A 57,671-nucleotide genomic window follows, 5' to 3' on the forward strand; every position below is an offset into this window, starting at 1 on the left:
AAATATCCTTTTTTACTACCCCTAAATCCCCTAAAGGGGTGCGATAGCTATCGCACTTAAGCCTCCACTTTAGGGGAGGTTTGGAGGGGTAAAACGAAGGTAAAGTTACAAACTGTAAGTTTGCTTGTTCACAAAAATACTTCTTGGACACCCTCTTTTTTGGTAATATCTAGTTCAACTTTCAAAGCTAAGCTGACAGAAGAGCTCTTAATTCTTTAGCCCCATTTCCAATTTTTTCTTCACTTCTCGTAAAACCCTTTTATGTAGTCGGTTTTTATATTCATCCACAAAGGTAATGACGGGTGCTTTGTCGATTTTGGCCAACTCACGCAAAGCCCACGAAAGCGCCTTTATTATCATTTCTTCGTGGTCATCAACCACCAAGCGACAAATATCTAATGTTCGCTTAGCGTCACCAAAGCCGCCTCTTGCTTTTTGGTTGAGCGAAACGGTGGCCACAACAGCTATTCTTCTCATCCAAAAATTATCCGCTTCAAGGTAACGTTTTACTTTCTCTGTACTGACAAGGTTTTCTCTCCAGGCACGGCCAACCACAAGTGCTCCAAAATAATCAACCGAAACCCAATTGTCTAAATTTTTCTCAATGCTTTCAATATATTCTTCGCTCAGTGATTTATAAACATTTTTCTCCGCTTGCAGATACTCAAAAGCTATTTGTTGTAATTCAAAAACGTCTTTGTCAATTAAGCGCTTTATAAGTTCTAATTTTTCATTCGTTCCCTTTGCTTTTGTCAACTGTTTTAGCTCTTTAAGCACAATTTTTAAATTAGGAACAGTCACGCCAACAACATGCATTTTAGTCGGATATGATTTCTTTGCATATTCAATTCGTTTCTCGTCTGCAAATCCTTCAAGTGATTCTCTGATGTCCTTTATCAAATTCTCCATGCTATGGTTCTTAACTCCACTTGCTCCAGGGTAAATTTCAAGGATAAATCCATTTTTGTGTACTTATAATTGATATCATCCATCTTAATGGAGTCTAATGTATAAATAAACCCCGGGTGTTTTGTTTTAAATTGGGTCATGTTTTCAACAAAAGTAACAATAGTACCTTCGCGTGTTAAGCAACTTTTTAAAAAAACGTAGATGTCAAGCATATCGGTATAGTTTAGAACCGATTCTTCCAGCTTTTCCTTATTCGTATTTATTTCCCGCAGTATTGTTTCTGTCGCAATCTCCTTTTGTTTTTTCAGTTTCTTTGAGGCCGTCCATTCGTTTAAATAAAGAGCCAGAAACAAGGTAAAGTTATTCGAGTTGACCCCATGCCAATGTACCTCTTAGCTTTGCCCAAGAGGTACTCCAAGAAGAAAATGTATTATTTATTCGCTAATCCAAAATATCGTCAATACTTTGATAACCGTACAATGGGGGAATACCCGACATGAATTCTTTCGTCAGGCTTTCGCTGTCTAAGATTAAAGTATCACCATCTATGATACGCTCGTTACGTAGCTCCTGCGCCCAGGTAATAATACTATCGATGGTAGGCACTTCAAGATTCAGTTGATCGGCCATCCACTTTGCAATACATAGGCCGTAGTGAATATCGTCGGTAAAGAAACGGTGATCCTTATCAATCACCCACGCACCGTTTTCTAATTGAACGGTAGGTGGCTTAATGGCACCCAAGGTTTCCGACGTAGTAAACGATACACGTATATCGGTGTTTTCCGACTCGTAGGTAACGCGTTCGAGACTTAAATAATCGAGCATGTAAGTGAAGTTATGCTCTGGATATTTTAGTTTGATGGCCTCTCTAACCTTTGAATAATCGGCATCTAAGGCCTGAAGCAGATCGGCCGATTTTTGATCGTAATCGCGATAAAAGTAAGGGATATCTTCTTTGTTAGCCCATTTGCCTTCGCACTTTAAAAATAAACCATAACAACGTGATGGGTGGATAATTTGATTATCGACCGACAAGGTTAATGACAAAAAGTTATCGGCCAGTTTAAAGGCACCTTTCTTTAACCAGCGCTCACAAATGTTTTTCAAGAAGCGCTCATTCAAATCATCAAAACGCTCTGGTGGCGAAACAGCTACCACATTTACTTCTTTGCAACCATAGGTTACGCCTACCTTACCGTACTCAATAATTCGGCAAATCCATGGAATAAGACCGATGGCAAAGGTTGTGATTGTTGCCAAATCAAACTTATTTTTGATCTCATCCACCATCCAGTTAAAACCGGCCTGCCCATAGATGGTACCAACAAATACTTCCTTGTCATTCGACAGATGTGGCGCTAAATTATGAAGCGCTATGCGATACTTACATACTGGCATGCACAAAATCACAAAATCGGCCTGTGGAATTACCTCTGCCGGATTATCACTAATCTTAATTAGTTCGCCTTTAAACTCCTCCTCAAGCTCCCCATTAATCGATTGTAGTTGAAGATCTACATTGGCAGACCACTCCTCAGGTCTACGCGTAAGAATATTGACTTTGAAACCTGCTTTGGAAAGAAAAGGAATTAAAATGTGCGCACTACTACCACCACCAACGATGCATACTTCTTGATTAATCATAACGGCAAATTGTTTTTAATGTGTATTGTTATAGTTACAACCCTCCTTGAGATAAACTGCGAGTGATTCACTCCTACAGCTCTCTCGAACACATAACACACATTATACAGCCGATTATCTTACTTAGTAGACATACAATAGAATGGCATGGGAAAACGATAAGTATAATTTCGTAATCAAATTAATAAGGTTTTAAGGTAGGCTTTATTAAATGGAATAAGCCATAATTGTAGAATTCTTTTTAATAGCCCGCACTAATTTTGTAGTACTAGCACAGCTTACAAAGCTGCGCTTTCAGAGGCCTTAAATTTAAGCAACATTTTATTCACTCTTCCAATTATAATTAACAGTATAAAAAAGCTCCTCGTAGCAAGAGATATGCTCAACAAAGCTGATCAAATGCGCATGTGAGAAAGAAATATCATTTAACCCGTAGGCCCATGAATCAACACCTTTGGTAAAAACAAAAAGCCCACTTTCGTTCGGATCTTGAGTCGAAATATAGGGATTGAGGTAATCGTAGTCATCCACATAGCTACAATTATTATCCAGCAATATCCACTTGCCCCCAACAAAAACTTCTGACATCACATGTCCGGCAAATGCTTTGGTTTCACCATTAATATAGCGGTAAGCCCAATCAACATCGGCAGTCTCCACTAAAAGAGCAGGAAATCTAAGTTTACGTAACAGGCTTGAAATCATAAGAGCTGATGTATGGCAGCCATACAGGGTTTTTCCTTCATATAGTTCATTAACGTTCTCTTTACCTACCATTGAACCTCCCGCGTTTTCAAAGGTGAAATTCTGATTCACCCAATGACAAACCTTCAAAACACCATTTATATCATTTAAATATGTCCCGATTGCCGCACGAACCTCATCTACATAGATTGCTTTAAGATCAGATTGCTCACCTGGCTCAAGGTATTTTTCCGGATGTTCATAATCGATGCCAAAGCTAAAATCCACTGACTCCATATCCAGTTCACATTCTGCTTCAAATTCAAGTTCAAACTCAACCAAACTTCCCTTAAAATAAAACATCATTGTGTGATTGCTACTAAGGATATCAAAATCTTCCAAGCCTCGTATTCTATTAGCAGATGCTTGTGTAAGTATTAGCTCAAACTCATCACCGTTTCGCTGGACAGTTAAACTGCCCTTATCGGTATGGTACACTCCCGAAAACGCTTCGGTTGCGGCATCATAATCAAGCACAGCAACACACTCATAGGCATCCGTGTCGGTCAATTTATTGTTCGAGCGAAACACATCGCCTTGCAGGATGTCAGCATGTTGCGAGTAAATAGGCATATTTATAAAATATCCTGTACCTGTGGCATTTTCGCCATCAAAATATAAGTTGTCGGAAAACAGGCTAATGATATATACATATCCAAAGTCAGGGCCATTCTCTGTGAAGTAGTGTATGGTTCCTTTTGAGATAGGATACTCAATGCCATCAATATAAAAGGCATTTATTCCAGTATCGGGTACTATATCTTTTTCATCGTCTTTATTACAGCCTGCAACTATAAGCGCTGCGGCTATTAGCAGGATTATAATCTTAAGGGTTTTCATAATGAAAGAGTTGGTTCAAGGATTTAAGATAAGTTACGAATGAACCACTGGGCTGTCAATGTATTTTGTATGGTTAAACGAGAGCAAATTTTAAAAACAACGGCCCTGTACTTGAAAATAACTCCGATAACATAAAAACACACATTAACTATCCAGCCAGTCTTTAAATAAACTAACTCTTTCCCTACTGATTAGTATGCGCTCGTCGTTACAGTGATATAATTTTATTTTTAAACGACTCTGCGAATAAGCTGTAATATCAGAAATAGCTGTGTGTTTAATAATATACTGCCGATTAATCCTAAAAAAGATATCAGGGTTAAGTCGATCAATTAAAGCGTCTAAAGAGTAGTCGATCAAATATTGGCGATTCTCTAATGTTTTCAAATAGGTCCCTTTCGATTCACTATAAAAAAATGCAATTTCTTCAATTGGAATAGACTTGATATGGTCTCCAACACGCACTGTAAAACGCTTCTTAAAGTCCTTAACCAGCATTTGCCTGACTCTATCAATCACCTCGGCTGTGAGAAAAGGAACAGACTGGCCTACACGCTCATGATAACGACACAAAGCCTTCTCAAGCTCCTGCTTATCTATGGGTTTTAGTAAATAATCGACACTATTAACCTTAAATGCCCGAATAGCATAATCCTGATAAGCGGTTGTAAAAATAACCGGTGAATCAATATTGACTTTTTCAAATATTTCAAAACTTAAACCATCTGCCAGTTTAATATCCATCATAATCAGGTCAGGCATATTGTTTGCTTTAAACCACAGAATGGCATCCTCCACCGTATCAATTTCGGCTAATATTTTTATGGACGGATCACATTGAAGCAATAAGTCCTTTAAACGCTGGGCAGCCAGTATTTCATCCTCAATTATTACAACTTTTATACTCATAGTTCTTGTGAATCAAGCTTCAGCATTTTCTTCTTCTTTCAACATCGAGAGCAATGGTATTCTCACTTCAAAACATTCTTCATCCTCCCTAACAATAAGCGGATTGGAACTAAAATAACGATATCGCATTCTTATATTCTCCAGTCCAATACCTGTTGAATCTTCTTTCTCTTTCTTCTTATTTACCGTATTGCTTATAACAATATAATCTTCCTCAAGCCACACTTTAACATTCACGGGTTTTTTCTTGGCAATGACATTGTGTTTTACCACATTCTCGAGTAGCATTTGAAGCGACATTGGAACCACTCTGCCCTCTTGGTATAAAGCATCACTAATAGTTACAATCAGATTATCACCATACCTTATTTTTAACAGGAAAATATAATCCTTTAAGGCATCCAGCTCTTCTTTTAAGGTTACTGTTTCATTGTTTTTTTGTTCAAGTACATATCGATACAAATACGATAGTTTCTTAACAAAAGCTTCCGCTCTATATGGATCAGAATGAATCAATTGAATCAGAGCATTAAGGCTGTTAAAAAGGAAATGTGGATTAACCTGACTCTTTAAAGTCTCGTATTGTAATGCAGTATGCTCATGCTTGAGTTTCTCTTGCTCAACAGCAGCGTCTTTCCATTTTCCGAAGAACAATATACTGTTACTTATCAATGATGAAATCACCAAAAATGAGAAGGCTATTTTAAGACTCATCATAACCTGTTGCATAAAACTAGCCCACTGCAATTGTTCACTATTATAATGCCATACGTAAACCACCAGCATAGTAAAGACGATAAAAACAGCACATAGCAAAACCACTCCAAGAGATTGTATAATTAATCGTCGTACAGGGTACCTTAGCCACGGCACCTTTGCATCCAATTTCTTGACCATCCAGGTAACGCTCTTTAACATCGGCCAGCCTGCAATAAAAGAGAACAAGATATTTTTAAGAACGACCACAAGGGTAAAATCGCGAAAACCCATTATAAAATACACAATACCATTGCCAATTAATGCCAATAACAAGACTTCAAGTAAAAAGCGAGTGATTTGTTTTGAAAAGCTAGTGTGGGCCATTTAACTCTTAATTCATTGTAAAGGTGAATATACCAAATAATTAGATTCAGTAAGCAATAAGCATAAGGCGAGTGTGCCATTTAGTGCATTTTTAATACTCAGCCTACGCTACTTGACTTTTCAGATGGTCGTCAGAGGAGTGATCCCCTTTTACATTAAACTAAAGAATTACTCCATAGCCATCTCATCATTGGCTTTCCGAAGTGCCTCCTGTGTAACCTGCTTGCCCCAATTAGGGTCAATAACTGAATCTGGTACAAAATGTTGAAACTTTTCAAGCGCCAATTTATACAATGGTACTGCCTTTTCAATACCTCCCCCCATGGCAGCAGGCATATTTTGAATAAAGGTAGCTTCCAGATAATAGGCTCTGGGATTATCAGGGTTTAATTGCTTTGCTTGTGCCAGCGCCTTATTGGCCATTCCCATATATTTCATACCTCGCCCAACAGGATCAACCATTATTCGTGAAGGATACAAAAAAGCCTGTAATACATATAGCTCTGATTCATCCGGAGCCACTTTTTGTGCCGTGTCAATCCACTCTTGTGCACGATCCAATACCTTATCCTTTTCGTCCCCATCGCTTATTTGAAAACTCATCAAAACATAGCTATAAGCTGTATAATACATCGGTTGCCACTTATCACTTTCCACCCGACTTATTCGCTCAAAAGCATTCGCACTTGTCTGGTAGTGTACAATAGTTGAAGAACGGTTAAGTTGCTCAATGGATTGTTGCATCTTTTGAAGATACACATCATCATTTGCCCGACTAAAAAGAGAAATAAAAACTCCAATAGAAATTAAAAATACCTTCATCATAACTTTAAGATTTATTGATTAAAACATTAGCATTAATACCAATACCGCCTGTTGACGTATGGGTGACACGATGGCTTTACGGTCATAAACACCATTCTTATTTTGTGTTGAGCTAAACTCGTAGCCATAAATGTTGGTTCGACCTGTGACATTGTTGACCATCAAATGAATAACCGCTTCTGTATTCAACATATGAGTCAAGTACGTCGCGTTAAGACTTATATCGTGATAAAAATTGGTACGACTTTGCATGTATCCTGATAAATTGGGATCATGATAAGGACGTGGGCTAGCAACAGCATAAGTCACACAAAAAAAGGAGCTCAATGCCGGTACAAAACGCTTCCACACCAATGATAAATTATGAGCCGAAGCATAGGCTGGTGTTGTTTCCACCGGATAATCCCGATATAACCTTTTAGAATCGTTGTAGGAGTAGGAAATCCAATAATCCGTATTTTTAAAGGTATCTCCATCGCGCCAGAACAGTTCCAATCCTTGCGAAGAGCCATAGCCATTATTGTGATAGGCTTCAGGCTTCATACTGAATGGAGTGTCAAATGTGAGTAGCTGCGAATACGTTTTATTATAAACCTCAACCCTAAACAGCTTATTCTCATGCTTGTACTGATAATTTAAAATATAATGCGACGATCGCTCTGTTTGTAAATTGGGGTTTACTTTCAGATAATCCTCCTGCGGATTCTGAAAGAAAGTTCCATAAGCGAAAGAAACCTGACTGTTTTGCCCTGTTTTAAAGGCACCTGATAGACGTGGCGAAAACTGGGATTGACCAATCAGGCTGCTATACTCTGACCGACCTCCAAATCGAAGTGCCAGCTTTGGACTAATCTGCCAATCGGCTTCAACAAAAGTGCCCAATTGATTATTGCCATATTGAAGGATGACTTGTTCCGAAGGTAAATTTATAGATTGATTATAATGATGTGCGTACCATTCAACTCCGGCCTTCCATTTGAACCTTGCATTGCCTAGATGTGTAGCTTTAAATTTTAAATGCTGACCATTATTGGTGGTACGCATAGCCATTTCATCCAGATCCAATCGATCAACATTATACGCATAAGCGATTCCTCCTTGAAACATCCATTTCTCATTAAGCATATCCGTAAAGCTGGTGTTCGCATAGACATTTCGATCATCCAATATGAGATTCTGTTCAACTTGCTCTGAAAAATTATGATATCGCATATCCATTTGATTGAGTTGAAAGGACGCAAAGGTTTTGACTAAACCTGACTCACCAACTTTATGCCGAAACATAAGCGTTGAATTAATCAATTTAGGATCAGACTGCCAATCCAAGCCACTTCCAAACATCTTATTATGGAAGGCAGAATTAATATAATCCCCCGTGAAGGAAACTGAGCTCCTTCTCCATGTTTTAACTTCTGAAAAACCAGCCCCAACACTCATTAAACTCAAACTTCTTTTATCCTCCAATTGCAATCCTGTGGTTTTAAGCGCGATTATTGAAGAAAGAGCCTGTCCATATTCAGCCGAATAACCACCTGTACTGAAAAGCATTCCTTCAAATAACAGTGGTGAGAATCGTCCCCGGGTCGGGATATTAGCCAACTGTGAATAAAAGGGATTCGCAATCAGCAGTCCATCCATAAACGTTTTGGTTTCGTAACTCTCACCACCCCTAACAAATAAGCGTCCTTCTTCACCTACCTTCTGAGTGCCTGGCACACTATTAAAAGCACCATAAATGTCACCCTGCGCACTGGCTGTTGAAGCTACATCGAAGGCCGATAATACCATTGATTGTTTTTTATCCCCTGCCTCAAATGTTCCGGCGGTGATGACAACAGACTCCAATTCATTGATCTTCTCCTTTAAATGAACTTTCAATTCGTCAGGAATACTATCGCTATGAAAGGAATAACTAAAAACATGAAAACCAATACTGCTTATCTTCAGCTCCTGAATTCCTTTGGAATTAATTAATAATTCAAAATACCCTTCTAAATCAGATGTAGTTCCTTCATAACTCCCTTTAAGGTAAACATTAGCACCTATAACAGGCTTATGTTTCATGTCCAAAACCCTTCCCTTAAGGCTTAGCTGGGCAACAAGAGACGAAGTTATGAGTGATAATAATATGAATACCAAAAAGCGCATGAACTTGTTTTGTGAGCAAGTAACACCTACAAGTGACCCAAAACAAAAAAGCCTTACTCAACTTCATTACACAAAGGATGAACTGACAAATACCTTCTCTGAAATCACAAGGTAAAAAAAACAATATGCAGATGGGAATAAGCTAATAAATTGAATAAGTACTGAAGAACACACGCATACAATCATTTGCAAGTAATAACTCACTCGCTAATGCTGTATTCCTAGCCTAAATGTCCATCAGATAGATAAGTTTGGAATAAAAAACCCTTATATCATAGAGCTCATCTTAGTATTAAATTAAACTAACTCTATAAAATAAATACTTTAACTTCGCATGACAAACCCTATTTCGCATCAAAATGAGAGAAGCAACTAACGCTGATAAAGCATTAATTATAAATATTCTGACAGAAGCCTTTGAAAACAACAAGAGCGTAAACTACGTGGTAAAAGGCAAAAAAGGAAGAATTGCCCTAATGAATTATGCCTTTGAAGTGTGTCATCGTTGGGGTAAGGTCTATATCAGTGATAATGAAAAAGCAGTTGCTCTCGTTTTATTACCACATCTTAAAAAACTTAGCCTTTATGCCATTTATCTCGATATAGTTTTAGCGATTAAAGGAATCGGTATTTCCAGAATAACGAAGGTGCTTAAGCGGGAAAACCAAATAAAGAAACACCACCCTAACACCCCATTTGTCTATTTTTGGTTTATGGCTGTGGATAAAAACCATCAAGGGCTAGGTTTGGGATCCCACTTACTGTCCGAAAAAATTAAAGCACATTCCGATTTACCACTTTATCTTGAAACCTCAACCTTACGTAATCTCCCTTTATATGAGCGAATGGGATTCAATACCTACCTTACCTTAGATATTGGTGGAACTGTTTATATGATGAGAAGAAATTCGGTATCTGAGGAGTAATTGCAATATGCTTATCTCTTGAAATCAAGGTTTATTGTGATATTTCGGAGGTAAAGGATCCCCCATAGGAATAACAACTATCTCCTCCTTACAATTCAAACAGATATAAATCTCACATCCGCTGCAACAAAAACAATTACAACAACTCCGCTGCAAGTCATCCTTACTAAATTCCTGCGCACATGATGAACATTTTATTATATTCCGTGATTCAACCATATCCTTAAATATAGGCATAAACAATAGCCCATAAAAAAAGGTGGCACAATGGCCACCTTTCTATATCTATATTTATAACTGTCTATTTTCCGTCGTATGCCCACTTAAGGTATATTGACCCCCAGGTAAATCCAGCTCCAAAGGCAGCTAAGATAATGTTATCACCTTTCTTCAATTGCTTTTCCCACTCCCAAAGACATAATGGAATAGTTGCAGCTGTGGTATTACCATAGCGCTCAATGTTAATCATCACCTTCTCAGGATTAAGCTCCATGCGTTGAGCTGTAGCATCGATAATACGAAGATTTGCTTGATGAGGTACTAACCAAGCTAAATCGTCAGCAGTCATATTATTACGTTTCATTATTTCTACTGAAACATCAGCCATGTTAGATACCGCATGTTTAAACACATGTTTCCCATCCTGGAATATCACATGTTCCTTATTAGCTACAGTATCGGCACTAGCCGGATATGCTGATCCTCCCGCTTTCATGTTTAAATACTTACGTCCAAAACCATCGCTACGAAGTATCGAATCCTTAATTCCATACTCCTCTTCGCTTGGCTCCAACAAAACAGCCGCAGCACCATCGCCAAATAAAACACAGGTAGTACGATCGGTATAATCAACAATCGACGACATTTTATCGGCTCCAACAACAATCACCTTCTTCTTTGCGCCAGTCTCAATAAATTGTTTTGCTGTATCTAAGGCATATAAAAAACCCGAACATGCACCATTCAAATCAAAGCCATGTGCATCACGAATATCCAATTTATCAGCAATAATATTCGCAGTAGCAGGAAATGGATGATCAGGTGTAACCGTTGCACAAACAAGCATGTCGATTTCTTCTGGCTTGGTCCCAGTTTTCTTAAAAATATCCTTTATAGCTTCAACAGCCATATCAGAAGTCCCTAATCCTTCACCTTTTTGTATATGACGTTCTTTGATGCCCACACGGGTCATTATCCATTCATCGGTGGTATCTACCATCCGACTCAATTCTTCATTATTGAGGACATATTCTGGAACATATCCACCAATAGCCGTTATGACTGCATTGGTTTTCTTCATGCGTAATAATATTTACTGAAGTAAATGAACAAAGCATGTTCAATTACCATTATACTTCTTATTAACAGGATTCTCCCTTGATCGTTCAAAAACGATACTATTTAACCAAAAAATAAAGGGTTGGATACAAAAGTAAGAAATCAGATATAGTATGCAAATTAAAGAACAAATGCCCTTAAATAAAATTTGCCCTCAATTACTTGAGGGCAAATTTTATTGAATGCTTAATTCAATACCTTATGCTGTTACTTCTTTTTCAACAGCTAATTTTCCACGGTAGTAACCACATTCACCACATACAGTATGTAATTTTACTGTAGCACCACAGTTTGAACAAACACCTAATGCAGGAGCTACTGCTTTATAATGCGTTCTTCTCTTGTCTCTTCTCGTTTTCGAGATCTTTCGTTTAGGATGTGCCATTTTTCAACCTATTTTTATTTGTTTTTATCTACTAAATTTTTGAGAGCCTCCCATCGAGGATCAATATATTCATCTTGCTCTTCCTCCGCTGCATCTTCAACCAAATAGTCATCCAGCTGATTCATCATTTCAGTATTGCAAGTTGTATTTCCGTCTTCATCATCGGCATGTACATGTCGCATTGGCAAACAAACGCAAATGAATTCATAGATTAGTTGAGCAACATTTATTTGATGTTCATCGTGTGGTAAAACTATGATTTCGTCCGTTGGCTCATCATATTCCTCACCAAATTTAATATACATCAGTGCTTCGTTTTCGGCACTCAGTGTCAGTGACTCTAAACATTTGTCGCAAACACTCTCCACTACACCATTAATCTTAAAAGTCAAAGTCAATAAAGCTGAACTCTTGTTAAGCTCTACCTCAACATCAATCTGACCTTGTTCAATTAAAGGCTGTTCAAACAATTCGAAAAACGACGACCCAATTTTATAATTAAAAATGTGTCTCCCCTCTTTCAACCCTTCAAACGGGATACTGTAGTCTATAAATTTATCCACTCTACCTTTCTAAAAAACTTTGCAAAAGTATAAAATAAAAGAACGCTAGAAAAGAAAAGTCACTTTTTTTACTCATTAAAAGTCAATTGTCTAAAAATTAGCCAATGGGAAGCACTATCCGAAAGCATGTTCCTTTTCCAATTTCCGACTCCTTAACAAATATTTTTCCTTGATGATAGCCTTCTGTTATGCGTTTCGCAAGCGATAAACCTAAACCCCAACCTCTTAATTTAGTGGTAAATCCAGGCTTAAAAACCGTCTTGAACTGATTACGTGCCAAGCCCTTTCCCGTATCACATATGTCAATATTCATACTTGCAGCGCTTGTCGATAATTTAATCGAGATGATTCCAACACCCTTCATAGCATCCACTCCATTCTTACAAATATTTTCGAGTACCCACTGAAAAAGCACTTTATTAACTTTCACATCGGGCAAAGCCTCATCCCTACCTAAAAATTCAAACTGCACATCTCTGGCCGTTCTGCTATCGAGGTAGGTAATAATATCTTCAATAATAGGTATGATGGATTGCGCTTTAAGTTCGGGTTTAGATCCTATTTTCGAAAATCGATCTGTAACCACCTGCAATCGCTCCACGTCACGCTCCAGTTCTTCAGCAATATCATGATTATCCTCTCGCAATTTTAATACATCAACCCAACCAAGTAAGGATGATGTTGGCGTGCCTAGCTGATGCGCCGTTTCTTTTGACATACCAACCCATACCTGATCCTGCTCTGCCTTCCGGGCAGAACTAAAGGCCAAATAGGCGATAAAGATAAATAAGGCAACCACCAGTAATTGAATCACCGGAAACCAACTCAGCTTTTTAATTAACAAGGAATCCTGGTAGTACAAATATTGCTTTTGATCATCTCCAAAATCCACCTCAATAGGCTCGTTCTCATCCTTCATTTCAGCAAGCACTGCATTTAACTGCTGTAAGCTATCGCGCTCCGTAATTTCAATGTTATTATAATGAATAATACCATCCGATTCGTCGGTTAATATTACCGGAATGGTAGAATTCTGACTAATCACTTTAAATATTAACGAAATGGAAGGATCGTTATAATCTATAACAGATAGTTGCTTCATGGCTTCGTACCATATCTCAACCTTCTTCCGCTCTTCCACCTTCAACTCAGAAGTTAGGTTATAGGTGTGCGTTAAGGTAAAGACACCAATAGTAATGGCGCCAACCAATAAAAAAAGTTTCCAGATTCGTTTTTGTGTATAATAACCCATTGCTTATAAATTCGTTCCCGATGTCATAAACGCTGAAAATGAAAGTATATTTTAAACGCGATGAAATGATTGCTAACACCACTTCTCAAGCATGCGCGACAAATCATCAACGTTGGTTGGTTTTGTAATGAAATCATCCATACCCGCATCCATTACAACTTGCCTGTCTGCATCATCAACACTTGCTGTCATAGCAATCACAGGACAAGCTAAACCCATTTTTTTGATTTCTTTCATGGCAGCAACACCATCCATACCCGGCATAAATACATCCATAAAAACAATATCGTATCGCTTATCCTTCATGGCTATAACCGCATCTTCCCCATTTCTTGCCACGTCAATGTTATGGCCAATTTTCTTAAACAGATTTTTAGCTAAGCGCTGATTCAATATGTTATCCTCGGCCACCAACACTTTTAATTCATTTGGCTTATGCTGCTCAAGTATTGCTTTTTTCTCTTCTACCTGAGGAAAAAACTTCAGAATAAACTCCTTTAAACTAGAATAATTAACCGGCTTTCTAAAATAAACATCGGCGCCTAATTGCTTCGCTACAGAGGTATTTGATGGCTCAAAGTCAGAACTCTGCATAATTATTGGCAATCGCTTATGTAATTTATGATTGTGCAACTCCTGCAGAAATGCGAGACCATTAAAATCAGGGCGATGGTCAATGATTAAAAGTTGATGTGTATCATCGGTTCGAATAATGTCTATGGATTCGTTCGATGGTGGCAAAATCTTATAATCAATATGCATCGATGAAAGATTCTTCATCAAAACTCGAACTTGTAAAGGCTCGTCGGAAATAATAAATGCTTTTACCATATTAAGCGCAACAATATGGTTAAAATTATAGCGCTTCTGATAGGTCTTAGTGCGATAAGGAAGGGTAAATGAAAACTCTGCCCCTGGATAATCAGGGTGCTCCGAAATATCCGAAGGACTCTTGACGCCTATTTCACCGCCCATAAGGTTCACCAGTTGCTTTGAAATGGTAACACCTAAACCAGTACCGCCATATTTACGCGTAATGCTTTCATCGGCTTGCGAAAAAGAATTAAAAATACTTCTCAACTTCTCCTTCTTCACACCAATTCCTGTATCCTCAAGCTTAAACGAAACTGCAGGTGAGCCATTTAAGCCCCTAACTTCTTTTATACTCAGAATAACTTTACCAAATTCAGTAAATTTAATGGCATTACTCAGCAAATTATTTAGCACTTGCCTGAAACGTATTGGGTCACCAATAAAATTCTCAGGCAACTCCATTTCACTCACCCACTTCAACTCAAGGTTACGCTCTTCTGCTTTTGGCATAAACATGTTGATCGTTTGCTCAACCTCTTCTTTTAAATTGAAGGGTATGGACTCTATCTCAAAACGACCAGCTTCAATTTTAGAAAAATCTAATATGTCATTAATCAACAATAAAAGTGTATCTGCCGATCGCTTAACCACCGTCAATAGGTTTCTATCGTCTGATTTAAGATCCGAAGTCATCAGTATATCAGTCATACCAATCATGCTATTAAGCGGCGTCCTTAACTCATGACTCATATTAGCAATAAAGGTAGACTTTGCTTTATTAGCTATCTCCTCTGTTTTACGCTCTTTTTCAAGGTTGGATACCTCTACAAAAACCTGTAGTTGATACTCCTCACGTAAAAGATAGAAGGGAATGCTTTCATTCAGCACAACCGATTCTTCCCCATTCTTATTGGTCAGTATATATTTATTCGACTCGCTCGAGTAGCTTGTTTTCTGTAATCGGGTTTTGTTCTCGAACAATATTTGATCTGTCGCTTTTCGTCCGATCAATTGATCTTCATCATCAAAGGCAAATAATTTTAAAGCAGCTTTATTTACTTGTCGTATACGGCTTGATTTATCGAATAAAACAACTCCAACAGGAAGGTAATATACTATTTTTCGCAACGCTTCCTCCGACTTCTTTAAGCTTTTCTCATCCTCTGATTGTCGTCGAATATAAAAACTAAACAAGACAATAATAAGTGTAATTACAAACAATGAAATAGCTGCTACCACAAGTGAGTTTTTCACGATAGACGAGGTAATCACCTCCAGCGGTAAAGAGAACGCCAAATAATAGTCGCTCCCGTTAAAGTTGAGCTTACTGAAGACAGTTAATACCCTAACTTTTTCATAATCCAAGTGTATATCATGGAGACTGTAGAACCAGTTTCGCTTACTTATAAATTGCTGTACCTCATCAATTACCGGATAAAAAGCATCTTCTTCGATGGTGTTGTAAATAACCCATCCGTTTGGCTTCATTATCCATTGAAAATGAAAATCCTCTAAATTAAAGTTATAAAAGATCTCGCCAAAAAAGTTATCCAAGGACATCTTAAACTCAACGTGCCCAAAAACCTTCGACTGATTAAACAGTGGTTGTGTATAGGTAATTATCGATCCTTGTGGATTAATATAGATATTGCTAACAATGGATTCGTTAATGTCGGCATAATCAAACGAAGAAATAAATGTCTGATTCTGGCCTTTTTTCATTTCAAACACATCGCCATTGCCATCAAACACCTTCAGAGCCAACAAATGCTGATCGTAACTAGTGAATAATAATTCCAATCGTTTCTGCACTTCAATAGAATGCCCCTTCTCCGAGAATAAATCACTCAGTTCATTCTCCGAAATTAATAATGAAATGTTGGTATGTGTCTTCTGAAAATATTGATTAAGTTGCTCACCTACAATCAACGATTGCTTCCTAAGAATATCTTTCTGCGTATTGATTTGCCACTTATAAGTATCTACGTAATAATAGATATTCGACAGCACAAGAAAGACAATACTAAACAATGCTATAATTACGGCTTTCTTCATTACTAATAAAACTAGTTCAGGTGGGGTTAGGGAATTATAAATCTTATTACGTCGTTAATACTAAATTGTTAGGTTAAAAACTTACTATCTATATTTCTCGTCTTTATTCAGCAATATACTCAAATAACTTTCATAACGCGTTAGCGCAATATCTCCATCACGTACAGCATCCTTTACAGCACAACCGGGTTCATTATAATGTGTACAGTTATTAAATTTACATCCGTCGGCAAACTCGAATATCTCCTTAAAGAAATGATACAACTCTTCCTTTTCGATATGAATCAATCCAAAACCTCTAATACCGGGCGTATCAATAATATAACCACCAAAACTTAAAGAGTGCATCTCGGCAAAGGTCGTGGTATGACGGCCCGACTGATGTTGTTCCGAAATTTCGCCTGTTTGCAAATCAAGTCCAGGTTCAACTTTATTAATTAAAGTTGACTTTCCAACACCCGAATGCCCACTTAATACACTCACTTTATCTTTTAGCAACTCCTTTACGCTGTCAAGATTAGCGCCTTCTTTTGCAGAAACAACCAGTGTAGAATAACCTATTCCCTCGTACAAGTCCTGCCACTCTTTCAGTAATTTAAGATGCTTCTCATCGTACCTATCAAGCTTATTGAAAACCAACTTTACCGGAATTTGATAAGCCTCGGCAGCGGTGATGAAACGATCGACAAACACGCGTGTTGTAATCGGATAATTGATGGTTACGATAAGCACCGCCTGGTCAACATTCGCAGCAATTATCTGAGATTCTTTGGATAGATTTGTAGAACGACGAATTACATAATTCTTTCGTGGAAAAATCTTAGAAATAACCCCATCATCTCCCGACATATCAATTCCCACCTTATCTCCAACTGCTACTGGATTTGTGCTCTTAATACCATCTAAACGGATCTTGCCACGAATACGACACACCAATGTTTCAGAATCTTCTGTTAACACCGTATACCTACTTCCAGTAGATTTTATGACCAAGCCAGTTCTCACTTTCATCAATTACTTTTTCTCAAAAATATAGTATTGATTTGAAAATCACGTTTTATCTTAAATAATCTTTTCGTTTTTTTAAACAAACTGCTAAGTTTTTAAAATTAAGTATTCACTAAGTAATGTATTTCACTACTTTTGTGCACAAGATGTTAATAACTCTTTTTGCACTAAATCAGCTATTTAGTATCTTGCAAAAGTATATGACGACTGGGGACTTATGTCGATGATAAACAGTAAGGAGAATGATTTTGCTCGCTTAGAAGCTGAAAACAAAAGGCTTAAGCGTTTAATGAAACGAATGTACCAAGGTTTATTGGGCGTTCAGGTTGATGATGAGGCATCGAATAAATCGGGTCACCAGGAATACTTACCCCTATTTATTTCTTCCATTTTAGCTAAAAACCGCCCATTTGAAGAGCGAATAAATTTGGTTTTAGAAGAATTAGGACGATTTACCGACGTTAGTCGCATCTACATATTTGAGAATCATAACGACCATCAGCGCCTAAGTAATACCTACGAGTGGTGTAACGAAGGGGTTAGAAAAGAAAAAGATCAACTTCAAAATTTAGCCTACTCTTCGTTTCCTGAATGGAAGCGGTTATTGACCGAAGACGGCATCATTAAGGCATCAAATGTGCTTGAAGATTTGCCAAAAGAAGTTCACGAGACCTTAGGCAATCAAAATATTGAAGCCATCATGGTGATCCCATTAATGGTAAACGACGACTTTCATGGATTCATTGGACTTGATGAATGCAGTTTCAACCGGGAATGGTTTCAGCACGAAACCGACCTCTTAAAAATGACGGCCAGGTTGATTGGCAATGCTTATGAAAGGGAGTTAAATCAAGCTCGTTTACTTGATCACAATAGTAATCAGCAAATCCTACTCGATCTTTCTCACATTTTCACATCGGATCAATCGTTTGACGAACAGGTAAACAGTGCGATAAAGAAATTGGCTGATCATTTCAATATCCAGCATATTTTTCTTTACGAAAACGAAAATAACAATGCCAATTGCCATCTAAAATTTCAATATCCACAAAATAGCATGTCGCCATTAAATGGATATGGCACAGTGCTAAATTACGAAACTGACATTGCTGGCTGGACGAAAGCATTTAACGACAAAGGTTTTATTAATGCTGAGCTTTCTGATACAAATTCCCGCTATTTTTCGGGAAGTAACACAACAACAAGTGGATCCATATTGGCATTACCAATTCGTTCAAAAAACAAGTTTTGTGGATTTATTGGTTTCAATTCCCAAGAGAAAAATAAGACCTGGGACACGGCACAAGAAACAGTATTTTCAACATTTGCTGACATGCTGGCGAGCGCTTATGAGCAAAAAAGCACTTACCTAAAGTTAGAAAATAGCCACACCGAAATATTAAACATCAATAGGGTTCTCGAAAAGAAAGAGAGCTTTTTGCAAAACCTATTACGCTCTGCACCTATTGGCATAATGCTGGTTAGAAACAGAACCATCGAATATCTGAATTCAGTAATTTTATCCCAATCGGGCTATACCGAAGATGAACTTATTGGTTGTGCTGTATCAAAACTGTATTACGAAGATGAAGAAAACATTGCGGATGTGGAGAAATTCTATCAAGACATTGATCGCAATGGAATAGCATCTTACGAGGCTATAATGCGATATAAAGATGGCCAACCGGTAAATCTTCGTATCCTGGGCACCCAAGCCCCCGATGATAAGGAAGGCATGTGTTACATGCTTATTGGGGAAGACATTTCGGAAATTCGCCTAACGGAGAAAAACCTGCTTGAAAGCGAAGAGCGCAATCGGAAGATTATTGAAACGACCGTAGATGGTATCTTTATATTAAATCAGAATAATGATCTTTTCTATGCCAATAATTCTGGCTTGAAAATGTTGGGTTATACACACGAAGAGCTGCATGCCTTAGAATTAAAAAATCTATTTCCTGAAGAAAAGTACCTCACAAGCTTCAAGCATGCCCGCGATCGACTGAGCAACAACAACGACTTTACTGGCGATGTTCAACTGCTACATAAATCAGGCAGCATTGTTCATTCCGAAATATTTGCAACAAGCATACAGCTCAATGGAGAAATGCACTTTTATTTCTCATTACATAATATTTCGAAACGCAAACGACACGAAGGTGCGCTTAAGCAAAGTGAGAAAAAATTCAGAGCACTTACTGAAAACTCACCGGATCACATCCTTCGCATCGACAGGCAAAAACAGATTTCTTTTTGTAACGCTGCCTTTCTAAGCGACTTCGACATCCAAGAGTCGGATTGTATTGGGAAAGAACTAAGCCATTTGAACCAACTGCCTGGAATTGTAGTTGAAGGCTTAAACAACGCCATCGACGATGTATTGATTTCTTCAGTCATTACACCAGTTGAATTGGAATACGAACACAGTGGGCAGACTTTTGCCTTTGACTGGACCATAACACCTGAAACCGACAATCAACAATTAACATCACTCCTGCTTGTTGGCCGTAATTTCACATTACGCAAACGTGCCGAAAAGGAATTGGTTGTTGCCAAAGAAAGAGCAGTAAGTGCTGATCGCTTGAAATCAGCTTTTTTGGCAAATATGAGCCACGAAATTCGTACACCACTTAATGCCATTGTTGGTTTTACAAACCTACTTAAGGAGGAACAAATTTCGGATCAGGAAAAAGGTGAATACGTACAGATAATTAATAATAGCTCTGAGAGTTTAATGGAGCTAATCAACGATATAGTTGATTTAGCAAAAATCGAAAGTGGAGAATTAGTCATCGATACCGAATTAGCTAATCCTAACAGTTTGCTTCAGGAGATATACATGCTATTTGATAAAAAGATGGCCATTGACTCGAAGAAGCATCTTCGTTTTTACTTAAATATTCCTGATAATACTTCTGACCTTCTCATCAACGTTGACTTAATGCGATTGAACCAGGTATTTATTAACCTTATTGGTAATGCCTTTAAGTTCACAAGCAAAGGTTTTATCGAATTTGGTTATACTCGCGAAGATGAGAATGTAAGGTTTTTTGTGCGCGATACGGGCATTGGCATTACTCAAGAAAAGCAAGACATCATCTTTGACCCCTTCCGCCAAGAAGATGAAACCACAGCCAAAACATACGGAGGCACCGGCTTAGGCCTATCCATCTCCAAACATCTTATCAGCGCTATGGGAGGTGAATTAAAAATCAACTCTGAGAAAAATAAGGGTTCTGAGTTTTATTTTTCAATGTCGCTTAATACGATGCAACAAACTATAGTGCCGGAACCAATTGTAACCATAGAAACAGAACCAGTAAAAATTAAGCCCAACAACAACTTTTCTTGGTCAGATAAAATGGTACTATTAGTGGATGCAACCAGTTCGGCACAATTGCAAATGCGAAAATACCTTGAACATACTAAAATCACTTTGATATCTGCTCGTACACCTAATTCAGCCAGAGAATTACTGCTGAAGCGAAACGATATTGATTTAGTATTGATTGACATAAACATGCCAGGACTGAATAGCACTGAGTTTATCCAACAAGTGCGTCAACAAGGCATTAATGTTCCGTTTATTGCCCAATCCAGTGGCATGAACGAAAGCCAGAAACTAGAATTAATTTCCTATGGTTTTGACAGCGCTATCAATAAACCAGTTGAGAAAGATGAATTATTGGAGAAATTTCAAGCAGGCATTTTGGGCATGTATAATTCGAAACTAAACTAGAGTTAAACAGAAATTCCCTCCGTTGCTTCTTCAAATTTTTCTTTTACCGTATCAAATTGAAGATATGGAAAAACAAATGGTGCAATGGATGCAACCGGTTCATATAAGTATGAATTTTCCTTCTGTGCCTCCGGAATAATTTTAAAATTACGCTCAAAACTACTTAGTACGGCCAATATAACACTCAGAATAAAAGCGTATTTGAGCAAGCTAAAAACTGCACCCAAAATTCGATTGACAGGCCCCAAGGCAATAGCAGACACCATCTTATCTACCACCTTAGCCACCAAATGAACCCCAATTACTATTAAAATAAAAGTGATAACAAATGCAATGATGCCGATGTGAGAAGAGTTAATATATTCACCTAAATAGGTGGCCGTGACATCACTAAACAAGATAGCTCCCAATAAACCCAACACCAATGCAGCCAGCGATGCCAGTTCAATTATCAAACCATTTTTAAATCCTTTAAACAAGGCCAAGGCCAAGATGATGCCTACTATAATATCAAAGTAATTCATTACCTCTATTTTGTAATTGAAGTAAAGGTAGAAAAAGAAAATATACGCACAAGTAGGCTTAAAAAAAATGCTATGCAGATTTCTCTTTTTTGACTTTGGTAAAATGCATTTTTCTGTATCTTTAACAACTTTGATAATAGCATATGCCAATAATTAACTCAATCATATCTTTATTTAATTCGAAACGCCTGACTCAGATTGATGGTTTCAGGAAGGAACCGGGTCAAGTGCAAATGACTCAATTAAATAATTTAATAGATATTGCAAAGAACACAGACATAGGGAAAAAACATGAGTTTGGTAGCATTAAGACTTACGAAACATTTGCCGAACGTGTTCCTGTTTGCGATTATGAAGGCGTACGCCCCTACATAGAACGCCTCAGAAATGGAGAAAAGAATCTACTTTGGCCGGGAGAAATCAAATGGTTCGCCAAATCATCAGGTACAACCTCTACTAAAAGTAAATTCATACCCGTTACGAAGGAAGCTCTAGAAGACTGTCATTTTAGAGGTGGCAAAGATGTATTGGCACTTTACCACGAGAAACATCCAAATTCGGAAATGTTTTCCGGCAAATGTTTAACACTTGGTGGAAGTCACCAGATAAATAACTTTAGCAACGATAGTTTTTATGGTGATTTATCGGCCATACTAATTGAAAACCTCCCATTCTGGACCCATTTTGCAAGAACGCCCGATCAGTCAATTGCATTGATGGACGAGTGGGAAGCGAAGCTCGAAAAAATTACAGAAACAACCATATCAGAAAATGTAACTTCCCTGGCTGGCGTGCCAAGCTGGTTTTTAGTACTCATTAAACATGTGCTAAAACAGACAGGCAAAACCAACCTACTTGAAATATGGCCCAACCTTGAGTTATTTATTCATGGCGGCATCAACTTCACCCCGTATCGCGATCAATACAAAGAGTTGATTCCTACGAATAAGATGAACTACCTCGAGACCTATAATGCCTCAGAGGGATTCTTCGCCATACAAGATGACTTATCAGCAAATGGTATGTTATTAATGCTTGATTATGGTGTGTTTTATGAGTTTGTTCCGTTGAATGAAGTCACCAATGCACACCCGCATGCGCGAACCATCGATAACGTGGAATTGGGGGTTGATTATGCCATGGTGATAACTACCAACGGTGGTTTATGGCGATACATGATTGGCGATACAGTGCGATTTGTATCCACCAATCCGCATCGGATTATTATTACTGGCCGCACCAAGCATTATATTAATGCCTTTGGTGAGGAACTGATGATAGAGAATGCCGAACGAGCGCTGAACTCTGCTTGCAAGGAAACTGGAGCAATAATAAAGGAATTTACAGCAGCACCTGTTTTTATGGAAGCCGATTCGAAGGGAGCGCACGAGTGGTTAATCGAATTTGAGAAACAGCCACAAAACATTGGCCTCTTCAATCAATTATTGGATGATGGCCTAAAAAGTGCCAATAGCGACTACGAAGCCAAACGTTATAAAGATTTAACGCTTGAGATGCCGCACTTAGTAGTTGCTCGTGAGCACTTATTTATGGATTGGCTCAAGAGTAAAAACAAGCTGGGCGGTCAAAATAAAATACCACGCCTAGCCAACAACAGAGAATACATTGACGAATTACTAGACTTAAATACTAAATAATACAAGCATGCACATTGCTATCGCCGGAAATATAGGATCAGGAAAGACTTCATTAACAGAATTGCTAGCCAAACATTACGGATGGGAACCACATTACGAAGATGTTGACGAAAATCCTTATTTAGCTGATTTTTACGAGGACATGACGCGTTGGTCATTTAACCTACAAGTCTATTTCTTAAAGAGTCGCTTTTCGTCGGTACAGCAATTTCGTGAAGAAGGCAAAACGGTTATTCAGGATCGCACTATTTACGAGGATGCTTTTATTTTTGCTCCCAACTTATTCGATATGGGGCTGATGAGTCGTCGTGATTTCGACAACTATTTCTCACTATTTGAGTTGATGAATAGCTTTGTACAAGCACCTGACCTATTGGTATACCTACGTGCTTCTATTCCTACTTTGGTTGATCAAATACAAATGCGTGGCCGTAGTTACGAAAACAACATTCGCATCGATTACCTTAAGCGCCTAAACGAACGTTACGAAGCTTGGATACAAGGCTACACTGCCGGTAAACTTCTAATCATTGATGCCAACAACATCGATTTTATCAAGAATAAATCAGACTTAAGTATGATCATTGATAAGGTAGATGCCAATATTCACGGCTTGTTCTAAAGATTAAATAACAAACCTAAACTGAGGGAAAGGTGATTCTGAGCTCCATGTGGGTTCAGAGTGATTAGCCCAATCTCCGGATCTTGGATATATTCTTCTTCAAGGTTCGGAATAAGAATTAAACGCGCATGGATATCAAGCATTGTTTTCTCAGATAATTCAATGGCTATGCCCACTTGTGGAGCTACACCTGGCATAATATTATCAGCTGTATATACTACCGAATTATTATTGATACTATTGGCACTAAAGTTGACATGATTGCGCAACCAAAATCCACCAAACGCAACACCTATGTATGGTCGAACTTCATCGTGGCTAAAGAGATAATTGCCTTCGGCTAACAATTGAATGGTTTGGTATGACGCCGACACTTCTCCATAATTATCTACATCCCAAAATTCAGATCCTTTTTGTGTTTGATAAGCCAAGTCCCAACCGAGAGATAAGCGTTTAGCGTAGAACCAGCGCCCAAAATAAGCAAACTGCACTCCTTTTGCTGCCACATCTTTAAATCCAATACTTGTGGCCTTACCCCAATTATTAGGCATAGTATAGGCAATCCGCCCCCCCATTTGCAAATCCTTACGCCTCTTCTTTGCCGAGGCATTAAATGATGTACAAATAAGAATACATAATAAGATGATGATACTTAGTTTGCTCATAAAGTAATTAATAATTGAAGCTTAAAAATAAGAATAGTTCATTAGTTTGTAGTCAGAAGACAGTAGGAATATCTTTTATTACTAACATTGTAAACCAAAAGAGGTTCTCAACCTTAGTTAAGAACCTCTTATATTATTAGTTAAAAGCTACTATTTAATAACTTTCAATTCTTTTCCAATTTTGATAAAGGCAGCAATGGCCTTATCTAAATGATGACGCTCATGAGCTGCCGACAACTGAATTCGAATACGTGCCTGTCCCTTTGGAACAACCGGATAATAAAATCCAATCACATAAATTCCTTCATCCAACAATTTAGCTGCAAACTCCTGCGATAATTTAGCATCGTACAACATCAATGCAGCAATGGCCGATTTGCTAGGTTTTAGATCAAAACCAGCCGCTTCCAACTGAGCTCTGAAATAATCAGCATTATCCATCACCTTATCGCGATATTCAGTCGACTCAGTCAACATATCAAATATCTCCAAAGACGCACCAATAATTGCCGGCGCTAATGAGTTAGAGAATAAATATGGACGTGAACGCTGACGTAACATATCAATGATTTCTTTCTTACCAGTTGTGAATCCACCTAAGGCACCACCCAAAGCTTTACCTAATGTTCCGGTAATGATGTCAACACGTCCCATCACATTATTATATTCGTGAGTTCCACGACCTGTTTTACCAATAAACCCAGCAGAATGGCAATCATCAACCATCACCAATGCATCGTATTTATCTGCCAAATCACAGATTTTATCCAACTTCGCAATATCTCCATCCATAGAGAATACTCCATCGGTTACAATAATGCGGAAACGTTGTTCCTGAGCCTTTTTCAATTGCTCTTCTAAGTCAGCCATGTCAGCATGCTGATAACGGTAACGAGCCGCCTTACACAAACGAACACCATCGATAATAGATGCATGATTTAAAGCATCTGAGATTATTGCATCCTCGGCAGTAAACAAAGGTTCAAAAACACCGCCATTGGCATCAAAACATGCAGCGTATAAAATAGTATCTTCTGCACCTACAAACTCAGCTATTTTTGCTTCAAGTTGCTTATGGATATCCTGTGTTCCACAAATGAAACGCACCGATGACAAACCATAACCGTGAGTGTCCATAGCTTTTTGAGCTGCCTTCACAACACGTGGATGAGACGACAATCCTAAATAGTTATTGGCACAAAAGTTAAGCACTTGCTTTCCGCCAACTTCTATTTCAGCTCCCTGAGCAGAAGTAATAACACGCTCATTTTTATAAAGGCCAGATTCTTTAATAGCCTCTATTTCTTTCGTTAAGAAATCTTGAAACTTACCGTACATGTTTTATGTTTTTTGCTGATGTAATTAATTAATTTTCAAAAGTAATGCATAACAATTTAAAGAAATATGACATTCTACACCAATTCTGAACCTTTTTACTCTCAATACTAAGGGTTAATTAAGCACGCTCTTCACCTTATCGTGAATCACCTGCCATGTCTCTTCAGTCATTTTTGGTCCGATTACCTCAATAACATGGCCCGAAAGAATAGAACCAAGGTTTCCACACTTTTCCATTGGTTGATTATTAATCAAACCATACAAGAAACCTGCAGCGTATAAATCGCCTGCTCCAGTTGTATCAATACTTTTAACAGGTATAACTCCTACTTTAACTACCTCATCATTGCGTTTAATTAATGATCCTGCCTTACCAAGTTTTAGTACGGCTACTTCGGTATTCTCTGCCAAAGCATGCAAGGCATCCTCTTCTTCTAATCCAGTAAAAGCCTTAGCTTCTTCCTCGTTAGCAAATACAATATCCACGTAATCATTAACCAGTTTCTTTAAAAACTCAAGATTATCCTCAACCACATTAAAACTGGCTAAATCAATACTTGTTATCAAACCTTTGGCTTTAGCAACCTGATAAGCTTTTTCTATCAAAGGTTTATTCTGTACCAAATAACCTTCAACATGAAAATAAGTATAACCCTCAAATAAATGCTCCAAAATATCTTCGGCCGATAATTCAATAGCCGCACCCAGACAAGTAGCAAAGGTACGCTCCGAATCAGGGCTAATTAAAGCGATAGCCTTTCCCGACCCCGCTGTACTAACTGATAAATGTGGGGTAATATTATTGCTCGACATATCGTTTTTGAAAACTTGCCCAAGCTCATCTTGCCCAATTTTACCTATAAAACCAGTTTTAATACCCAAACTAGCTAAACCATGAATTGTATTTGCTGCAGAACCACCACTTGCCAACTCTTTTTTCAAATGTGCGGTTGCCTCCATCACTTTATTTGCCGAAATATTGTCCACTAATTGCATACTTCCCTTCGGTAAATTCAAATTTTCGAGCAAATTATCGTCTTCAAGACGCGCTAAGACATCAACTAAGGCATTACCTAAACCCAATACACTACTCATAACTAAACGTTTATTTAAGGTGCGTTAATTTTAATTGAAAAATTTGCACAAAGATATTGCATATTTTGAAGATTCCTTATAGTTTTGCAACGCATTTGACGAAAGCACCTCCTCTTCGATAGTTATCGAAGGAGTACAAAGTTTAATGAAACCAAATTTCCTAGTAGCTCAGTTGGTTGAACGATCCCGAGAATCGGGATTAATCCGAAGATCAGATTACAAACTATTATGGAAAAGTAATAAGGCTAATAGAAGTCTATTACAAAAATATTCCCCAGTAGCTCAGTTGGTTAGAGCGGCGGACTGTTAATCCGTAGGTCGTAGGTTCAAGTCCTACCTGGGGAGCTTTAAAAGAGCTCTACAAAGTTCTTGACATATTGAAATAAAATTCCCCAGTAGCTCAGTTGGTTAGAGCGGCGGACTGTTAATCCGTAGGTCGTAGGTTCAAGTCCTACCTGGGGAGCTTTAAAGCCATCCATTTTTTGGATGGCTTTTTTTATTTCCTTTGCTTATTAAGATTATTAACGCAACATAGGGCGATAATAAATACTACATAATTAAGTGAATAAAATTGCTTTTAGTATTTCTCTCACCTTCTCAACACACCCCTCCCCTCTTATTACCAATAAGATACAATAATTATTTCTTGCGTGTAATACTATTCTAACCATGGCATTTTAGTAATGGCATTATGTGTGTGACTACTCACGTATCACATAAAATCAAAACATATGAAACGTACATGCATCATTAGTTTAATAGCTCTTCTTTTTAGTTTTCAATCGATAGCACAAAACAAGCAACTTATTCATGTGGAAGGCATAGCTCGTATTCAAGAAGTGCCAAAGGAGATTATTGTTTCCATTAACCTAAGCATCAAAGATAGTTTGTATCAAGTATGTTTTAATAAATCCGTGGAATCTCTCGAAAAATTAAAAACACATTTTAAGAGTAATGGAATAAAATCGAGAAACATCAGGGTTAATAATTTGATAGTAAATGAAAACTATGAATTCGTCAAAAGTAAACGTCTTAGAAAAGGTTATAAGTCATCAATCTTACTAGAAATAAAAGATCGTTACAACGATGCATATTCCAATGTACTTTTAAATAGCCTCAACCAAGAAGATTTAAACATAAGCTATCGAATTAATTTTAGATTTACCGAGGAGCAAAAGACCAAGCTGCGCAAACAAGCCTTGGAGTTAGCCATAAAAGATGCGACCGAAAAGGCTGAACTCATAGCCAGTTCATCAGGACTACAATTAAAACAGATCAAAAAAATCACCTACGGTTCAAATTCGACGTACTTTGATTCGTTTGATATAATTATGGACGAAGAATGCTGCGATACGCCACCTCGAAAAGGCAATGGCTCAGGAATCACTTTTAATCCAAAAGAGCAAAGCATACAAAAAAGCATATTGATGGAATGGTCTTTTGAATAGTAAAAAATTACTTAACTCCATCAATTAGCAAATTTGGAAATGTGTGAATCAATTGGCACATTTTCAAATTGATTAACTGGCTCACTCCCCCAACTCATCGTGCATCAAAAAATCCTTAACTTCCAGAAAGGCTTTTTCTAATCGAATCATACGATCGATCATAAACTTCATGGTTTCGGGCCACTGTTCTTGTTGGTATAAGTCGGCAGGTATTTGTTCATACACGCGACAAACTTCTAGACCTTCTGTTTTAGTATAGAGGTAAGTCCATTGCAATTCTCCTCCAAAGGCAGTTTCAAATATAGACTTGCAAGCTTCTAATTTCTCGTAGAGTTTCAACCTTTTTTCTTCGTTGCGATGGTTTATTTCAAGTGCCACAATAGCGCGTTGACGATCAATATCGAAACGAAGATCTAAACCTTTGATGTTGGTATCATCAAAAATCCATTTAATCTTCTTTCCCTTTCGGCCTGGCAAGCGGCGTGTTCGATTTTCCAATTTATGCCAGAACAATTGTCTTATTTCCTTCGCTTCCTCTTTTGAGAACATAGCTGTTTCTTTATTTCTTACCCTTTTTCTTCAGCAACAAAAATAATAGATATCCTGCTCCTATCCCAATCATTAGTAAACTCACTACTTCCATGGTTGAGGCAACGCTGTGCATCATTCCAAAGCCAGCAATTATTAAAAGTATGGCCACTACTACCAGTTTCTCTTTCATAAGTTTACATTCAAATAAAGCTATTCCTAAAAAGTATAACGCAAGCTCGTTGTTATTCGATGGTTTGCTACATTCTCTAAATCGATAGGTTTTGCGTAATCATCGTAGTCATTTCCATAAGCAGCAACGGTGTACATCCATTCAACACCCAACCAAATTTTAGGCGTAGCCAAAAAATGAATGCGAGGCGCTACGGTATACATATTACCAATGTCGGCACCCAAATTATAAGGTGTTCTATCTGATTCAACTATAATATTCGATTTTTCTTTGGTACCCATGTTTTCCGTATATCCAACGAATAGACCTGGTCGAATCTTAGCATGGTTGGTATGGATATCAGTCCAAAGCGATGCTGTTTGAACAGGAGTATACTCTCGCAATTCGCTACCATTGGCTTTTTCGGCAACACCTCCAAGCAGTACAACATTAGTCATTGCTCCTCCATATATGCCTTCCATTTTCACAGTGAACTTGTCAAATGACTTTCGAAGTGAGGCAGCAACATACGAACTTCTCACTTTTTCATTTGTAATCTTCTTATTACCATTTATCTCCTCATACAAGGCTGGCTGAAGCACCTTATGACCAAATGTTAAAGCTGCAAATACACCATTGGCATTTTTATATTTCAGTTGCAAATCCATTTCAGGCTGTATGGCATGAGCAGCACCATTCGGCATTCCCTTATCGGCAAAGTCATTTTGAGTCATCATAAATGCGATAACTTCAAAGTGCTCGTTTAATTGATGTCCAAAACGAAGCATTGGTTGACGATTTAATGGGTGAAAAGGTACACCACAACTAAGAGTAACAGTTGAAGGAAAATTTTCTGTTAGAAAAAGCGGATGCCAATACTGCCCTATGAGCAAGTTGCTTTTTTCCCAATTCAATCGAATATAGGCATGACGCAAACGAAAGTTCAAATCACTAGCTCCTGATTTACCCAAGAAATCTCCTTCAATTAAGGCAAAGCTTTTGGCTCCAAGAACCTCCGGGCCATTCACTCGTAGACCAAAACGACTGTATGATGCATCGACACCAAAGCGGCCCTTTGCATTTATATCATTGTTATCAATATCATAATTTGGTCGCGCCGGAAAAAGATAGATATTTCCATTTCGTACGATAACATTCTGACGCGAATCGTAATAGGCATTCACCCCAATAAATCCGTATAGATCAACCTTAAATTGTTTCTCTTTTTCTTCAGCTGTTATTTGCACTGCGATTACAAACAACAAAACAACACTTAACAATCCTTTCATTCTGATATTTTTGCTCCCTTTAAATTAGGTCTTATTTGAATGGTGCAAAGCAAGCGAAATATAGGATACGAGACAACAATAGACCGAATCGATATTTATGATTTTTCGTAATTTATTGATGAGCTATTTAGTCTTGAAAAAACTAATGGTTTCTTGCAAGTGCTCAGCCTGGCGCGATAATTCTTCGGAGCTGGATGCCATCTCTTCAGATGAGGCTGAATTTTGAGAGGTGATGTTCACCAATTCCTGAATGGCATTGTTAATGTGATTTGCACCAGCTTCCTGCTCATTACTTGCTGTTAATATTTCCTGAATAGCATCGATAATGCTATTTATCTCTGGCAAAATAGCCTCCATGGATGACCAGGATGTTTGTGCAATCTCAAGACTCGTCAAGGACTCTTCATCTATCTCTTTTGCTGCTTTCTGTGTAAATTCGGATAACTTACGAACTTCCGCAGCAACCACCGAAAACCCTCTACCTGCCTCTCCGGCACGCGATGCCTCAACCGATGCATTTAATGCCAGCAAGTTTGTTTGCAAGGCAATATCCTTAATCACATTAACCTTGTCGCTAATTGATTGCATGGCTTTAAGGTTATTACTTACCGATTCCTTTAATTGTCCAATACCATTACTAGCTTTCTTTGCTGTTTCTGCAGTTCGCTTGGCATTTGCCGAATTAGAATGCACATTTGACACCATCTCTTCAATGGATGAAGATATCTCTTCAGTTGAAGCAGCTTGGGAGTTAGCACCTGTTGAAATATGCTCAGCTGACTGAGCCATTTGTTCACTGGCAGCTGAAACATTAGCCGAACCTTCAACAACCTCCTCAATTACTTCTTTTAGTTTTTTTAATGTTAGCGCCAGAGATTTCTGCAATACACCTATTTCGTCGTTTTCTGTTTTCTTGATTTGCATGCTCAAATCACCGGAAGCAATTGATTCAGTATTTACCGATAGAGAAATGATTGAACGTGTAATACGGCGGCCGAATAAAACGGATAAAAAACCAAATACTATCAACATTACAAATGCAATGATTAAGGTCTGCAACATACTACTTCGCAGATTCGTCATCTGCTCATCTCTTGTTTTAGAAATACTTGTATCGATATCGTCGATGTAATTACCAGTTCCAACTACCCATTCAAACGGTTTGAAGTAGGCCGAAAAACTACGCTTTGGTAGGGCTATTGTTCCTCCTTTTTTAGGAAACCAATATTCAGTGTAACCATCTCCTTCAACAGCTGACTTTACAATCTCTTGTATCATTAAAGTGCCTTTGGCATCCTTTAAATCCCAACGACTCTTTCCTTCAACATCAGTTTTTCCTAACAAAACAACATTAACTCCATCTTTCGTATCAATCCAGAAATAACCATCTTTTCCGTAACGTAGCTTACGCACTAGATCTGCTGCTTGAACTTTACCCTCTTCAACAGAAATTTCATAACTCGCCACTTTCGCATAGATTCCATCCAAGAGGCTCATGACCGTTTGCACCTCAAACTCAATTGTTTTATCAAAATCCCGACGTAAGCTTTTCTCAAGCTCAACTAACTCTTTTTGTTGCGTTCGGTAGGATATAATTGAAGATGGAATTGTGATAGCTAAAGCAAGTACTGTTAACATTCCAACAGAGAAGATGATTATCTTGGTAGTTATTTTCATTTATAACGATTTTTTTCAGTTAACTCCAGTGTATCTGGATAAAACATGTGATTCGAGTTAATAAACTAGTTACGCTGCAATCGGAAGGAAGTTTCATAATCTTTCGCTCAACCAAAAGATTTTAATCAATCTTAAAGGCATTCGCTTATTTAGACAAGATAATTACAGAATTATTGGTCTTATTTACTATTTTAACATCGTTAAATAAGTTATGTTAGCGAATAAACCTTTAAGCCAACCATTTGTTAAATTATATCGTTCAGAATAAATCCAAAAAATAGAATATGAAGAAATTATTTGATGTTCTCACCGCCCATTGGTTAATGGGAAGTTTACTCTTATTTCTTGGCGCCGTATTAGGAGTTGCCACATTCATCGAAAATGACTTTGGAACCAATGCTTCAAAAGCTTTGGTATACAATGCCTGGTGGTTCGAATTGGTTTTTGTTGTATTAATCATCAACATGTTTGGCAACCTAAGTAAGTTCAAAACATGGTCGACTAAGAAACTACCGGTGCTGACTTTTCACCTGGCTTTTGTATTAATAATGATTGGAGCAGCCGTGACTCGCTATATTGGTTACGAAGGATTAATGCACATTCGTGAAGGTGAGTCATCGGATCAGATATTATCAAGCGATCAATTTGTTACTGCTAAAGTAACATGCGATAATTACGAAGTGACCAATGAGCAGCATGTACTATATAGTGTTGTGAGTCCCAATGAGTATTCACAAAGTTTTTCAACACCTAAAGGTAACTTAAGCATAAAGAGTGAGATATTTATTCCTCAAGCAATGGCGCGTTCCGTTGAAAAACCTGGTGGTAAACCAGCTATTCAGTTGGTACTTTCAGCCGCTTCTGGCCGTCAGGAATTTTCATTGTTCGAAGGTGATGAAGTGAAGGTAGGTAATTACACCGTTGCTTTCGAACCTAAAGAGCGCACCCAAGATCTTATACTGGAAATCAAAAATGGCATGCCTCATTTCACCAGTAACATGACTGCTAGCTTAATGCAAATGCAGACTGGCGACATTCAGGAGTTTGCAGCCGACTCTGCCCATAAATTATTCAATGGCGTACTATATAGCATTGAAGATTTAAGAATGGTGTACACTAACTATTTAGAAAGCGCTGTTGTTGAACCAGTCTCTGTAGAAGGCAATAATGGTGGAGGATTACCTGATGCTATAAAGTTTGTAGCGGAGTTAGGCGATGAGCAAAAAGTTTTTTATGTGTTTGGCAAGAAAGACGTTCTCGGCCAGACCTATACAGAAGAGTTAGGCGGTGTTAAATTTGCGCTTAGTTATGGTAGTAAAAACATACACATTCCATTTAAGTTGCACCTTAATCGCTTTGAGTTAGAACGCTACCCCGGTAGTGAAAGCCCAAGTTCGTATGCCAGCGAGGTTACATTGTTGGATGAACGCACCGGTTTAAAAGAGGACAGACGTATCTATATGAACAACATACTAAACTACAAAGGCTTCCGCTTTTTTCAATCGTCGTACGATATGGATGAGAAAGGAACGGTTCTTTCGGTTAATCGCGACTTATGGGGAACCTGGTTAACCTATGCTGGTTATTTCCTTTTAACACTAGGCATGTTTATCTCTTTAGCTGCTCCAAATACCCGCTTCCGCTATTTGGTAAAACGCACCGGAGAAATCTACCAAGAGAAGAAGAAGTATTTAGCCATTGGATTATTATTTATTGCATTGCCATCCATGGCACAAGATTTAAAACCAAATGTTGAGGTTAGTCCCGAAGCTGCTAGTGCCTTTGGTAATTTATGGGTGCAGGATAATGGCGGACGCATGAAACCACTCAATACGCTTAACAGCGAGGTAGTACGTAAACTGGTAAAACACCATACGTTCAGAGGCATGAGTGCTGACCAGATGGTGCTGGGTATTATGATCGACCCAAACTATTGGCAAACTGTGCCGCTTATCACTGTTAAGCACGACGAATTAAGATCGATTCTTCAATTACGTGAAAAGAAATCATCGTTCCGAAACTTCTTCTCACCTGATGGTAAATATAAAATACGTCAACTGGTAGAAAATTCATACCGTAAACGTCCGGCTTATCGCAATAAACTAGAGCAAGAAGCTGTAAAAGTAGATGAGCAGGTAAATGTGTTTTACATGGCTCAGATGGGTAATTTTATGCGCCTCTTTCCAAAGCCAAACGACGATCAGAACAAATGGTTAACACCTGGTGAGAAGGTCACCGGTTTACCACAGGAAGATAGTTTATTCGTAGCTAATATCTTCAACATGTATCTGGATGCACTAGGCAAAAATGATGTTGCTAATGAGCAAAGTTACGTTCAGGCCATTGCTGCCTATCAAAAGAAATACGGACAAGACATATTACCATCGGAATACAAGAAAAGCATTGAAATATTTTACAATGAGAGCAGCCTCTTTATGTCGCTAATGCCCTACTTTCTTGTTCTTGGTATTATTTTATTATTCCTTCAACTAACTCGACTGGTAAAACCAAAACTTCAATTTAGATGGCCCTTACGTATTGGTTTAGGTTTAGTAATAATTGCCTTTGTGCTTTATACAATTGGATTAGCCATTCGCTGGTATATTTCGGGACATGCACCTTGGAGTAATGGTTACGAATCGATGTTATACATTGGTTGGACTACTTTGTTAGCGGGTCTGTTATTTAGTAAGCATAGTCCTATTGCTTTATCGGTTACTTCATTTTTTGCAGGCATCATATTGATGGTAGCTCACTTGAGTTGGATGAATCCTGAAATTACCAACCTGGTTCCTGTACTAAAATCCTATTGGTTAACCATTCATGTTGCCATTATTGTAGCCAGTTATGGTTTCTTAGGTTTAGGTTTCTTACTTGGATTCCTTAATCTGATATTAGCTGGTGCCAAAACCAAAAGCAACAAAAAAGCTTTCTCACTAACCATCGAAGAATTATCAGGCATTAGTGAAATGACCATGACCGTAGGCTTATACCTACTTACAGTTGGTGCTTTTCTTGGTGGCGTTTGGGCCAACGAGTCTTGGGGGCGTTACTGGGGCTGGGATCCAAAAGAAACCTGGTCGGCAGTTACTATTCTGGTTTATGCCTTTGTGCTTCACATGCGTTTTATTCCTGGCATGAAGAGTATAACCACCTTTAACTTTTGGTCGGTGATAAGTTTTGCATCGGTAATAATGACCTACTTAGGAGTAAACTATTACTTGGCTGGTATGCACTCATATGCAAAGGGTGATCCTGTTCCTGTACCTAGTTTTGTTTATTACACTATAGCTGTAATCGCAGTTGTTAGTTTCTATGCCTTCTTCAATGAGAAGAAATTGGCGCAAGCTGAGCAGCCAGATAAAGAAAAATAATTACTATTATAAGTATATGATAGACCGACAAATGCAGTATTTGTCGGTCTTTTTTTGATTTTTTTCTAAACAAAACTAAAGAAGGTGTTGTTTAGGATTCATAACAAATAATTAAACCAACAAAATGGCAAAAATAACGTTTAAAGGATCTCCGGTTGCAACAGCTGGCGATTTACCAAGAGTAGGTGCTGAGGCTCCGGAATTTTCTTTAGTAAAAACTGATCTTAGCGAAGTTTCATTGGCTGATTACAAAGGTCAGAAAGTAGTATTAAATATCTTCCCTAGTGTTGACACTGGTGTTTGTGCTGCTTCGGTTCGTCGTTTTAACGACGAAGCATCTAAAAAAGAGAATACAGCAGTATTGTGTGTTTCAAAAGATTTACCTTTTGCACATGCACGTTTTTGTGGCGCTGAAGGATTAGATAAAGTTGTTTCTTTATCGGAATACAAAGACGAAGTTTTCAGTCAGAATTATGGTGTAAAAATGATTGATGGCCCACTTAACGGACTTCTTTCACGTGCTGTAGTGGTAGTTGATGAGCAAGGAAAAGTTTTACATAGCGAGCAGGTTGACGATATCGTTAACGAGCCTGACTACGAAGCTGCTTTAAAAGTACTTTAATCTGTAGTAATAATAGTAAGTTTTAATCTTCAAATAGGGTGTTCAGCAATGAACACCCTATTTTGATTTTATTTAAAAGTTAATCTTATCCTCACAAATTTTATAACACGAGATGCTAACTTAAGTTACTATAACCGACTTTATCTAGTTTCTATTTTAACTACGCCATTACTCCCTCTTGTTCCATATAACACTATCAATTCATCGTCAGGTTTTATAACTTCAATACTGGAAACTTCTTGATTGATGATATTGTTTATATCCGCAATCATAGCAGGTTTATTATTGATGTATATTAATGGAAATTCCCAATGATTCGTTTTTTCAGTTATATTCAATTCTGCTTTAACTTTCTTCTCAACTTGAAGATAAAAATCGGATACAACAGCATCTTTGTCTAAAAACTGATCAATGTGAATACTTGTCATTCCCCATCTATATCCACCAGACGGTAATGCATTAAAAAATTCAGCATGAAGCTTCTTCGAATCCACAGTTCTGCTAACGATATCTAAAATAGATACAACCACTTTGCAATCAGCACTTCTTTCCGCGTGAGGCGACCAGAAACTCAATACTTTATAAGTATCTCTTGTGGCAAGCTCGAAGAAAACATAACTGCCATCAATCCCTCCATATTTATCATCATGCAAATCCATTAGTCCACACTCTAATAACGAATCCAATAAACTTTGCGCTATATTTTTAGGCAAACTGGTATTGGAAACTATCGGATTATCGTTAGATGTATGGATTTTATACTCAGACGAAACAGTTTCATTATAGCTAAGAGTAAATACCGTATGGGTTTGCCAAATTCTAATGTTTATTGAATCTGATGATGATCGCAAATCCTTCAGACTTAACGTTCTCAAGTTTTTCGGCAATCTTTCAACAAACGAATGAACAAGCTTATTTTCAGGCAAATCAATTTTCTTTTGTCCATTCAAAGGGTTTAAGAAAAGAACAATAAATAATAGAATAATGTACTGTTTCATAAATGTTTAATTTTGATACTATTGAGCACCCTCTCTAAAAAAGGCTTCTTCTTTAATATTTATTAAACGATTACTCACAATCTCCTTCAAACGAAGTGTGTATAACTCATTGCCTTTTTTCGAATCCAAAGTGTCGGGCAGTCTGGTTAAAAACTGTTCGTATAATTCTTGCGCCTTAAGATCATTCTCGAGGTAATAATCGTAAATAGCCGCTTGATTGTAGATATATTGCACGTTGGAAGGTGAATACTGATAAGCAGAATCGTAATAGGCAATTGCCTTTGTGTAATTTCCTGAGTCTTCATGCATCATAGCCAGCTTGGTGTGGATTTTCTCCATCAAACCGGGCGATGGCGCCAATAAATAAGCAGCCTTCTCCAAATATGGCTTACCACGCATAGGCATATTGCTTTGACCTAATGCTGCGCCAAGAAAGAAACACACTTCTACATCATCGTCTTTTAAGTCGTAAGCGGCATATAAATAATTAATGGCATTTTCGTAATTCTCCATCCGGTGATAGGCCATGCCAATGTGCTTTTTGGTCAGCAGTGAGCTATCGCCACGAGTTTCCATGCGCTTAAAAAGCTTAACGGAATTACCATTTGATCTGGCCTTAAAACTTGCCAAACCAGCCATACTCACAAAACGTTTGGTATAGCCCAAGGTATCGACAAAATGCATACTCACATCAAAACTCTCTTTGTACTGTTTTTTTTCGTAATGCAATTGAGCCAAGCGATAACCCACCTTTTGATTTGTTGGGTATTGTTTAAGTAATTTGTTGTATATATCAATCGCCATTAATGGTTCCGATGCCTTCTGAAAAGTCTCGGCCAACAACATATTCACATTAAGATTCAATGAGTCTTGCTCGCGATAAGCTAACAATGCATTAATGGTATTATCATAATTGCTATTGAAATTCTGAATTTGAGCATAACGCATCAAATTACCCAAATGCATCGACTCATCTTGAAAACGATCTTCACAAATGGGTAATGCTTCGGCATACTGCCCGCTTGTAAAATACACTTTTGAAAGTAGATCTTTTAAAAGGTTTGAATTCGTATGGTCTGCAGATAATAAACACTGAATTGCCAAATCTGATCGACCCGATTGAAAGTAGGCCGATGCCAACAAATACTGTTGATCTTCATTTCGATCAACATTCGGTTCCAACTGAGATATAACTTCGGAATAACGTTCTTGAGAGAACATTAGGCTTAAATTTTCCTGAGCAAAGAGGGTGCACGAAAACATTAAAGCAGCACCAATAAAAAGTAGCTTTTTCATTTTAATGATAATAAGTTAGGCCTAAAGTGATATCAAAATCACAATGAAATTAAGCTTTTTAGTTCAATAACCAAGCTTTTGTAGTGCGACTTTTTAATCAAGTAATCAAACTTGTGTGATAATTGAGACACCACCTTATTGTTATATTGAAGGCAATGCCTGAAATATCTAATTAACCTTAAAATAACAAGCATTAGCAGATATAAATATTAAACATTCTAAATTACAGACTAATGCAATGAAGTGCGATAAACATATAAATTCTAAAATTTAACATTGAAAATGTAGACATTGGTTTTAAAAATTACTATTTTAGTTAATACAAACCTCAGACTCATGAAAAAAAACATTACTTACAAAATTCTTCCACAAATAAATATTGTCGTCGAATACTTCAGTGGCCCAATTCATATCTCTGATATGATAGCGCACAAAAAAGACATTATCAAAAACATTGAATTCTATCCTAACATCAACTTTATAGCTGATTTAAGAGATTCACAACTTCTGTATACAAAACAAGAGCTTTCGGAATACGTAGGTTTTATCAAGGAAGAGAAGAAGCTCAACACGCATCGAAAAACAGCCATTCTAACCAGTACTCCACAGCAAGTGGCACAATCAACCATTTATGAATCTCTCACAAAAGATTTGCCAATAAGGTTCAAAATTTTCAGCACTCTGCAGGCTACTCTTGAATGGGTAAGTGTAAAGAAAGGATTAGAATTTTCAATGATAGAAGGTACCATACTTAAATTGAAAAATGAAAGCTCAGTCCGTAGTCACTATTCAAAAGTCTTGCAACGACAGTAAATCATTTTACACACCTATCAAATTTATTCGAAATATTAAAGTGCAAATGGTATTACTTGCACTTTTTATATAGAAGTTAATGAGCATTTGATTGATAAAATCAACGAATCCATAGATTAGTTTTTCATGATTATACTTGTCTTTATTTATTTGATGCATCAATCAATAAATGGAACTTATGAAAACTGTCAATCAGAGTATAATAAGAATAGGCTTACCTTTTGCCATGCTATTTATTAGCCTAAGCTGGTGTTCGTGTCAAAAAACCAATACTGATTCAATAGTTGATGAAGAGGAGGAACTAGTACCCGATCTACCCTATACCATTGTGGGCACTAATCAAAGCCTTTTTTTCAACAATACTTCAGAAATAACAGAACCACAAAGCGGTGACGCTTTTTTTGGGCAGAATGCTAACTATCAAGGTCTGGCGCAACATTACCGCGATAATGGAGATGGAACGATTTCTGATTTAAATACGGGTTTAATGTGGCAACAAGATCCGGGTGAAAAAGTAACATATGATGATGCCTTGGCAGGAGCTAATGATATTAATCTTGGAGGCTACAACGATTGGCGCTTGCCAAGTATTAAAGAACTGTACTCGCTAATGCAATTTAATGGCACAGATCCAAGTGCCTATGATGCCAGCACTACCAATAGTATTGTTCCTTTTATCAACGATGAATATTTTAATTTCACGTATGGCGATCCTGATGCTGGTGATCGAATCATAGATTCGCAATATGCCACCAGTAATATTGATGTGGGTGATTCAAATTTTGGAGGCGGAAACTTAATGTTTGGCGTTAACTTTGCCGACGGAAGGATCAAAGGATATCCAACAGGAGCAAGACCGGGACAAACAACAGGCAAGCTATTTTGTGTGCTGTATGTACGAGGTAACACAAACTATGGCGTCAACGATTTTGTAGATAATGGCGATGGAACGATAAGCGATAGGGCAACTGGTTTGATGTGGATGATGAATGACAATGCCGAAGGTGTGACTTGGGAATCAGCATTAAGCTATGCCGAAAACCTCGAATTGGCAGGTCATGATGATTGGCGATTGCCCGATGCCAAAGAATTACAAAGTATACTGGATTACACAAGAGCTCCCGGTACAACCAATTCGGCAGCCATACATCCGCTTTTTAAGGCATCAGAAATTATTAATGAGGATGGCCAGGATGATTATGCCTATTATTGGAGTAGCACCACCCATATGAATCATAAAAATGGGGGTCAAAATGCAGTTTACTTTAGCTTTGGCAGGGCGCTCGGTTACTTTAACGGACAATGGATGGATGTACACGGAGCTGGCGCACAAAGAAGTGATCCTAAAAGTGGTGATGCCAACGATTGGCCCTATGGCCACGGTCCGCAAGGTGACGCCATTCGCATTCTTAACTTCGTTCGTTGCGTAAGAACCGTAAAATAAATTTATATTTACTTTCAACGGATATAGCTTTGACTGCATCGCAAGTCCATTTAAACAACAATCTGGTGAGAAAATTAAAAAACAAATACTTACTATTAATCATCTACTCTTTTATTTGGGGCATCGTTTTTTATTCTCCGGTATTATTTATTAATGATGACAGTAGGTATTGGAACCGTTTACTCTTTGAGTGGCTGCGAATCATTCCCTTTTTCGTTCTTTTTTTAATTAATGCACTACTATTAACACCTCGGTATTTTAAGAAGAAAAGCTACCATCTATATCTAATTTTTATACTTTTATTTACCATCATAACCGCTGGTGTTTCCAGCTCTGAAACACTATCACACCTAAGCGTTTTTGGTATTGAAGCAAAGGGACCAATTGGGCCAGCACAAGGCCAACATCGGCCTTATGGAATGGATAGACCCGACAGGCCAAACAATGACTTAAGACCACCAAGACCTGAAAGGCGTAATGTGCAAAAACCACCTTCCGGACGTCCGGTGGGTGTTAGAATGGTTAATAATTTCATAACAGCCTTGTTGATGCTTGGCTTCTACAATGCCGTTTTTGCAGTTGTTAAACTCTCGAAAGAAGAACAGCAACGAACGGAAATGGAGAAACAGCAATTAAAAACTGAACTTGATTTTCTGAAGCATCAAATCAGTCCGCATTTCTTCATGAACACCTTAAATAATATTCATGCCTTAATTGATATAAATAGTGAAGATGCTAAAAGTTCCATCATTCGTTTATCACGCATGATGCGTTACCTTCTATACGAATCGGATAATGGCAATACCAGCTTGTCCAAAGAAATAGAATTCACAAAGAGCTTTCTGGATCTGATGCGTATTCGATTTTCGGATGATAAAGTGAAGATAAGTGCCAATTATCCTGAATCATTTGTTGATATGCCAATTCCTGCATTTCTCTTTGTTTCATATATCGAAAATGCCTTTAAACACGGGATAAATCCTAAGGGGCAATCGTTTATTAATCTTGAATTTAAATTACTTAATAATGCTCATTTAAGCTTTAAAATTACCAACAGTAATTTTCCAATTCATCAACCCAAAGAAATTCAGGCATCTGGTGTAGGCTTGGTAAATTCGCTGCAGAGGCTTAAATTACTTTACGATTCAAATTTTAGTTTAAATGAAGAATCAAATGATGATGTATACAGTGTTAATTTAATTATTCCTCTCGATGCAACTGAAAAGTCTGGTAATTGATGATGAACCTTTGGCTCTAAAACAAATTTGTGCCTATGTAGAAAAAACATCTTTTCTACAACTACAGAGCGCATGTGCCAATGCCTTTGAGGCGATTGAATACTTACATTCTAATGAGGTTGATGTAATATTTGTCGACATCAACATGCCCGAACTAAATGGTGTTGAAATGGTAAAATCGCTAAAGGATGCACCGATGGTAATTTTTACCACTGCCCATTCGGAATATGCCATAGAAGGGTTTAGGGTAAATGCCATTGATTACCTATTAAAACCCATAGGATATCCCGACTTCCTGAAGGCAGCAAACAAAGCATTACAACACTATCAATTGGTGCATAGTAGTCAGGATGAAGTAAAGACAGACAATGATTTTCTCTTTATAAAATCAGAATATAAGATTATGCGCATCAAACTTCAGGACATAACATATGTGGAAAGCATGCGCGAATATGTTCGCATTCATTTGCGTGGTGAGAAACCTATTATGACTCTTCTTAGTATGAAGAAACTGGAATCGCGTCTGCCAGAATCAAACTTTATGCGGGTGCATCGATCATACATTGTCAACTTAAATCAAGTAGGCACCATCGAGCGTAACCGCATCGTTTTTGACAGAGACACCTACATACCGGTAAGCGACCAATACAAAGAACGCTTTCAGGAATACGTTAATAAGAATTTTCTATAAAAAAAGCCGAAACAAAAATGCTTCGGCTTTATATTATTTAATCCGACAACTACTTCAACAACTTATCCATTTGAGCTGCCTTATCTTTTTGTTCCAATCGTAGGTAGCAGTTTTTTAGGTATTTGATGTACGATTTATTTTCCGGCTCCATTTCACGAAGCTTTTCAAAATAGCCACGAGCCGTTCTGAAATCAGCAGATACCTTTTTTAAGTCACGACGCAGATAAGCATAAGTAGTGGCATTCTTTTTCTTGTTGTACTTAGCCATTTCATACTTATAGCGCTTATCAGCGAGCTCATAGAAATATTTGCCGCCCCACTCCAATGCCTCCTTATAGTCTGGATTAGCTTTAATCAAGTCCTTACTTACCTTTTTAGCTTTAGTTGATTGATCTTCTTCAGCTAATGCTTTTACATAAGCAAACGTTGTTTCCTTTGTCAATTCGTCATCTTTGGCAGCTTCGTATAAAGAAACCACTTCAGCGTTATTACCCAATTCAGCATTCAAGGCAACTTGGCGCTCAAGCTGACGCTGCATCACTTTAGTATCTTTAACTTCATATTTATTCCAAAGAGCTAACTCATCTTCAAGCTTACCACCCTTTTGCAAGCCTTGCGCATATTCCAGTAATAAATCATCATCCTGATTCTTATCTAGCAATTTTGCATACAAAGTTTTGGCTTCTCCAAACTTATCCGTTTCTAAACTTGCCTTTGCCAACTTAGCATATACAGCATCACTGACTTCCGCTTGATTTGCCTCTGCTAAGTTTACATATTCGGTATAAAGTTGATAGGCTTTTTCAAAATCACCTAGATCAAATGCGGCATCCGCTCCATTTTGAATTCCGGGTAATTTGGCCAAAGGATTACAGGCGAACAGGGTTACTGCCAATATAATGGTTAAAAGGACTCTTAGATTTTTCATTATTATAGTTTTCATTAAGTGCCTAAAGATACAACAAATGCTTATTTGACCAATTGAATCGTGAGTTTGCTATCAAATTGAACGCTGTTGAAAATATTTTAGGATTGATAATCACACACCTAGCAAATCCTTATGAATATTTAGTTCGGTATGAATTTGAAATAATAAATATTGTCCTATTTTTGCATCCGCATTAATAAAAACAATGCATATAAGCAATACGGGTGTAGCTCAGTTGGTAGAGCACTGGTCTCCAAAACCAGGTGTCGGGAGTTCGAGCCTCTCCTCCCGTGCAAGATCCTGACTACGGTCGGGATTTTTTGTACGCTACAAATAAGATAGTGTATGAATGTGAAAAGTTCTTATATTTGATGAATTCATATTGGAGAGGTGACAGAGTGCCGTCCCGATAGCTATCGGGAGTGCATGATGAAAACTCAACAAGAAACCATTTAGAGTGTAAAAGTACATTGTAAAAAACCATACTGGAGAGGTGACAGAGTGGCCGATTGTGCATGCCTGGAAAGCATGTGTACGGGTAACCGTACCGGGAGTTCGAATCTCCCTCTCTCCGCACATTACCCGCTATACTTTTATTAAAATTATAGTGGGTTTGTTATACACTCTCTTTTTTTTAGAATCTGACCTCCCTAAGTATTCGATTGTAACTCACGAAGTATTTTTCCAATATCAAAAGGCTTCTGAAAATACCCTAATATAGTTTTATCCTTAAGTGCTTTGTTAATGTCGGGTGATAGATTATAACCACTTAAAATATAATATTGAGCATTGGCTTTAATCTTCTTGGCCTCATTTATAAACTCTAGTCCATCCATATGAGGCATTTTCATATCACTAAATACGACATCGATTTCAGGATGATCAGTCATATGTTGCAAAGCTATTGGACCCGACAAGGCGGTGTAGACATTAAAGTGCTTCTTCATATGAATCTCAAACAACTGAAGGTTGATGGGTTCATCATCCACATAGAGAAGTGTGTTTTTCATTTTAAGAGCTTAGTTTGGTTAATTCTTACTTAAAGGTAAGCTAATTATTGCACTTGTTCCAACTCCTTCCTCAGATTGGTACTTAATTTTACCCCTATGCTCTTTTATAATGGCGTATACCAAGCTCAAACCCAAACCAGTACCTTCACCTGCAGGTTTGGTTGTAAAAAACGGATCCATGATTTTAGGTAAATTTTCTTGTGAAATGCCACATCCATTATCACTTATTACCACCTCAATTTTATCGGCCTTTACTTCAGTTTTAATGATTATCTCACCATCCTTATCAATGGATTGAATGGCATTAGTAAGCACATTTAAGAAAAGCTGATGGATTTTACCTTCGTTACATGATACTTCAACTCCGGATGAACTATAATTTTTTTCAACTTTCACCCTATATCTCAAGCTACTACCTAGTATAACCAAACAGTTATCGATAATTTTATGAACGTCACAATCATTTATATCATCATCATTCTGCCTGTTGAAATGGTTTAAACTTTGAATAATTTCAATGGCTCTTTTGACACCTTCATCAATATTATCAAGTAAGCTAGCAAGCTCCTTAGAATTATTTGCATTTGAAGTCATTCTAATGGCCGATGCGCTGCCTTTAATAAAATTTAATGGATTATTAAGTTCATGTGCCACACCAGCTGTTAATACACCCATTGATGCCATCTTTTCCGATTGAATTAATTGTGCTTGTGCTTCTTTTAATTGGTGCATAGCATGCTCTAATTCATCCTTTTTAGCTGACAGGGCCTCGTTAGTAGCAATTAATTCTTCATTTAAACTAAGTGTTTCTTCATTACTTAGCTTTAATTGCTCATTCAAACCTTTTTGTTTCTGATGACTTTCATTGACCTCATCATAAGCACGTTCAATATAAGTTTGTGCTTGCGCTAATTTTTTATTGGCCTCTTCCAACTCCTTACTTCGCTTAGCTTTCGTTAAAGCTTTTTCCAATTCGGTATTACTTTGGGATAAGGCCTCGCGCATTTTTATTTGCTCATCTAATTGTTGACGCATTAAAATGGTATAGACAATTCCCCACCAAAACATCGGTTCCAGCACTCTCAAGTAGTCTTCAATAATATCCCAACTCCGGGTAATATTTCCCCACTCGAGAAAATTACTCAAACTAAAAAACACAATTAGAACAAATAGAATTAGTAATAAAAAGCGTGTCCCCGGATTAAAAAAGCGCTTCCTTCCAATAAAAACAACGATTAAGGCAAGAAGACCCGCAAGCAATCCAATCAGGTCTATAATTCCAACTAAACTCATACGGCATCACGTTTAAGTTTGAAAACCATGATGCTCCAAATAGCTAACAATATGCTACTGCTGGCATAACAAATATGCTCAATCACATTAAGAAGATCGGGTAAAATAAAACCTTCTAAGATCGTTAACACCCAACCAATAACCAGTAGCAAATAACCAGTCATCAGCAAGCGAGAGAAAGGAATTACTCTGAGCTGATCTCTTCTTAAAAAAAGAAAAATCAACACCCCTAAACTTATTAATAATCTGATTATTTCAACTTCCTGAATCATTTATATTATTTTCACTTAAGTTATTGTACTAAATATAGTAATATTTTTCGTTGGTATCATAAAGCTATTCGCCATATTAATTTACCCATAATGGTTGTTTGCTCTAACCGCATACCATTTGTTGTGTTGTATTGCTGATTAACTACAAAATAAAAGAAACTACCAATTTTTGGAATCCAGTTAATCCGATAGTTAATTAACATGTAATCACTTAGGTTATTCCATTGGGCAAATATACTCGTATGCATTTTAGGATTAAACGCATACTGAACCCTGGCACCCAATTCGTCGGTTACAAAATAGTCTTGAGGTAGATCAAGGTAATTACGTTGCCAATCTAATTCAAAATTCAAATGCTTGTTTAAATTAAGATAGCTTGTTAAATCCCATTCGTAACGCTTGCCAGTATAAAAATCGCCAACATCAATTATGGCATCCAATGCAATTCGTCTTCCTCGAAATGAGAAAAACTCCAAGACATAACGATTACCCCAGTAGGTTCCGGCCGGAATAAAAACAGAATCAACTAAATCAAATCCTTCATCCGGTTTGTCCATTTGATGAACAATATTGAATTCAAGTATATCACCACTTCGAGCCACAAAACCAAGTGGCCGCCATTCGTATTCCATTGATTCTGCCTTACCAGATTGTGGGTGCAGATACAAATTAAAATCAAGAGGTTTGAGGTTGTAATTACGAACAAAAGGCGTTTGCTTAAAACGTGGATTAAACTGCAACTCAGTAGAAAGTTTATGGTAATTTCTACGCTTAAGAAAACCCATTTCCGGATTAAAATTTTGCTGAACTGATGTAAATGACAAATCGTACTCCACAATATCGTTGGGATAACTTAAGGCAAGATGGTACGAAAGGTTGTCTTTATTCGAAATTTCTATGTCATCATATTCGGTTTCGGTTCCAGCCATTGTGGCTGTTAAAATAAGGTTCTTATTTGTCCACAAATTGGATGTTGAATAGATGAAGTCAGCACCGTAAGTTCGATTGTATCCTTTTTCTGAGAACTTCTGCATGGCTGTGATACCAATGCTCGATTGCTCAAATAAATCTTGCTTAACACGAATAAGTGAAAAATTAGTTGATGGAAGAGAATCTAGACTATTTGTTTGAATGGACATTAGTCCAACATTGGTTCCTTTTAGTTTACCAAATAAACGTACCCCTCCAATGATGGGCACTTCTCTGTTTTGCTCAATACCAATACGCCTAGAATAGAACAATTCCGTTGGCCCAACTTCTGAACGATAGTTGTTCTTACCTTCCAAAAAAAATTGTCGTTTCTCAGGGTAAAACAAGGAAAACCGGGTGAGATTAATTTGTTGCCTATCGGATTCAACTTGCGCAAAATCAGTATTCGCTGAAAAGTTTAATTTCAAAGTAGGTGTAATGTCTAAATTCAGTTCGCCACCAACCTTTAGCTTAGTTTCACTCTCACTTTCATTAAATTCAACGCCCGATAATAAATAGGGCATCAGTTCAATTTTTGTGCCTTGCTTAATGTCCTTTAAGCCTGTTAATGTTCCAGCTTGTGAAATTCTTTCCAAATCAAAATTTCTCGTCCACCCTTGCCATAATACTTGTTCGTTTTTACGGCGAATATTACGTTCGAAGTTGATGCCCCATACCTGCGTTACCTCACCTTTAAATTTTAGTGTGCTAAAGGGAATTACAAACTCAGCAAACCAGCCTTCGTCTGTTATAGATGTTGCTACGTCCCACACCCCATTCCAATCCTTATTAAAATCCTGTCCTTCATCACCCACCCACACATCAGCCATGGCGCCATTAGGGTTGGTTACAAACAAGTAACCATTCCGATTATCATTAAATGGGCTTACGATAATTTCAAAATTATCATCACTTCGCCAGCTGAAATCGCGTTGCATTTGCCGGGCAATTATTTTTGAAGCATCACTATCGTAACACCAAACTCCCACATATAGATTAACATCTGAGAACACAATTGCAACCTTTGTAAGCTCCGTAGCAAGTTCACCTTCTTTCTGTTCTCTTTGTGTGAAATTATCAATGGCTAATGCCTGTGTCCAACAAGCTTCATTTAGTTTACCGTCTAATGTAATTTTCTCATCAACAGGGTAGGCTACGAGATGATCTACATTTGCTTCTTGAGCCACCAAATGGCCTATAAAAAGAAGGAATATGAATGTACTAGTGAGTCTCATAACGACACTTTGAAAACATTTATAAGAACTTATAAGTTATTAATTAATATAGCTATTACAAAATCGTATTAATTTATTTCACTGAAAATCATAACCATCCGACACCGATTTGAAGAACAAAACATTGCATTTGTAAGGATTTTCATACATGAACGACCAATCAATCAAATAATTTAAACACACATTATGAATCGATTATTACTAAGTTTAACTATTGTGCTAATAGGAATTACTGGTACAAAAGCACAAGAATCATTTTACGATATTAAAGTAAACACGCTGGAAGGTGAAGCATATACCCTCAGCGAATTAAAGGGTAAGAAAATAATGGTTGTTAATACGGCCAGTAAATGCAAGTATACCAAGCAGTACGAAATGCTTGAATTGCTCTACAAAAAATATGAGCAACAAGGATTTATTGTCCTGGCATTTCCTTCAGAAAGTTTTGGAGATACCGAGTTTGAAGATGATGAAGAAATTCGAACTTTTTGTACCAAACACTATGATATAACCTTTCCAATCTTTGAAAAAGTTGAGATATCAAAAAGTGAAATGCACCCAATTTATCAGTGGCTAACACAAAAAAGCAAAAATGGCAAACAGGACAGTAAGGTGAAGTGGAATTTCCAGAAGTACTTGATTGATGAAAATGGACAACTAGTTGATGTACTATCACCGGGCAAGAAACCCTACAATAAAGATGTTATTGAATGGATCGAAAGTTAGTGTGAAAGCCTCCCTCTTGGAGGCTTTTTTATTCTATCTGAGCCAAAGGTATTTTATCATACACCAACTTTACGTCATCAATTATTATAATACTGCCAATTGCGCCCCATTATAACTTAACGAAGATATCTGTAAAGACGAATGCTGGCAATAGATCACTATCCATGCTTACAATTTTACTGCCAAAATATAAATAATATAATAGCTACAACAATGCCAATGCTTGATAGCACTATTCCTCTTTTAAACAATCTGGTATTTGGTTTATACATCCAAAATGAAGAGATGGCCAAAAAAAGTAAGAGAATACCATAAACCGTCGCGAACCAGTGTAGTACCTCGCGGCTAATGGCCTTATGCATGAAATTCATTTTATCAATTAAATATGGATATTCCATAAGCGTATAACGAACTTCACCAGTCAGCTTATTATAAGTGCCTTCATCAAAAGCTATGGTCTCTTTTGTTTCATTAGTAAACCTTAAGTGGCGAATATCCAACTTATCGCTTAATTCAGATCGTTTTAAGTTGGCTTCAAGTTTAAGGGCATAGTTGTTCTCTACCTTAAAAACATCCGTATCACGATATATTAATACAATGCCACTAATGCTAAAAACAATGGTAATACCAACGGTTAAAAATCCAATATCTCGATGTAATTGTCGAATGACTTTCTGAATTGAACGCTTCGACCTTGCTTCTTTCTGCTTCATATATAACTATTCTGTTTAGATGGTGAATTTAATGAAACTTTAAAAAAGAGATATAAAAAAGCCTGACACTAAACGTATCAGGCTTTCTTACTGTACCCAGAGCCGGGATCGAACCGGCACGATATTGCTATCACTGGTGTTTGAGACCAGCGCGTCTACCAATTCCGCCATCTGGGCAAAACACTCTATTGAGCTTTTTTGCGGTTGCGAAGATAAGTCAAATCGCGTGTTCTGCAAAAAAAATCTGATAAAATGTTTTAATTTCTTAACTACACCTTTTCAAGTGCTTCTTTCTTAGCATCTATCCTTTTTACAACGATTCCATATATAATAAGAGAGATAGCAGATATTGTTGCCACTCCTACGAAGAAGAACCATATATAATGAGCATTGTCGTATGCTGTTAATTTCTGAGTCTCAGTTAAAGTCAATGGATCAGGACAAAACTTCTCCAATAGAAATCCTGAAGAAATAAATCCAAACAACGATGAAAAAAACGAATGCAAATGGCTAAAACCAAGATAAAGTCCCTCTTCCCCCTTGGGTGCTTGCAACGAGAAATATTCCAAGAATCGAGGCGAAATGAAAGACTCTGCCAAGCCTTGAAATGCAATGCCTATAATCATCATTAAAGCAATAGGATGCATCACCATAAATCCAAGGTTAATGTCATCAACATTAATCATATTTCCAGAAGCCATTGCTAAAGCAGATATTGGCATAATAAACATACCTATGGTCATCGAGAATAAGGCACTTCGTTTTCTTAACCAAGCTGTTATAGGCCCTACTGTTAAAAATACAATTAAAGGATTTACATTGGCATACCATGACGGAGAAGCTTCCTCTCCTGCCATTCGCAATACATATTTAGGCATGGTAGCATATAATTGATGTTGGACCATCCAGAACCCTGTGATAATGACAATCAGAATAATTAATCGTGCATTTAGACAAACACGTACTAATGCACGCCATATTTCCCCAATCGACTTTCCTTCGCCACTTCTTACCGTAGGACGGAAGAATAAGAAAACGGCTATTAATGCCAGTAAAGTCATTCCAGCTGAGAAATAACTAATGTTAATTAAACCAACATTACCCATAGCCTCGCGTAATGGTTTAACAATTGTTTTTCCTGAGAAAGAACCAATATTTACGATGGTGTAAAAAATAGAAAAACCTGTAGCCCTGTTTGCTACAGAAGTCTCCTTAGCAACAGTCCCTGTTATTACAGATTTAATGAAGCTTCCTCCAATGATAATCAATGCCATAATAGGAAGTATAGCGTATTTACTATTTGACTCACGCAAGCCAGTAAACTCGGTTGAAAAACCATACTCAGCTAATCCTGCCGACTCAAGTAGAGTTGGTAAAACGCCCAATCCTGCATAACCAATACTCAAAAAGGCAAAAGCCATGATAAGCGATTTCTTAAAACCAATTTTATCAGCATAAGCACCTGCAAAGGTCGGTAAGAAATACAGAAGAGCACTAAACGAGCCAGCGATAGTTGCTGCTTCAACATCACTAAAAGCCAAAATTCGCGATAGATAAAGCGTGATTACAATAAAAACACCATAGTAAGCCGCGCGTTCAAGCAACTCGGCAAAGTTCGCTACCCAAAATGCATTGCTAAACCGTTTAAAAAATCCTACCTTCTCTTCCATGTTTATCTCTTTTCCTTATATATTATTCTTGTAATAGACATTTGCTGGCAAAAATAAGGAGATTACTCAGAGCTGCAACCTTTCAGCCCATTTTGGAATAATTTTAACATTTTCCACTTAGAGTTTATAAACTGCTACGTATTTTTGTACTATGATTCATGCAAGTAGAGGCATTGTCCTTAACCACATCAAATACAAGGAAAACAGCATAATTGTTAACATTTACACCGAAGAACTTGGTCGGCAAGCGTATGTTGTAAATCGGGTGCGAACATCAAAAAGCAAAGGAAATACAGTTTTGCTACAGCCTCTTACTTTGCTAGATATGCAGGTATACCATCGCCCAAAAGCTGAATTACATCGAATTAAAGACTTTAAGGTTGCACATCCACAAGTATCCATCCCCTTTCAGCAAGACAAGCGCACTATTGCCTTTTTTCTTACTGAGATGATGTACAAGGTACTGCGAGAGGAAGAAAAGAACGAAGCCTTATTTGCTTTTATCTATGAAGCCATCATGGTATTCGATGCAGATATAGACGGCAACCATAACTTTCATTTATTCTTTCTATTTCAATTAAGTCGCTTTTTAGGTTTTGGACCAGCTAGCAACGACTCCGTTCATAATTCACATTTCGATTTACTCAATGGAAATTTTATTAAGCAAGAACCTACTCATGGCTATTTTGTTCATGGCGATATATTAAAGTATTGGGAGCAACTATTTAAACTTCAAATATCAGACTTATCGCAACTACAAATGAGTAGCTCAGTTCGTAACGATATTTTAAATGCGCTCATCCTCTTTTATCAACTTCACCTCGATGGCCTGGGCGAATTTAAAACCCTAAGCGTATTACGACAGTTATACAATAATCCCGATCGTTAGCAGCCTGCGACAATGTATTGGTCAAATAATTGAGCGCGTTAGTTTAAAAAAGATCAAATAATCGAAAATAGAAGTCGATATTGTGCCACGGTTTCCTTAAATTTAATAATTAATAAGGACCATCACTATAGCACCAATTATGCAAATAAGTCCTAAGTACCATAACTTATCGTCAAGTTTTATTTCAACTTTGAATCCACTAATCAGTGAATATGACGCTATTAATTTGGCCGAAGGTTACACTGGTTTTCATTGCTCAAAGGCATTAATTGAACTCGTCAACAAACACTTACGCGAAGGACTAAATCAGTTTGCACCCTTTGAAGGAGAATTCGCACTGCGCGAAAAAATCGCAACTAAAACGGAGCACTTATACAGTCGTATTTATCAGCCAGAAACGGAAGTAACAATTACGGCAGGTGTAGCACAAGCTATGTTTACAGCCATTTCGGCCCTTGTTAAAGAAGGTGACGAAGTAATTGTTTTTGAACCGGCTAACGAATATTGCGTACCAGCCATTGAGATGAATGGCGGACAAGCTGTTTTTGTACCAATGAAAGAACCCGATTACCATATTGACTGGGAAGAGGTTCAGAAAATGATTAGCACAAAAACACGAATGATTATTATTAATACGCCTCATAGTCCTACTGGATGGGTTATGAGTGAGATTGATATGATTCGCTTACAACGCATCATCAACGGTACCAAAATAATCATCCTGAGTGAAGAAACCTTTGAACACATTGTGTTTGACGGCGAATCACACCAAAGTGTTTCACTTTACCCTAAGTTAGCTGATCGAAGCATTATTATTTCTTCATTTGGTGAAACCTACCATGTTACAGGATGGCAAATAGGTTATTGTCTGGCCCCCAAAGAAATTATGCGCGAATTTAGGCAAGTGCATCAAGTGATGATGCAAAGTGTTAATTCTCCTTTTCAATTGGCAATAGCCGAATACCTCGATAATAAAGAAGAATACCTGAATTTGAAGGCGTTTTATCAGAAGCGTCGTGATTATTTTCTAGAGCTAATGGAAGGATCAAAGCTCAAACCAATTATGGGGAAAGGTACCTTTTTCCAGCTCTTTAGTTTCAGTGCCATATCCGACGAGAAAGATAAGGACTTTGTCATTCGATTAATCAAAGAACATGGCGTCGCCGTTATGCCAATTAGTGCATTCTGCCACGAGAAAGTCAAGAAACAAATAATAAGAGTAAACTTTGCGAAGCCTGATGAATTATTGCAGGAGGCGGCTCTGAGATTTAAACAGCTTTAGTGTCGTACCTGCTAAGACAAAGCAATTAATCCATCTCAGCTTATACAAATCAAAGGCTCATCGACAAAAATCAATGAGCCTTCTTATATTATTCCTCAGGAATATAGGATAGTTTATCTTGATACCAGCCCAGCGAATTTTCAATCTTACGGGTAATCTTAATGGTTTTGGCCCATAACTCCTTCATACCTTCCACCTCTTCGAGTTGTTTGTTGGCTACATCAGTCATTGCACCATATTCAGTACGGTCTTTAAATCGTGATATAATCCACATCATTGGTCGATCAGAGCCCAAACCTCCTACATAGGTAGAAAATCCTAAATCAATATTATTATCCTGGTACAACTTAACCCAGTCTTTCATCAGTTGCTTTGCCTCCTTCATTTGGCCGGGCAGCACATACCAAGCCATTACATCAGTAAGCGGATAATCCAATGCTCCACGTGCACCTGAAGGTGATGTATAAGATAAGGACTCCACCCATGTCATTATGCATTCGGTCGAACCATGGTAATTGCCATTAAAAGCATCGAAGGTACGATCCCAGCCAGCTTTATCTTTCTGATAGTGTTGATCCCAATCGCTGAATAAGCTATCCAGCGAAGCAAAGCTCTTACCTACCGGATAATTGTAATAGAAATTGAATTCATCATCACTAAATATATACACAGGGTAAGGATAACTTTTTTCTTCAAGAAAAGCTCTAAAGCCCGTTACCGCTTCCTTATACTCAAGATACTTTGAGGGCTTTACCTCATCTACCACCACATAAAACTTACGTGTTTCCTTTTTATCCTGTGCATTAAGCAAAGTTGGCATACTTAAAAGTGCTGCCATACACCATAACAATAAAGATGTTTTCATAATCCTTGTGTTTTAGATTAAATAATACAAATAGGAATTTAAAGCCTGATTAAATTAATCTGCGATTCTGCCGGGGATTAACCATTGCCATAAGCAATATGATCGAGTTATCATTTTGCTATTCAACTGGATAAGATTCGTAAGATAAAGCTAAACACATGACAAAGTCAATCTTTCATGGCACTTTTATTATTGACTTCAATAAATTAATGCCTCGAGATAACGGCTATAGTACTAAAAAAGTAAGTCGACACTTATGAATGTTTTACAAATTGATTACTTTTGCAGCAACAAAACAAAGTCCCTTAGTTCCCCTGATAGCTATTAGGGGGGATAGAATGACTAGTTTTTTCAAAGTCCCTTAGTTCAACGGATAGAATAGCAGTTTCCTAAACTGTAGATATGGGTTCGATTCCCGTAGGGACTACTAAAAAGCCTGCAATCATTAGATGTGCAGGCTTTTTGTTGATATTAGCAAGATCGCTATAAAATTTTTACAGCTTAAAAAATTGGTTATTTAAGTTATTGAAGGGCTTTTTCTATTTTTGCATCTGCAAAAAGAGTTGTCATCACTACCGGATACTTAATATCAATAACTTTTTTCTTAATTTTCTTTGTTGACACTGTACCACTTGGACATAGACCTTGCTCTACTTCATGAATGTTATTTGAGGCTATTAACTCTCCGGTTTTACTGTATATCTCTAAAGTAAGATTGTATGTTAATTCTGTAGCCAACATCAATATATTAATAGATTTCGCATCAGATCGCCATTTTTTCATTATTACTAAAATTATAAATGTCAGCTTCCTGACTATTTAAATCTTTTGTGATAGTTTCTTTGGAGCTTGTGTAATTGGTTTTGATTTGTGAAATGGCATCGTTTGTTTCACAAATTTCCAGTCTAATTTGAAATGAAAAGATAAACGCCCAATTAATGGGATTTGTAGAAGAGAATTTTATAAATTCCGACTTTAGTCGGTTAATAGTGAAAAAGTATATTTGAAAAGTAAGAGCCTCCACGGTTTGAGTGAAAAATAATTAAGACGTTTTATTTTACACTCCTATTTTTACTCGAATATTTATCATTAATTTTACTCGAAAGATTCATAAAGCTAATGAATGGCCATTATCCATATTATTTTATCTTTAAACTAAATAAATGATACTCCCTCATAAAACAAAAACACTTTCACTAAGAACACTAATGCTAGTGTTACTTGGCACTTTATTTATCAACACGATATCGGCTATTCAAAATAAGAAGAGCAGTAAACCCGACTCACTCAAGAAAGTGAAAATTGCGGCTATTCCAATCATCAATTACAACCCTTCGCAAGGATTAGTGATTGGAGCCATGGGGCAAGGTTTTTATAAACTTAATGCTAAGGATACCATCTCACCTTCTTCATCGAGTGGTATTTTCGGTATGTACACCACGAATAAAACCTACTTTGTTTCTCTTTTTCAACGTTTGTATTTTAATGAAGATAAATGGCGCGGAATGTTTGCAGCCGGCTTTGGCCAAATGAACTTCCAGTTTTGGCAACAACTTCCCATCGAAGGAGGCACCTTTATTGATTTTAACACCAATGCAAGTTTTGCTTTAGCTCGTATGGAACGAAAAGTTTACAAAGAATTATACGTGGGTCTGGAAGGCGTCATCTCACGGGCAGAAACGGAATATGATATTCCTGATTTCTTTCCCGACAGTCTTAGGTACGATAAGCGTAACATGAATAATTTAGGATTACTTTTAAACTTTGATAAACGCGAACACCAAATGAACCCTTACTCGGGTTTTAATATCGCCTTCAAAAATAGCCTCTATGCCACATGGCTCAATAGTGGCAATGACTTTAACAAAACCGAACTGACCTACAATCATTACTACCAAATTAATAACGAACGTAACATTCTGGCTACTCGATTTAAAACAACAATAGCGTCAGGCGATGTTCCTTTTCAGGGACAAAGTGTTGTTGGGAAAGATGACATAAGAGGCTATACAGCTGGCAAGCATCGCAACAATCAGGTTTATGCATTACAGACAGAGTACCGTTGGCGATTTTATAAGAAATTTGGCATGGTTGGTTTTGCAGGCGTCGCAAGTGCCGTAAATAATATCAAAGATATTCCCAAAAGTGAATTTCTTCCTGGAGCAGGCCTTGGCTTTCGATTTTTAATGTTGCCTTCCGAACGAATTAACGTTGGATTTGATATTGCAAAAGGAAAAGATGATTGGGGTTTGTATTTTAGAATTGGTGAATCATTTGGAAGATAATTTCTCCATTAATTTTATGTGCATGCAAAAACTAAGCTTAAGTCAAATATACATTTACCCAATAAAATCGATGGGTGCAATTTCCCTTAAGGAATGTAAGTTGGATCGTTTTGGATTACTTCACGATAGACGCTGGATGGTGGTTGACACAGATGGCAACTTCCTGACCCAACGACAACATGCTGAAATGTGCCTATTTGAAGTTAATCAGCTTGACGATGGCTTACAGATATTACATAAAAAACAAAGTCATATTGATATTAAAGTGCCCTTTGAACCACTAACACAGAAAAGCATTGAAGTAACAGTTTGGAACGATAAGTGCAAAGCTATAATCGTGGACGAAAATATTGACAAGCAATTAAGTAGCATTTTTAAACAGCCTGTTCATCTGGTAAAGATGCCAGAATCTGAAATTCGTCAGGTAGATACAAGTTATACTCCCCAAGGTACAATTACTGCTTTTACCGATGGTTTTCCATTATTAATGATCAGCCAGGAATCACTTGACTTATTAAACTCTAAACTTGAAAAACCAGTTGGGATGCTACGTTTTCGACCAAACCTTGTTATTACGGGTGGAGACGCTCACGTGGAAGATCAAAAAGCTAAATTTACCATTGATAGTTGTGTATTTGAAGGCGTAAAACCTTGTTCGCGTTGTGTCGTCACTACCATTGAACCTAATACTGCTATAAAAAGACCAGAGCCATTACGTACTTTAACGCAATACCGCATTCAGGATGGAAAGGTCATGTTTGGTATGAATGTGTTTCATCACCACTCAAATTGCAGCATAAAAGTTGGTTCAAGCATCAATTATTAATCACTAGGTCAATCTGAAAAAAGATAATTTCT

General features: G+C 37.5%; 51 protein-coding genes and 6 tRNA genes (1 of these 57 running past the window's edge). 22 read left to right on the top strand and 35 right to left on the bottom strand.

The window, feature by feature from the left end; genetic code table 11:
* Nucleotides 1–207 precede the first annotated feature (207 nt).
* From ACRD7B_RS14090 to ACRD7B_RS14125, 8 genes are all read right to left on the bottom strand, one after another.
* On the bottom strand, nt 208–909 hold the full coding sequence (locus ACRD7B_RS14090; protein ID WP_430825214.1) for a DNA alkylation repair protein: 702 nt from the start codon (nt 907–909) through the stop codon (nt 208–210).
* Entirely contained in the window at nt 897–1,262 is a 366-nt protein-coding gene (locus tag ACRD7B_RS14095) for a hypothetical protein (RefSeq protein WP_430825215.1), read from the bottom strand. Before ACRD7B_RS14095 ends, ACRD7B_RS14090 begins: the two co-directional genes overlap by 13 nt.
* Nucleotides 1,263–1,350: 88 nt before the next feature.
* Nucleotides 1,351–2,556 carry an NAD/NADP octopine/nopaline dehydrogenase family protein gene (locus tag ACRD7B_RS14100; protein ID WP_430825216.1) on the bottom strand — a complete coding sequence of 402 codons (1,206 nt, stop codon included), beginning with the start codon at nt 2,554–2,556 and terminating at the stop codon, nt 1,351–1,353.
* Nucleotides 2,557–2,877: 321 nt separating this feature from the next.
* Entirely contained in the window at nt 2,878–4,140 is a 1,263-nt protein-coding gene (locus ACRD7B_RS14105; protein WP_430825217.1) for a transglutaminase-like domain-containing protein, read from the bottom strand.
* Nucleotides 4,141–4,284: 144 nt separating this feature from the next.
* A complete protein-coding gene (locus ACRD7B_RS14110) occupies nt 4,285–5,049 on the bottom strand; it encodes a LytR/AlgR family response regulator transcription factor (protein ID WP_430825218.1) in 765 nt (254 codons plus the stop codon).
* A 12-nt stretch (nt 5,050–5,061) separates the two neighbouring features.
* Nucleotides 5,062–6,132: a sensor histidine kinase gene (locus ACRD7B_RS14115; RefSeq protein ID WP_430825219.1), complete on the bottom strand. Its 1,071-nt coding sequence runs from the start codon at nt 6,130–6,132 to the stop codon at nt 5,062–5,064.
* A 168-nt stretch (nt 6,133–6,300) separates the two neighbouring features.
* Complete coding sequence (locus tag ACRD7B_RS14120) at nt 6,301–6,957, bottom strand: tetratricopeptide repeat protein (protein WP_430825220.1); 657 nt, start codon at nt 6,955–6,957, stop codon at nt 6,301–6,303.
* Nucleotides 6,958–6,975: 18 nt separating this feature from the next.
* Nucleotides 6,976–9,105, bottom strand: a complete 2,130-nt coding sequence (locus ACRD7B_RS14125; protein ID WP_430825221.1) for a TonB-dependent receptor — start codon at nt 9,103–9,105, stop codon at nt 6,976–6,978.
* Between ACRD7B_RS14125 and ACRD7B_RS14130 the strand changes: the two genes are divergently transcribed.
* Both ACRD7B_RS14130 and ACRD7B_RS14135 read left to right on the top strand, forming a co-directional pair.
* Nucleotides 9,071–9,220, top strand: a complete 150-nt coding sequence (locus ACRD7B_RS14130) for a hypothetical protein (protein WP_430825274.1) — start codon at nt 9,071–9,073, stop codon at nt 9,218–9,220. The two genes, ACRD7B_RS14125 and ACRD7B_RS14130, sit on opposite strands and share 35 nt — an antisense overlap.
* A gap of 244 nt (nt 9,221–9,464) precedes the next feature.
* Complete coding sequence (locus ACRD7B_RS14135; protein ID WP_430825222.1) at nt 9,465–10,031, top strand: GNAT family N-acetyltransferase; 567 nt, start codon at nt 9,465–9,467, stop codon at nt 10,029–10,031.
* 301 nt (nt 10,032–10,332) lie between these two features.
* On the opposite strand, the gene ACRD7B_RS14140 is transcribed toward ACRD7B_RS14135, so the two are convergent.
* The 6 genes from ACRD7B_RS14140 to rsgA form a co-directional block, all read right to left on the bottom strand.
* Nucleotides 10,333–11,331 carry a beta-ketoacyl-ACP synthase III gene (locus ACRD7B_RS14140; protein ID WP_430825223.1) on the bottom strand — a complete coding sequence of 333 codons (999 nt, stop codon included), beginning with the start codon at nt 11,329–11,331 and terminating at the stop codon, nt 10,333–10,335.
* Between the two features lie 237 nt (nt 11,332–11,568).
* The gene (gene rpmF, locus ACRD7B_RS14145) at nt 11,569–11,754 is read right to left on the bottom strand and encodes a 50S ribosomal protein L32 (RefSeq protein ID WP_212188993.1); all 186 of its coding nucleotides are present in this window, start codon (nt 11,752–11,754) and stop codon (nt 11,569–11,571) included.
* A 14-nt stretch (nt 11,755–11,768) separates the two neighbouring features.
* Nucleotides 11,769–12,317: a YceD family protein gene (locus ACRD7B_RS14150; RefSeq protein WP_430825224.1), complete on the bottom strand. Its 549-nt coding sequence runs from the start codon at nt 12,315–12,317 to the stop codon at nt 11,769–11,771.
* A gap of 97 nt (nt 12,318–12,414) precedes the next feature.
* A complete protein-coding gene (locus ACRD7B_RS14155) occupies nt 12,415–13,569 on the bottom strand; it encodes an ATP-binding protein (protein WP_430825225.1) in 1,155 nt (384 codons plus the stop codon).
* Between the two features lie 72 nt (nt 13,570–13,641).
* Nucleotides 13,642–16,437, bottom strand: a complete 2,796-nt coding sequence (locus ACRD7B_RS14160) for a response regulator (protein ID WP_430825226.1) — start codon at nt 16,435–16,437, stop codon at nt 13,642–13,644.
* Between the two features lie 84 nt (nt 16,438–16,521).
* The gene (gene rsgA / locus ACRD7B_RS14165; RefSeq protein WP_430825227.1) at nt 16,522–17,448 is read right to left on the bottom strand and encodes a ribosome small subunit-dependent GTPase A; all 927 of its coding nucleotides are present in this window, start codon (nt 17,446–17,448) and stop codon (nt 16,522–16,524) included.
* 214 nt (nt 17,449–17,662) lie between these two features.
* Here rsgA and ACRD7B_RS14170 point away from each other — a divergent pair, with 214 nt between their 5' ends.
* Nucleotides 17,663–21,184 carry a PAS domain S-box protein gene (locus ACRD7B_RS14170; RefSeq protein ID WP_430825228.1) on the top strand — a complete coding sequence of 1,174 codons (3,522 nt, stop codon included), beginning with the start codon at nt 17,663–17,665 and terminating at the stop codon, nt 21,182–21,184.
* A 2-nt stretch (nt 21,185–21,186) separates the two neighbouring features.
* Here ACRD7B_RS14170 and ACRD7B_RS14175 read toward each other — a convergent pair whose 3' ends face one another.
* Nucleotides 21,187–21,708, bottom strand: coding sequence for a CvpA family protein (locus ACRD7B_RS14175; protein WP_430825229.1), 522 nt, complete (start codon nt 21,706–21,708; stop codon nt 21,187–21,189).
* A 143-nt stretch (nt 21,709–21,851) separates the two neighbouring features.
* On the opposite strand from ACRD7B_RS14175, the gene ACRD7B_RS14180 reads away from it, so the two are divergent.
* Both ACRD7B_RS14180 and ACRD7B_RS14185 read left to right on the top strand, forming a co-directional pair.
* Nucleotides 21,852–23,366, top strand: coding sequence for a GH3 auxin-responsive promoter family protein (locus ACRD7B_RS14180; RefSeq protein ID WP_430825230.1), 1,515 nt, complete (start codon nt 21,852–21,854; stop codon nt 23,364–23,366).
* 7 nt (nt 23,367–23,373) lie between these two features.
* Nucleotides 23,374–23,988: a deoxynucleoside kinase gene (locus ACRD7B_RS14185; RefSeq protein WP_430825231.1), complete on the top strand. Its 615-nt coding sequence runs from the start codon at nt 23,374–23,376 to the stop codon at nt 23,986–23,988.
* Here ACRD7B_RS14185 and ACRD7B_RS14190 read toward each other — a convergent pair.
* The 3 genes from ACRD7B_RS14190 to ACRD7B_RS14200 all read right to left on the bottom strand — a co-directional run bounded on the left by ACRD7B_RS14190 (nt 23,985) and on the right by ACRD7B_RS14200 (nt 27,086).
* Nucleotides 23,985–24,653, bottom strand: a complete 669-nt coding sequence (locus tag ACRD7B_RS14190) for a hypothetical protein (RefSeq protein WP_430825232.1) — start codon at nt 24,651–24,653, stop codon at nt 23,985–23,987. The genes ACRD7B_RS14185 and ACRD7B_RS14190 overlap by 4 nt on opposite strands.
* A gap of 150 nt (nt 24,654–24,803) precedes the next feature.
* A complete protein-coding gene (gene kbl / locus ACRD7B_RS14195) occupies nt 24,804–25,991 on the bottom strand; it encodes a glycine C-acetyltransferase (protein WP_430825233.1) in 1,188 nt (395 codons plus the stop codon).
* 114 nt (nt 25,992–26,105) lie between these two features.
* Nucleotides 26,106–27,086, bottom strand: coding sequence for an adenosine kinase (locus ACRD7B_RS14200; RefSeq protein WP_430825234.1), 981 nt, complete (start codon nt 27,084–27,086; stop codon nt 26,106–26,108).
* A gap of 271 nt (nt 27,087–27,357) precedes the next feature.
* Between ACRD7B_RS14200 and ACRD7B_RS14205 the strand changes: the two genes are divergently transcribed.
* From ACRD7B_RS14205 to ACRD7B_RS14215, 3 genes are all read left to right on the top strand, one after another.
* A tRNA-Asn gene (locus ACRD7B_RS14205) sits at nt 27,358–27,431 on the top strand.
* 44 nt (nt 27,432–27,475) lie between these two features.
* Nucleotides 27,476–27,549: transfer RNA gene (locus tag ACRD7B_RS14210), tRNA-Asn, on the top strand.
* A gap of 268 nt (nt 27,550–27,817) precedes the next feature.
* On the top strand, nt 27,818–28,534 hold the full coding sequence (locus ACRD7B_RS14215) for an SIMPL domain-containing protein (protein WP_430825235.1): 717 nt from the start codon (nt 27,818–27,820) through the stop codon (nt 28,532–28,534).
* Nucleotides 28,535–28,615: 81 nt separating this feature from the next.
* Here ACRD7B_RS14215 and ACRD7B_RS14220 read toward each other — a convergent pair whose 3' ends face one another.
* From ACRD7B_RS14220 to ACRD7B_RS14235, 4 genes are all read right to left on the bottom strand, one after another.
* Nucleotides 28,616–29,083 carry a DUF4268 domain-containing protein gene (locus ACRD7B_RS14220; RefSeq protein ID WP_430825236.1) on the bottom strand — a complete coding sequence of 156 codons (468 nt, stop codon included), beginning with the start codon at nt 29,081–29,083 and terminating at the stop codon, nt 28,616–28,618.
* A 10-nt stretch (nt 29,084–29,093) separates the two neighbouring features.
* Nucleotides 29,094–29,255, bottom strand: a complete 162-nt coding sequence (locus ACRD7B_RS14225; RefSeq protein WP_430825237.1) for a hypothetical protein — start codon at nt 29,253–29,255, stop codon at nt 29,094–29,096.
* Between the two features lie 26 nt (nt 29,256–29,281).
* The gene (locus ACRD7B_RS14230; protein WP_430825238.1) at nt 29,282–30,523 is read right to left on the bottom strand and encodes a DcaP family trimeric outer membrane transporter; all 1,242 of its coding nucleotides are present in this window, start codon (nt 30,521–30,523) and stop codon (nt 29,282–29,284) included.
* A gap of 123 nt (nt 30,524–30,646) precedes the next feature.
* Nucleotides 30,647–32,200 (bottom strand): methyl-accepting chemotaxis protein, encoded by a 1,554-nt coding sequence (locus ACRD7B_RS14235; protein ID WP_430825239.1) that lies wholly within the window; start codon nt 32,198–32,200, stop codon nt 30,647–30,649.
* 284 nt (nt 32,201–32,484) lie between these two features.
* Here ACRD7B_RS14235 and ACRD7B_RS14240 point away from each other — a divergent pair, with 284 nt between their 5' ends.
* The gene (locus tag ACRD7B_RS14240) at nt 32,485–35,574 is read left to right on the top strand and encodes a cytochrome c biogenesis protein (protein ID WP_430825240.1); all 3,090 of its coding nucleotides are present in this window, start codon (nt 32,485–32,487) and stop codon (nt 35,572–35,574) included.
* A 124-nt stretch (nt 35,575–35,698) separates the two neighbouring features.
* Nucleotides 35,699–36,196 carry a thiol peroxidase gene (gene tpx, locus ACRD7B_RS14245; RefSeq protein WP_430825241.1) on the top strand — a complete coding sequence of 166 codons (498 nt, stop codon included), beginning with the start codon at nt 35,699–35,701 and terminating at the stop codon, nt 36,194–36,196.
* Nucleotides 36,197–36,336: 140 nt separating this feature from the next.
* On the opposite strand, the gene ACRD7B_RS14250 is transcribed toward tpx, so the two are convergent.
* Complete coding sequence (locus tag ACRD7B_RS14250) at nt 36,337–37,194, bottom strand: hypothetical protein (RefSeq protein WP_430825242.1); 858 nt, start codon at nt 37,192–37,194, stop codon at nt 36,337–36,339.
* 18 nt (nt 37,195–37,212) lie between these two features.
* Nucleotides 37,213–38,490 (bottom strand): tetratricopeptide repeat protein, encoded by a 1,278-nt coding sequence (locus ACRD7B_RS14255; RefSeq protein ID WP_430825243.1) that lies wholly within the window; start codon nt 38,488–38,490, stop codon nt 37,213–37,215.
* A gap of 336 nt (nt 38,491–38,826) precedes the next feature.
* Here ACRD7B_RS14255 and ACRD7B_RS14260 point away from each other — a divergent pair, with 336 nt between their 5' ends.
* The 4 genes from ACRD7B_RS14260 to ACRD7B_RS14275 all read left to right on the top strand — a co-directional run bounded on the left by ACRD7B_RS14260 (nt 38,827) and on the right by ACRD7B_RS14275 (nt 42,676).
* Nucleotides 38,827–39,303, top strand: a complete 477-nt coding sequence (locus ACRD7B_RS14260) for a hypothetical protein (protein ID WP_430825244.1) — start codon at nt 38,827–38,829, stop codon at nt 39,301–39,303.
* A 178-nt stretch (nt 39,304–39,481) separates the two neighbouring features.
* Nucleotides 39,482–40,747 (top strand): Lcl C-terminal domain-containing protein, encoded by a 1,266-nt coding sequence (locus ACRD7B_RS14265; RefSeq protein WP_430825245.1) that lies wholly within the window; start codon nt 39,482–39,484, stop codon nt 40,745–40,747.
* 65 nt (nt 40,748–40,812) lie between these two features.
* Nucleotides 40,813–41,985: a sensor histidine kinase gene (locus tag ACRD7B_RS14270; protein ID WP_430825246.1), complete on the top strand. Its 1,173-nt coding sequence runs from the start codon at nt 40,813–40,815 to the stop codon at nt 41,983–41,985.
* The gene (locus ACRD7B_RS14275) at nt 41,960–42,676 is read left to right on the top strand and encodes a LytR/AlgR family response regulator transcription factor (RefSeq protein WP_430825247.1); all 717 of its coding nucleotides are present in this window, start codon (nt 41,960–41,962) and stop codon (nt 42,674–42,676) included. Before ACRD7B_RS14270 ends, ACRD7B_RS14275 begins: the two co-directional genes overlap by 26 nt.
* Nucleotides 42,677–42,725: 49 nt before the next feature.
* On the opposite strand, the gene ACRD7B_RS14280 is transcribed toward ACRD7B_RS14275, so the two are convergent.
* On the bottom strand, nt 42,726–43,604 hold the full coding sequence (locus tag ACRD7B_RS14280; RefSeq protein WP_430825248.1) for a tetratricopeptide repeat protein: 879 nt from the start codon (nt 43,602–43,604) through the stop codon (nt 42,726–42,728).
* Between the two features lie 220 nt (nt 43,605–43,824).
* On the opposite strand from ACRD7B_RS14280, the gene ACRD7B_RS14285 reads away from it, so the two are divergent.
* Together ACRD7B_RS14285 and ACRD7B_RS14290 are read left to right on the top strand one after the other, a co-directional pair.
* A tRNA-Trp gene (locus ACRD7B_RS14285) sits at nt 43,825–43,897 on the top strand.
* Between the two features lie 194 nt (nt 43,898–44,091).
* Nucleotides 44,092–44,178: transfer RNA gene (locus tag ACRD7B_RS14290), tRNA-Ser, on the top strand.
* 76 nt (nt 44,179–44,254) lie between these two features.
* On the opposite strand, the gene ACRD7B_RS14295 is transcribed toward ACRD7B_RS14290, so the two are convergent.
* Genes ACRD7B_RS14295 through ACRD7B_RS14310 form a run of 4 tightly spaced genes read right to left on the bottom strand, consistent with a single transcriptional unit; the run spans nt 44,255 to nt 48,383 of the window.
* On the bottom strand, nt 44,255–44,614 hold the full coding sequence (locus ACRD7B_RS14295) for a response regulator (RefSeq protein ID WP_430825249.1): 360 nt from the start codon (nt 44,612–44,614) through the stop codon (nt 44,255–44,257).
* 18 nt (nt 44,615–44,632) lie between these two features.
* Nucleotides 44,633–45,907, bottom strand: coding sequence for a sensor histidine kinase (locus tag ACRD7B_RS14300; RefSeq protein WP_430825250.1), 1,275 nt, complete (start codon nt 45,905–45,907; stop codon nt 44,633–44,635).
* Nucleotides 45,904–46,179, bottom strand: a complete 276-nt coding sequence (locus ACRD7B_RS14305) for a DUF8530 family protein (RefSeq protein ID WP_430825251.1) — start codon at nt 46,177–46,179, stop codon at nt 45,904–45,906. The genes ACRD7B_RS14300 and ACRD7B_RS14305 overlap by 4 nt, the downstream gene beginning before the upstream one ends.
* Before the next feature lie 56 nt (nt 46,180–46,235).
* Entirely contained in the window at nt 46,236–48,383 is a 2,148-nt protein-coding gene (locus ACRD7B_RS14310) for a carbohydrate binding family 9 domain-containing protein (RefSeq protein WP_430825252.1), read from the bottom strand.
* A gap of 186 nt (nt 48,384–48,569) precedes the next feature.
* On the opposite strand from ACRD7B_RS14310, the gene ACRD7B_RS14315 reads away from it, so the two are divergent.
* Nucleotides 48,570–49,109: a glutathione peroxidase gene (locus ACRD7B_RS14315; RefSeq protein WP_430825253.1), complete on the top strand. Its 540-nt coding sequence runs from the start codon at nt 48,570–48,572 to the stop codon at nt 49,107–49,109.
* Between the two features lie 176 nt (nt 49,110–49,285).
* On the opposite strand, the gene ACRD7B_RS14320 is transcribed toward ACRD7B_RS14315, so the two are convergent.
* The 3 genes from ACRD7B_RS14320 to ACRD7B_RS14330 form a co-directional block, all read right to left on the bottom strand.
* Nucleotides 49,286–49,822, bottom strand: a complete 537-nt coding sequence (locus ACRD7B_RS14320) for a hypothetical protein (protein WP_430825254.1) — start codon at nt 49,820–49,822, stop codon at nt 49,286–49,288.
* Between the two features lie 93 nt (nt 49,823–49,915).
* Nucleotides 49,916–49,999: transfer RNA gene (locus ACRD7B_RS14325), tRNA-Leu, on the bottom strand.
* 92 nt (nt 50,000–50,091) lie between these two features.
* Nucleotides 50,092–51,492 carry an MFS transporter gene (locus tag ACRD7B_RS14330; RefSeq protein WP_430825255.1) on the bottom strand — a complete coding sequence of 467 codons (1,401 nt, stop codon included), beginning with the start codon at nt 51,490–51,492 and terminating at the stop codon, nt 50,092–50,094.
* A gap of 151 nt (nt 51,493–51,643) precedes the next feature.
* On the opposite strand from ACRD7B_RS14330, the gene recO reads away from it, so the two are divergent.
* Nucleotides 51,644–52,381: a DNA repair protein RecO gene (gene recO, locus ACRD7B_RS14335; protein ID WP_430825256.1), complete on the top strand. Its 738-nt coding sequence runs from the start codon at nt 51,644–51,646 to the stop codon at nt 52,379–52,381.
* A 139-nt stretch (nt 52,382–52,520) separates the two neighbouring features.
* The gene (locus tag ACRD7B_RS14340; protein ID WP_430825257.1) at nt 52,521–53,663 is read left to right on the top strand and encodes a methionine aminotransferase; all 1,143 of its coding nucleotides are present in this window, start codon (nt 52,521–52,523) and stop codon (nt 53,661–53,663) included.
* Nucleotides 53,664–53,751: 88 nt separating this feature from the next.
* On the opposite strand, the gene ACRD7B_RS14345 is transcribed toward ACRD7B_RS14340, so the two are convergent.
* The gene (locus ACRD7B_RS14345) at nt 53,752–54,528 is read right to left on the bottom strand and encodes a hypothetical protein (RefSeq protein WP_430825258.1); all 777 of its coding nucleotides are present in this window, start codon (nt 54,526–54,528) and stop codon (nt 53,752–53,754) included.
* Nucleotides 54,529–54,883: 355 nt separating this feature from the next.
* Here ACRD7B_RS14345 and ACRD7B_RS14350 point away from each other — a divergent pair.
* Nucleotides 54,884–54,955: transfer RNA gene (locus ACRD7B_RS14350), tRNA-Arg, on the top strand.
* Between the two features lie 95 nt (nt 54,956–55,050).
* Here the strand turns inward: ACRD7B_RS14350 and ACRD7B_RS14355 are convergent.
* Nucleotides 55,051–55,311: a hypothetical protein gene (locus tag ACRD7B_RS14355; protein ID WP_430825259.1), complete on the bottom strand. Its 261-nt coding sequence runs from the start codon at nt 55,309–55,311 to the stop codon at nt 55,051–55,053.
* Nucleotides 55,312–55,691: 380 nt separating this feature from the next.
* Between ACRD7B_RS14355 and ACRD7B_RS14360 the strand changes: the two genes are divergently transcribed.
* On the top strand, nt 55,692–56,813 hold the full coding sequence (locus tag ACRD7B_RS14360; protein ID WP_430825260.1) for a BamA/TamA family outer membrane protein: 1,122 nt from the start codon (nt 55,692–55,694) through the stop codon (nt 56,811–56,813).
* Nucleotides 56,814–56,835: 22 nt separating this feature from the next.
* A complete protein-coding gene (locus tag ACRD7B_RS14365; protein WP_430825261.1) occupies nt 56,836–57,639 on the top strand; it encodes an MOSC domain-containing protein in 804 nt (267 codons plus the stop codon).
* Between the two features lie 3 nt (nt 57,640–57,642).
* On the opposite strand, the gene ACRD7B_RS14370 is transcribed toward ACRD7B_RS14365, so the two are convergent.
* On the bottom strand, nt 57,643–57,671 hold the end of the coding sequence (locus ACRD7B_RS14370) for a methyl-accepting chemotaxis protein (RefSeq protein WP_430825262.1). Its footprint extends 1,093 nt past the window's final position; the window shows 29 of its 1,122 coding nt (coding positions 1,094–1,122); its start codon lies beyond the right edge, outside the window — the gene reads right to left on this strand; its stop codon occupies nt 57,643–57,645.

Origin of the sequence: Carboxylicivirga fragile (assembly GCF_050589805.1) — a bacterium.
Classification (GTDB): Bacteria; Bacteroidota; Bacteroidia; order Bacteroidales; family Marinilabiliaceae; genus Carboxylicivirga; species Carboxylicivirga fragile.

Coding starts and splice junctions, on each gene's coding strand:
- ACRD7B_RS14090 (WP_430825214.1), bottom strand. CDS start 909: ATGGAGAATTTGATAAAGGACATCAGAGAATCACTTGAAGGATTTGCA.
- ACRD7B_RS14100 (WP_430825216.1), bottom strand. CDS start 2,556: ATGATTAATCAAGAAGTATGCATCGTTGGTGGTGGTAGTAGTGCGCAC.
- ACRD7B_RS14105 (WP_430825217.1), bottom strand. CDS start 4,140: ATGAAAACCCTTAAGATTATAATCCTGCTAATAGCCGCAGCGCTTATA.
- ACRD7B_RS14110 (WP_430825218.1), bottom strand. CDS start 5,049: ATGAGTATAAAAGTTGTAATAATTGAGGATGAAATACTGGCTGCCCAG.
- ACRD7B_RS14115 (WP_430825219.1), bottom strand. CDS start 6,132: ATGGCCCACACTAGCTTTTCAAAACAAATCACTCGCTTTTTACTTGAA.
- ACRD7B_RS14120 (WP_430825220.1), bottom strand. CDS start 6,957: ATGATGAAGGTATTTTTAATTTCTATTGGAGTTTTTATTTCTCTTTTT.
- ACRD7B_RS14130 (WP_430825274.1), top strand. CDS start 9,071: ATGAGTGATAATAATATGAATACCAAAAAGCGCATGAACTTGTTTTGT.
- ACRD7B_RS14125 (WP_430825221.1), bottom strand. CDS start 9,105: ATGCGCTTTTTGGTATTCATATTATTATCACTCATAACTTCGTCTCTT.
- ACRD7B_RS14135 (WP_430825222.1), top strand. CDS start 9,465: ATGAGAGAAGCAACTAACGCTGATAAAGCATTAATTATAAATATTCTG.
- ACRD7B_RS14140 (WP_430825223.1), bottom strand. CDS start 11,331: ATGAAGAAAACCAATGCAGTCATAACGGCTATTGGTGGATATGTTCCA.
- rpmF (WP_212188993.1), bottom strand. CDS start 11,754: ATGGCACATCCTAAACGAAAGATCTCGAAAACGAGAAGAGACAAGAGA.
- ACRD7B_RS14155 (WP_430825225.1), bottom strand. CDS start 13,569: ATGGGTTATTATACACAAAAACGAATCTGGAAACTTTTTTTATTGGTT.
- ACRD7B_RS14160 (WP_430825226.1), bottom strand. CDS start 16,437: ATGAAGAAAGCCGTAATTATAGCATTGTTTAGTATTGTCTTTCTTGTG.
- rsgA (WP_430825227.1), bottom strand. CDS start 17,448: ATGAAAGTGAGAACTGGCTTGGTCATAAAATCTACTGGAAGTAGGTAT.
- ACRD7B_RS14170 (WP_430825228.1), top strand. CDS start 17,663: ATGTCGATGATAAACAGTAAGGAGAATGATTTTGCTCGCTTAGAAGCT.
- ACRD7B_RS14175 (WP_430825229.1), bottom strand. CDS start 21,708: ATGAATTACTTTGATATTATAGTAGGCATCATCTTGGCCTTGGCCTTG.
- ACRD7B_RS14180 (WP_430825230.1), top strand. CDS start 21,852: ATGCCAATAATTAACTCAATCATATCTTTATTTAATTCGAAACGCCTG.
- ACRD7B_RS14185 (WP_430825231.1), top strand. CDS start 23,374: ATGCACATTGCTATCGCCGGAAATATAGGATCAGGAAAGACTTCATTA.
- ACRD7B_RS14190 (WP_430825232.1), bottom strand. CDS start 24,653: ATGAGCAAACTAAGTATCATCATCTTATTATGTATTCTTATTTGTACA.
- kbl (WP_430825233.1), bottom strand. CDS start 25,991: ATGTACGGTAAGTTTCAAGATTTCTTAACGAAAGAAATAGAGGCTATT.
- ACRD7B_RS14200 (WP_430825234.1), bottom strand. CDS start 27,086: ATGAGTAGTGTATTGGGTTTAGGTAATGCCTTAGTTGATGTCTTAGCG.
- ACRD7B_RS14215 (WP_430825235.1), top strand. CDS start 27,818: ATGAAACGTACATGCATCATTAGTTTAATAGCTCTTCTTTTTAGTTTT.
- ACRD7B_RS14220 (WP_430825236.1), bottom strand. CDS start 29,083: ATGTTCTCAAAAGAGGAAGCGAAGGAAATAAGACAATTGTTCTGGCAT.
- ACRD7B_RS14225 (WP_430825237.1), bottom strand. CDS start 29,255: ATGAAAGAGAAACTGGTAGTAGTGGCCATACTTTTAATAATTGCTGGC.
- ACRD7B_RS14230 (WP_430825238.1), bottom strand. CDS start 30,523: ATGAAAGGATTGTTAAGTGTTGTTTTGTTGTTTGTAATCGCAGTGCAA.
- ACRD7B_RS14235 (WP_430825239.1), bottom strand. CDS start 32,200: ATGAAAATAACTACCAAGATAATCATCTTCTCTGTTGGAATGTTAACA.
- ACRD7B_RS14240 (WP_430825240.1), top strand. CDS start 32,485: ATGAAGAAATTATTTGATGTTCTCACCGCCCATTGGTTAATGGGAAGT.
- tpx (WP_430825241.1), top strand. CDS start 35,699: ATGGCAAAAATAACGTTTAAAGGATCTCCGGTTGCAACAGCTGGCGAT.
- ACRD7B_RS14250 (WP_430825242.1), bottom strand. CDS start 37,194: ATGAAACAGTACATTATTCTATTATTTATTGTTCTTTTCTTAAACCCT.
- ACRD7B_RS14255 (WP_430825243.1), bottom strand. CDS start 38,490: ATGAAAAAGCTACTTTTTATTGGTGCTGCTTTAATGTTTTCGTGCACC.
- ACRD7B_RS14260 (WP_430825244.1), top strand. CDS start 38,827: ATGAAAAAAAACATTACTTACAAAATTCTTCCACAAATAAATATTGTC.
- ACRD7B_RS14265 (WP_430825245.1), top strand. CDS start 39,482: ATGAAAACTGTCAATCAGAGTATAATAAGAATAGGCTTACCTTTTGCC.
- ACRD7B_RS14275 (WP_430825247.1), top strand. CDS start 41,960: ATGCAACTGAAAAGTCTGGTAATTGATGATGAACCTTTGGCTCTAAAA.
- ACRD7B_RS14280 (WP_430825248.1), bottom strand. CDS start 43,604: ATGAAAAATCTAAGAGTCCTTTTAACCATTATATTGGCAGTAACCCTG.
- ACRD7B_RS14295 (WP_430825249.1), bottom strand. CDS start 44,614: ATGAAAAACACACTTCTCTATGTGGATGATGAACCCATCAACCTTCAG.
- ACRD7B_RS14300 (WP_430825250.1), bottom strand. CDS start 45,907: ATGAGTTTAGTTGGAATTATAGACCTGATTGGATTGCTTGCGGGTCTT.
- ACRD7B_RS14305 (WP_430825251.1), bottom strand. CDS start 46,179: ATGATTCAGGAAGTTGAAATAATCAGATTATTAATAAGTTTAGGGGTG.
- ACRD7B_RS14310 (WP_430825252.1), bottom strand. CDS start 48,383: ATGAGACTCACTAGTACATTCATATTCCTTCTTTTTATAGGCCATTTG.
- ACRD7B_RS14315 (WP_430825253.1), top strand. CDS start 48,570: ATGAATCGATTATTACTAAGTTTAACTATTGTGCTAATAGGAATTACT.
- ACRD7B_RS14320 (WP_430825254.1), bottom strand. CDS start 49,822: ATGAAGCAGAAAGAAGCAAGGTCGAAGCGTTCAATTCAGAAAGTCATT.
- ACRD7B_RS14330 (WP_430825255.1), bottom strand. CDS start 51,492: ATGGAAGAGAAGGTAGGATTTTTTAAACGGTTTAGCAATGCATTTTGG.
- recO (WP_430825256.1), top strand. CDS start 51,644: ATGATTCATGCAAGTAGAGGCATTGTCCTTAACCACATCAAATACAAG.
- ACRD7B_RS14340 (WP_430825257.1), top strand. CDS start 52,521: ATGCAAATAAGTCCTAAGTACCATAACTTATCGTCAAGTTTTATTTCA.
- ACRD7B_RS14345 (WP_430825258.1), bottom strand. CDS start 54,528: ATGAAAACATCTTTATTGTTATGGTGTATGGCAGCACTTTTAAGTATG.
- ACRD7B_RS14355 (WP_430825259.1), bottom strand. CDS start 55,311: ATGAAAAAATGGCGATCTGATGCGAAATCTATTAATATATTGATGTTG.
- ACRD7B_RS14360 (WP_430825260.1), top strand. CDS start 55,692: ATGATACTCCCTCATAAAACAAAAACACTTTCACTAAGAACACTAATG.
- ACRD7B_RS14365 (WP_430825261.1), top strand. CDS start 56,836: ATGCAAAAACTAAGCTTAAGTCAAATATACATTTACCCAATAAAATCG.